This window comes from Geodermatophilus sp. SYSU D01186, from assembly GCF_054050215.1.
Genome location: NZ_JBJGYW010000006.1, coordinates 56403 through 112466 on the forward strand (window position 1 = coordinate 56403; position 56064 = coordinate 112466).

Sequence of the window (56064 nt, forward strand, 5' to 3'; positions counted from 1 at the left end):
GCGGCGGCGCCGTAGATGAAGAAGTCGTAGTACTCGAGCATGCTGCCGACGAAGCTCGCGATGGCGGCCTTGCGCGGCGTGTGCGCGTGGGTGGTCCCACCGGTGGCGGGGGTCGTGCTCATGTCGGTCTCCTGAGGAGGCGCGGCGGCAGCGATCTCGTCGTGCCGGTCGGGGCGTCCGGGGCGTGCCCGGGATGGTCGGCGGTGCGGTGCAGCGGGCGGCGGCCGGGATCCCCGGCCCCCCGTGCCGCCCTGGCCCCGGGTTCGGGGCCGGCGCGGTGTCCCCAGCGGCTTATGTACCAACTGGTTACGTACCAGATGGTGAGGTGATCGCCGTCACCGTGTCAAGTCCCGGTCCCGACGGGATGTCGGGAGGGCTCAGTGGGCGGTGAGGTAGGCGACGACGAGGTCGCCGAGCATCCGGCGCTGGTGCTCGCGCCGGGCGGGGTCGAGCATGTCGCGGCCGAAGATGGCGCCGAAGGTGTGCCGGTTGGCGGTCCGGAAGACGCAGTAGGCGCTGATCACCTGGTGGACGTCGAGCGCGTCCACGTCGTCCCGGAACAGCCCCGCCCCCCATCCGCGCTCGAGGATGGTGCCGAGGACGTCCAGCGCCGGGTTGGCCAGCCCCGACAGCGCCTCGGAGCGGGTGATGTGCTCGGCGCGGTGGATGTTCTCGATGCTGACCAGGCGGATGAAGTCCGGATGGGCCTCGTGGTGGTCGAAGGTCAGGCCGGCCAGCTCGCGGATGGCCTCGACCGGGTCGAGGTGCTCGACGTCCAGCTGCTGCTCGAGGCTGCGGATGCGGCTGTAGGCCTGCTCCAGGACGGCGACGTAGAGCTGCTCCTTGCCGCCGAAGTAGTAGTAGATCATCCGCTTGGTGGTGCTCAGCTTGTCGGCGATCTCGTTGATGCGGGCCCCGGCGTAGCCGCGGTCGGCGAACTCGGCGGTGGCCACGGCGAGGATCTCGGCCCGGGTGCGGTCGGCGTCGCGCGTCCGCTCGGGGGTTCCGGCCGGCGCCGCCGCGGGGGTGTCCGGGGAGGTCTCGCCCTGCGTGTGCTGCGCGGTCACTGGTGCTGCCCTCCTCGACGGCCGTCCTCCAGAGCCTAGAAGGACCCCCGTCCCCCTCCCCGCTCGCGGGCTCGCGGGCACGCGGGCACGCGGGCACGCGGCGAGCCTCGGGACGAGGCCGCCGCCCGCCGGCGCCGTGGCCCGGATCACCCCGAGGGCTGGCGTCGCGGCCTCCGGTGTGGTCCCCTGGGAACAACTCACCAGTTGGTACATAGCTAGGGAGACGACCATGACGTCCGCCTCGCAGAGCTTCCTCGTCGGTCTGGTCGGCACGGGCATCGGCCCGTCCCTGACCCCGCCGATGCACGAGCGGGAGGCCGACGAACTCGGTCTCCGGTACCTGTACCGGCGCCTGGACCTCGATGTCCTCGCCCGGCCGGCCACCGCGATCGGCGAGGTCCTGGCCGCGGCCCGGCTGGTGGGCTACGACGGCCTCAACGTCACCCACCCGTGCAAGCAGCTGGTCCTGCCGCACCTCGACGAACTGTCGCCCGATGCCGAGGCGCTGGGCGCGGTCAACACCGTCGTCCTGCGCGACGGCCGGGCGGTCGGGCACAACACCGACTGGTCCGGCTTCGCCCGCGCCTTCGACCGCGGCCTGCCCGACGCCGCACTGGACCGGGTCGTGCTGCTCGGGGCCGGCGGCGCCGGGGCCGCGGTGGCGCACGCACTGCTCACCCTGGGCACCCGCCGGCTGACCGTCGTCGACGTCGACGTCCAGCGGGCCGCGCAGCTCGCCGCCGCGCTGGGCGACCGCTTCGGCGCCACCCGCGCGACCGGGGGCGACCTGGCCGGCCTCCCCGCGGCGCTGGCCGATGCCGACGGGCTCGCCCACGCCACCCCCACGGGCATGGCCGCCCACCCCGGCCTGCCGGTGGACGCCGCCCTGCTCCGCCCCGACCTGTGGGTCGCCGACATCGTCTACCGCCCGCTGGAGACCGAGCTGGTGCGCACCGCCCGGCGTCTGGGCGCCCGGGTGCTCGACGGCGGCGGGATGGCGGTCTTCCAGGCGGTGGACGCCTTCCGGCTGTTCACCGGCGTGGAGCCCGACGCCGAGCGGATGCTGGCGCACTTCACCGAGCTGGTCTCCGGGCCGGGCCCCGATGTCCGCATCGCCTGAGCGGCCCCGGCGCGCGATCGCCACGGTCTGCCTGTCCGGCACGCTCGAGGACAAGCTGGCCGCGGCCGCGACCGCCGGTTTCGACGGCATCGAGGTCTTCGAGCCCGACCTGGTCGCCTCCCCCTGGTCACCGGCCGAGCTCGCCGCCCGCTGCGCCGACCTCGGCCTGTCGATCGACCTCTACCAGCCGTTCCGCGACCTGGACTCCACCGACCCGGCGCGCTTCACCCGCAACCTGCGCCGCGCCGAGTGCAAGTTCGACGTGATGGCCGCCCTCGGCGTCGGCACCGTGCTGGTCTGCTCGTCGGTGGCCCCCGACGCGGTCGACGACGCCGACCTGCTGGCCGAGCAGCTGGCCACCGCGGCCGCCCGCGCGGGCGAGCGTGGCCTGCGGATCGCCTACGAGGCGCTGGCCTGGGGCACGCACGTCTCGACGTGGGAGCGCTCGTGGGACGCCGTCCGCCGCGCGGACTCGCCCGCCCTCGGGCTCTGCCTGGACAGCTTCCACGTGCTCTCCCGCGGCGGGGACCCGGCCGGGTTCGCGCAGGTGCCCGGCGAGAAGCTGTTCTTCCTCCAGTTGGCCGACGCGCCGGCGCTGCGCATGGACGTGCTCCAGTGGAGCCGCCACCACCGGCTCTTCCCCGGCCAGGGCGCGTTCGACCTGCCCGGTTTCCTCGGCGCGGTGCTCGCCGCCGGCTACACCGGCCCGCTCTCCCTCGAGGTCTTCAACGACGTCTACCGGCAGTCGGACCCCGCCCGGACGGCGGTGGACGCCATGCGCTCGCTGCAGTGGCTGGAGGAGTCGCTCGCACTGCGCCGTCCGGACGCCGGCCTGGCCACTCCCCCGCCAGCTCCCGCGCTGTCGGGCTGGTCGTTCACCGAGCTGGAGGTGGACGGCGTCTCCGGACCGCGGGTGGCCGAGGTGCTGGGCACGCTCGGGTTCACCCACACCGGGCAGCACCGCTCCAAGCCCGTGCAGCTGTGGGAGCAGGGCGACGCGCGCGTGCTGCTCAACGCCTCCGTCGTGCGCCCCGCCGCCACCGGCGTGGCCGCCGTCGCGGCGCTGGGCCTGGAGAGCGCCGACCCAGGTCGCTCGGCGGCGCGGGCCGAGGCCATGAGCGCCCCGGTGCTCCCCCGCACCCGGGGGTCGGCGGAGGCGGAACTGTCGGCGGTGGCCGCCCCCGACGGCACCCAGGTCTTCTTCACCCGGACCGTGCCCGACGGCTGGCCGGCCGACTTCCTGCCGACCGGCTCGGCGGCCGGTGCGGGCACCGGGATCACCCGCGTCGACCACGTCGGCCTGGCCCAGCCCTTCGACGCCTTCGACGAGGCCGGGCTGTTCTACCGGGCGGTGCTCGGCCTGGAGCCGCAGGAGGTCACCGAGCTGGCCGCGCCGTTCGGGCTCGTACGCACCCGGGCGGTGACCGGGCCGGACCGCGCCGTGCGGCTGGCGCTGAGCGCCTCCACCCTGCGCCGCGGGGGCTGGGCGCCCGGCGTGCCCGAGCCGCAGTACGTCGCCCTCGCCACCGACGACATCGTCGCCACGGCTCGGGCGCTGCGCGCGGCCGGCGCCCCCCTGCTGCCCGTGCCGGCGAACTACGCCGACGACCTCGACGCCCGCCTCGACCTGGCCCCGGAGCTGCTGGCGGCGGTCCGCGAGCACGGCCTGCTCTACGAGGAGGACGCAGCCGGGGGCTACCTGCACCTGGTCACCGAGGTGCTTGGCGACCGGGTGTTCTTCGAGGTCGTGCAGCGGCTGGGCGGCTACGACGGCTACGGCACCACCGACGCACCCGTCCGGATGGCCGCCCACCGCCGCCTCCGGCAGGCCGCGCCGGCGCCGGCGGCCGGGGTGAGGGCGGTGACCGCGTAGCGCCCGGCACCGCCGTCGCGACGAAGCGCGGTTCCGGGTGTCGGGCGGCGCGCCGACGGGCCATGATGAGGGTGACTCGGATCACTCGAGCCTCCCTCGCCGCACCGGCGGCTCGACCCAGGGGCGCGTCCATGAGCCACTTCCCCCGTCTGACCAGCCCGGGATGCGCCGGGCCGGGACCCTCCCGGCGTCCGGGACCGACGTCGTGACGGCCATCGCGCCGCGGCCCATCGTCAGCCGGCCGAACGAGATGCCGCCGCCCGCCAAGGGCTCGCGGCTGGACAGCCTGCTGCGGACGACCGACCACAAGGCCATCGGCCTGATGTACCTGGTGACGTCGTTCGTGTGGTTTGTCATCGGCGGCCTCATGGCCATGCTGATGCGCGGGGAACTGGCCCGCCCGGGGCTGCAGTTCCTCTCGCCGGAGCAGTACAACCAGCTGTTCACCATGCACGGCACGGTGATGCTGTTGTTCTTCGCGACGCCGCTGTTCTTCGCGTTCGGCAACCTGATCATGCCGCTGCAGATCGGGTCCCCCGACGTCGCGTTCCCGCGGCTGAACGCCTTCTCCTACTGGCTGTTCCTCTTCGGCAGCACCCTCGCCGTCGCGGGCTTCGCCACCCCCGGCGGTGCGGCGGACTTCGGCTGGTACGCCTACACCCCGCTGTCCGACGTCGTCCACAGCCCGGGTGCCGGCGCGAACCTGTGGATCGCGGGGCTGGCGGTCAGCGGCCTGGGCACCATCCTCGGCGCGGTCAACTTCATGACGACGATCGTCTGCCTGCGGGCGCCCGGGATGACGATGTTCCGGATGCCGATCTTCGTCTGGAACACGCTGGTCACGAGCATCCTGGTGATCTTCGCGTTCCCGATCCTGACCGCGGCGCTGTTCGGGCTGCTGGCCGACCGGCAACTCGGGGCGCTGGTCTACTCCGAGGAGAACGGGGGGCCGATGCTGTGGCAGCACCTGTTCTGGTTCTTCGGCCACCCCGAGGTCTACATCATCGCGCTGCCGTTCTTCGGCATCATCACCGAGATCATCCCGGTGTTCAGCCGCAAACCGCTGTTCGGCTACAAGGGCATGGTCTTCGCCACCATCGCCATCGGCGCGCTGTCGGTGGCGGTGTGGGCGCACCACATGTTCGCGACCGGCGCGGTGCTGCTGCCGTTCTTCTCGTTCCTGACCTACCTGATCGCCGTGCCGACCGGCATCAAGTTCTTCAACTGGATCGGCACCATGTGGCGCGGCCAGCTCACCTTCGAGACGCCGATGCTGTGGTCGGTCGGGTTCCTGGTCACCTTCCTGCTCGGCGGGCTGACCGGCGTCCTGCTGGCCTCCCCGCCGCTGGACTTCCACCTCAACGACAGCTACTTCGTCGTCGCCCACTTCCACTACGTGGTCTTCGGCACCGTCGTGTTCGCCGCCAACGCCGGCATCGCCTTCTGGTTCCCCAAGATGTGCGGCCGGATGCTCGACGAGCGGCTCGGCAAGCTGCAGTTCTGGATGACCTTCATCGGCTTCCACGGCACGTTCCTCATCCAGCACTGGCTGGGCAACGAGGGCATGCCGCGCCGGTACGTCAACTACCTGCCCACCGACGAGTTCACCACGCTGAACACGATCTCCACGATCTTCTCGTTCGTGCTCGGCGCCTCGATCATCCCGTTCCTGTTCAACGTGATCCGTTCCTGGCGGCACGGCGCGCTGGCCGTCCGCGACGACCCCTGGGGTCACGGCAACTCACTGGAGTGGGCGACGTCCTCGCCGCCGCCGCGGCACAACTTCGTGGAGATCCCGAAGATCCGCTCGGAGCGGCCGGCGTTCGAGGCGCACTACCCGCACCTGCTCGACCGTCTGGAGGCCGAGAAGCACGTCGGTGGCCGGCACGAGCCCTACGGCGGCGTCAGCGAGGTCGGGCTCACCGGCGGCGGGCGCCAGGGCTCGCGGGACCCCGACCCGACCTGAGCCGCGGGACCGCTGGCGCGGTCAGCCGCGCAGGTGGGTGTCGAGGAAGCGCAGGATGCGCGCCCATGCGTCCTCGGCCGACGGGTGGTGGTAGCCGAGCCCGACGACCCGCTCGAGGACGGCGAACGGGCCGGCGTTGTGCCGGTTCATGAACGAGTGGCCTGCGTCGGGGTACTCGTGGACGTCGTGTGGCACCTCGTGCCGGGTGAGGATGCCCTCCAGCCGCCCGGCCGCCCTGCGCAGCCCCCGGTCGCGTCGCCCGAAGCTGGCCACGACCGGGCAGGCACCGGCGAGCACCTCCTCGGCGTTCTTCGGCACCATCCCGTAGTTCGGCGCCGCCACGTCGAAGCCGCGGGTGGCCGCGAGCAGGGCGAAACCGCCGCCCATGCAGAACCCGACCACGCCGACCCGGCCGGTGCAGTCGGGGCGGTCGGCCAGCCACCGCCGGGCGGCCTCCAGGTCGCCGAAGGCGGCTCCCTCCTGCCGGAACAGGTCGCCGAAGGTGCGCTTGAGGCAGCGCAGCCCGCCCGCGGTGAACAGGTCCGGGGCGAGCGCCAGGTACCCGGCAGCGGCGAGGCGATCGGCGTGCTGACGGACGTCGTCGGTGAGGCCGAACGCCTCGTGGACGACCACCACCCCGGGCCACGGGCCCTCCCCCACCGGCGGGACCGCGAGGTGGGCGCGCAGCTCCGGAGCGCTCTGCCCACCGGGGATCGTCGTCTCGGGCACGTGCCTCTCCCTGCGCCGTCCGGACCGGAGGACGCACGCTACCGACGCAGGCCGCTCCCCGGCAGCTCGTGCGGGCGGCCGTCCTCCCTGCGCCGCCCGCCGATGTGGAGGTGAGCGCCGGCTGGCTGCGTGGGGCGAGCATCCCGAGCCGCACCACGATTCAGTAGGGCGGTGGGGTGGTGACGGCGGTCAGGCCGCTGGGGGTGGTGACGGTGAGGGTGCCGTCCGGGTCGAGTCGGTGCCGCCAGCCGGTCGCCTGGTGCTTGCCGCGGTGGTCGGTGGTGCAGTAGCCGACGAGGTTGTCCGCGCTGGTGGGGCCTTCGGGCCAGGGACGGTGGTGGTCGAGCTCGCCGCTGTTGGGTACGCGGCGGCGACAGCCGGGGAAGCGGCAGCGCCGGTCGCGGGTCCGGACGAACCGGTCGAGGCCGGCGCCGGGCCGGTAGCCGTCGGTCGGGCCCGGGGCGCCGAGCGCGGGGCGGCCGGTGAGGTCGTGGGTGCAGGTCTCGGATCGGCGTCGGCAGGCGGGCGCGCCGCAGTGCGCGGCGCGGCGCAGCCCGGGCAGATCGGTGAGCGCGATGAGGGCGCCGCTGAGGGCGTCGGTCACCGCGATGCGGGGCCGGTCGGCCAGCCCGCCGCCGGCGGTGGCGGTCAGCAGCCCGGCCAGCTGGTCGCGCTGCACGTCGGCTGCGGCGGCGAGGGCGGCGATCGCATCGGGCGCGGCGGTGATCCGTCCGGCGGGACCGGCGCTCCACGCGGCCTCGTCTGCGGCGTCGGCGGACTCGGCGGTGCGCACCATCCGCCGGGCATGACCGAGTGCCCGCGCGGCGGCGTGCACGGCGGCGCCGGCGTCGTCGACGGCGCGGTCGGCGGCCGCCCACCACCCGACGCCACGCTGGTGTTGCCCGGTGGCCGGTGGTGCTGTCTCGGGCGTCTGCGGTTCGGCCGGGTCGTCGGGGAGGTCGCCGAACTCCTCCCAGGCGTCGAAGACCTCGAGGTCGTCCGGCTCGAGGGGATCGTCGAGATCCGGCCAGGCGTCCTCCACGAGCGGGGCGTCGTACGGCATCGGGTCGCCGGGCTCGGGCTCGGGCTCGGGAAGATCGGCCAGTTCCTCGGCGAGCACGCGGCGTTCCATCTCGGCCCACCAGCGCTCCAGTTCGTCCTGGTCGACGGCCTGCCACGGCCGCAGGTCCGGCTCGGCGACGGCGTCAGCTGCCGGCGCGGCCGGCTCCGCCGTCGTGGCCGGCTCCGCCGTGTGCGCGCCGGTGCCGGTGTCCTGGCCGGTGAGGCCGCGGAGCAGAGCGCGCACCACCTCCGCCGGTACGACCTGGCCGTCGACCTCACCGGGGGCGTCCCCGCCGAGCACCGTGCCGAGCGAGGCGACGACCGTCAGCAGCACCTGCACCGGCGGCAGATCGCACTCGCCGGGGCGCAGCACCAGGTCGAGCAGGCAGTCGACCATCCTCTGCCCGTGGCTGCGCCGGTCGCCGGGGGCGGTGAGGGCGTCGGCGCACGCACCCAGGGCCCGGTGCAGCGCCTGCGCCTCGGGCATGGTGCACACCACGGTGAGCGCGGCCATCCCCTCGGCCCGCTCCGGGCGCAGCGAGATGCCCCGGTCGCGCAGCGCCGCGGCCAGCCGCCGGGCGGCCGCGCGGGCATCGCGGGCCAGCACCACCCGGCGGGCCTTGTCGCCCAGCTGCGCCGGGGTGGTCACCGACCGGCCGCCCACCCAGGTCAGCAGTTCGGCCTCCACCTCCGCCCGTACGGCGTCGTCCTCGATCGGGGCGACCTTGTCGAGCAGGTGCCACAGGTGCCCGGCGTGCAGCACCCCCGTCTCCAGGGCAGCCAGCGTGCCCGGCAGCCGGTGCACCAGGGTCAGCGACCGCTCCAGCAGCGCCTCCGCGGCCGGCGCGGTGATGCACAGCGCGATGGACAGCTCCGGCGCCGCCCACTCACTCACCGCCCGCAGCACCTCCGGCCGCGCCGCCCACCGCTCGGCCGCCATCGCACCCGGCTCACCCTGCGCCCGGTCAGCCGAGGGCGGCCGGCTCGCGGCGAACTCCGCCACCGCCCGCGCCCGCACCGCCGTCTGCCGCGCGATCGCCCGGTCCGCGGCCTGCACCGCACGCAGCGGACCGGACGCCCAGCCCACCGCCGGAACAGGGCCCTCGGCCGGCGAGGGGCGCACGACACCACCGCGGGTGCCGGAGAGCGCCACGTCCTCCATGCGTTCGATCATACGTTCGAACGAAGACGCTCTGCAACCGCTGTGGACGGAGGATGCGCAGCTCACCAGGCGCACCGGGAGCCATCGAGGGCCCGGTACAGCGGCTGTAACCGACGGCGAGCCGGCACCCCGCCGCACCGGGCGACGGCAGCGACAGCCGCCGCGTCAGCCGGTGAAGGCGCCGATCTCGGCCAGCCGGGACGGTGTGACCGTCTTGAGCCGCGCCACGGCGTCAGCCAGCGGCACCAGGTCGATCTCGGTGCCCCGCAGCGCGACCATCTGCCCGTGCCGGCCCTCGTGCGCGGCGATCGTCGCGTGCAGGCCGAAGCGGGTGGCCAGCACCCGGTCGAACGACGTCGGGGTGCCCCCGCGCTGCACGTGGCCGAGCACGGTGGTGCGCACCTCCTTGCCGGTGCGCCGCTCGAGCTCGTCGCCCAGCTGCTGCGCCACGCCGGTGAACCGCTTGTGCCCGTACTCGTCGACGCCGCCGTCACGCACCAGCATCGTGCCGGGGATCGGCGAGGCGCCCTCCGCGACGACGCCGATGACGTGGGTGTCCCCGCGCGCGAAGCGGTCCTCGACGATCTTCGCGACCTCGGCGACGTCGAAGGGCTCCTCGGGCACGAGCGTGACGTGCGCCCCCGACGCCAGGCCCGCGTGCAGCGCGATCCAGCCGGCGTGCCGGCCCATCACCTCGACCAGCAGCACCCGCTGGTGGGACTCGGCAGTGGTGTGCAGCCGGTCGATGAGGTCGGTGGCGATGCTGACCGCGGTGTCGAACCCGAAGGTCAGGTCGGTGCCGTCGATGTCGTTGTCGATCGTCTTGGGGATGCCGACCACCAGGACGCCGGCCTGCGACAGCAGGTGCGCCGCGGTGAGGGTGCCCTCCCCGCCGATCGGGATGAGCACGTCGACGCCGTGCTCGGCCAGCACGCCCTTCATCTGCGCCAGTCCGGCGTGCAGCTTCTCCGGCGCGACGCGGGCCGATCCGAGCGTCGTCCCCCCGCGGGTCAGCAGGCCGTCGACGGCGGCGACGTCCAGCGGCGTCGTCCGGTCCTCGAGGAGGCCGCGCCAGCCGTCGCGGAAGCCGATCACCTCGCTGGAGTAGTGGGTCGTCGCCGTGCGGACGACGGAGCGGATGACGGCGTTGAGGCCGGGGCAGTCGCCCCCGCCGGTCAGGATCCCGATGCGCACCGGCGAACTCCTCGTGGTCGTGGGCCGGGTCGCGGTCGACGATACGTCATGACGACATGATGACCCCGACCCCGACCCACACCGCGTGTCGGCTCAGCCGACGGTGCTCGCCGTCCGCCGACCCACACCACCAGCCCCGTCCGGCCGGCCGCAGCCCCTGAGGGTGACCGGTGCGGCGACCACGGTGGCGGGAGCCGCTGTCACGGAACCGTGCGGGTTCCTCTGCGTCCGCTGGACGCCGTCGCGCGGTCAGCCCACCTCGGCGACGCCGGCGGCGTGCCGGCGCGCCAGCTCCCGGTAGATGCCGGGGTTGCCCGACACCCAGCCACGGGCGCCGTCGGAGAGCGGGCCGCGCACCCGGGCGGGGACGCCGAGCGCCATCACGCCGTCCGGCACCCGCATGCGCGGAGGCACCAGGCTCTGCGCGCCGACCAGGGCGCGGGCGCCGATGCGGGCGCCGTCCTGCACCGTGGCGCCGTTGCCGACCAGGGCCTCCGCGCCGATGACCGCGCCGTGCACCACGCACATGTGCCCGACGGTGGCGCCGGGGCCCACCTCGGTCTCCGGGTCGGCGCCGCCGTGCAGCACCGAGTTGTCCTGCACGTTGGCGCCCTCGCGGACCACGATGCGGCCGAAGTCCGCGCGCAGCACGACGCCGTACCAGATCGACGCGCCGGCCTCGACGACGACGTCCCCGACCAGGGTCGCCGTCGGCGCCACCCACGCCTCGGGGTGCACCTGGGGGGACCGGCCTTCGAAGGAGAACAGCGGCACGGACGCCGAGGGTAGGGGCGGCTCCCCACGCCGGCGATCGGAGCGCGGTCAGGCGCCCGCGGTCCCCTCGAGGACGAACAGCGGCGCGAGCCCGGTCAGGTCGAGGACCTGCCGGAAGCGGGGGCCGGCGTGCCGGACGACGGCCGGCCGCCCCTGCCCCGCGGCCTGCTGGGCCCACCCGGCCAGCAGCGCCAGGCCGCTGGAGTCGATGTAGGCCATCCCGGCCACGTGCACCGCGACGATGGTCCCCTCGTCCAGCCCGGCGTCGCGCATGTGGTGCACGAGCGGCGCGTCGACGTCCCCGCGCAGGTGCAGGACCGGGCCGCCCACCTCGTGTACCACCTCGAACGAGCCGGACGGCGGCTCGTCCCCACCCCCGCGGAGGTACCCCACGCACACACTGTGACGGAGCTCGCACCCGCGGACAACCTCCCCGCCCGCCGGTTCCTCCCGACGGGTGGCGCCGGGCGGCGTGCGAGCATCGCTCCCCGTGCGGATGCGGGGGGACGGGGACCTGCCCCGCGAGGTCGGTGTGCTGTCGGTCGTGGCCTTCGTGGTCGCGCTGGGCTTCGGGATCGTGGCCCCGGCCATCCCGCTGTTCGCCCGGTCCTTCGGCGTCGGCACGACCGCCGTCGGCCTGGCGGTCAGCGCCTTCGCGTTCTTCCGGTTCGTCTCCGCCTTCGGCGGCGGCTCGCTGGTCGAGCGGCTCGGCGAGCGCGTCGTCCTCACCCTCGGACTGGTCACCGTCGCGGTCACGACGGGCGCGGCCGGCCTGGCCGGCTCCTTCCCGCTCTTCCTGGGGCTGCGCGCAGCCGGCGGGGTCGGCAGCGCGATGTTCACCGTGGCCGCCCTCTCGCTGCTGCTGCGGGTGGCCCCGGCCGCGCACCGCGGCCGGGCGGCGGCGACCTACCAGGGCGGCTTCATCCTGGGCGGCATCGCCGGGCCGGCGGCCGGGGGCCTGCTCGCCGAGCTCTCCCCCAGCCTGCCGTTCGTCCTGTACGCCGGGTTCCTGCTCGTCGCCGGCGGGGTGAGCCTGCTGTTCCTCCGGTCCCCGGCGCCGGCCGGGGAGGAGGCAGAACCGGCCGCGGAGGAGGCGGCGCCGGCCGGGGAGGAGGCAGCGCCGGCCGCCGTCGCCGACGCCGGCGGCGACCCCGACCCCGGCCCCCTGCCGCTGCGCGCGGCGTTCCGGTCGCGGGCCTACCTCGCGGCGCTGGTGGTCAACCTCGGCGTCGGCTGGATGCTGTTCGGCGTCCGCAACTCGCTGGTCCCCCTCTACGTCACCGAGGAGCTCGGGCGAACGGTCACCTGGGCCGGGTTCGGCCTGCTGGCCGGCTCCCTCGCCCAGGCCGTCGGCCTGCTGCGCTCGGGCCGGCTCGCCGACGCGTGGGGACGACGCCCCGCGCTCGTCCTCGGGACGGCGCTCGCCACCGCCGCCACCGCCGTGCTCGCGCTGCCGCCGGCGACCGGGGCGTTCCTGCTCTCGATGGCGGTGTTCGGGCTGGCCGCCTCGCTGCTGTCCAGCGTCCCGGCCGCCCTGGTCGGGGACGTCAGCCCGGCCCGCGGCGGCCGGGTGGTGGCTGTGTTCCAGATGTCGGCCGACCTCGGCGGGATCGTCGGGCCGCTGGCCGCGGGCTGGCTCACCGACGTCGCCGGCTTCCAGGCCGCGTTCGGCGTCACGACGGCGGTGCTGGGCCTCGGCCTGGTCGCCGCCCTCGCGCTGCCGCGGTCTCCCGGCGTCCCGGCCGCTCAGTCGCCCGTCGCGGCCTCCCGGTAGCCCGGCGCCCGCCCGGCCGGACGCGGCGTCCCCGACGCGAGCAGCGGCAGCACCCGCCGGGGCACCAGCTCCGACAGCGCGACGACGCTGGTCGAGCGCACCACCGAGGGCGAGCGGCCCAGCCGCACCAGCGTCTCCTGCAGCGCGGCGTGCGACTCGGCGGCCAGCCGGACCAGCACGTCGCCGGCGCCGGTGGTCACGTGCGCCTCCAGGACGCCGGGGATCGCCCGCAGGTCGGCGGCGACCTCCTCCAGCGCGCCCTGGGCGATCTCCAGGGTCACGAACGCCTGGACGCCGAACCCCGCCGCGGCCGGGTCGACGTCCGGCCCGTACCCCGTGACGACACCGGACTCCTCCAGCCGCCGCAGCCGCGCCTGCACCGTCGCCCTCGCCACCCCGAGCCGGCGGGACAGCTCCAGCACGCCGGCCCGCGGCTGCTCGGTCAGCGCGGTGAGCACCGCCAGGTCGAGCGCGTCCAGCCGGTGGGCCACCGCTCCTCCTCCCCGAGCTGGTCGATCTGACCACCTCGACGCCGTCGACGGCCGCCGTCCTGCCCCGATCGGCCAGCCCGAGACGGTCATCTTGCCCATCCCGGGCGCCCGGAGGTGTGCTGGACGCACGCAGGGAGACGGGATCATCCGGGAGGGCGACATGACCGCCACCGAGCCGCACGGGACCCTCGAGCAGGTCCTCACCGACGACGAGCGCCTGGCCGAGCTCAGCGCCGAGCAGCTGCGGCAGCTGGTCGGGCTGGTCGAGCACGACCCCGCCACCGACCCCTTCCCGGTCAGCGGCTGGGACGCCCTGGTCTGGATCGCGGGCAACGCCACCCAGACCGCCCACTTCTTCCAGTCCGCGTTCGGGATGGAGCTGGTCGCCTACTCGGGGCCGGAGACCGGCAACCGGGACTCCCGGGCCTACGTCCTCCGCTCCGGCGCCGCCCGGTTCGTGGTCACGGGCGCCTACTCCCCGACCAGCCCGCTGGCCGACCACCACCGCCGGCACGGGGACGGCATCGTCGACATCGCCCTGGCCGTGCCCGACGTGGACCGCTGCGTCGCCCACGCCGCGGCCCAGGGGGCGACCGTCCTCGAGCCGCCGCACGACGTCACCGACGAGCACGGCACCGTCCGGCTGGCCGCGATCGCGACCTACGGCGACACGCGGCACAGCCTGGTCGACCGCTCGCGCTACACCGGCCCCTACCTGCCCGGGTACGTGGCGCGGACGTCGGCACACCAGCGGCGCCCGGGTGCGCCGCGGCGGCTGTTCCAGGCGATCGACCACGTCGTCGGCAACGTCGAGCTCGGCGCCATGGACCGCTGGGTGGACTTCTACCGGCGGGTCATGGGCTTCACCAACATGGCGGAGTTCGTCGGCGCCGACATCGCCACCGACTACTCCGCACTGATGAGCAAGGTCGTCGCCAACGGCAACCACCGCGTGAAGTTCCCGCTCAACGAGCCGGCCGCGGGCAGGAAGCGCTCGCAGATCGACGAGTACCTGGAGTTCTACGGCGGCCCTGGCGCCCAGCACGTCGCGCTGGCCACCGGCGACATCCTCGCCACCGTCGACGCGATGACCGCCGAGGGCGTGGAGTTCCTCCCGACACCGGACTCCTACTACGAGGACCCGGAGCTGCGGGCCCGCATCGGCACCGTCCGCGTGCCGGTGGAGGAGCTGCAGCGCCGCGGCATCCTGGTCGACCGCGACGAGGACGGGTACCTGCTGCAGATCTTCACCCGGCCGACCGGCGACCGGCCGACGGTGTTCTTCGAGCTGATCGAGCGACACGGTTCGCTCGGCTTCGGCAAGGGCAACTTCAAGGCGCTGTTCGAGGCGATCGAGCGGGAGCAGGAACGCCGCGGCAACCTCTGATCCCGGGCGGTGTCGTCACAGCGCGTCAGCACCGGCCGGGGTGTCCGCGCGAGCCGGTCGCCCGGTTTGTCGCCCCCCTGGTGCCGACCTAGCGTGACGGCGTCCGGACGGGTCGTTCCGTCACTCCCCTGTGACACCGGCCGGACGCCGCCGAACCCTGCGCCGGCCCGTTCCGCCGGCACCAGGGACCGGGGACCCACCGCAGTACTGGGGTGAAGCGACCGCGGCCTCGCGAGGGCCGTGGACGCCGGGCGCCTTCCCGCCCGAACCCGTCAGCTAACTCGGTAGGCGGCTGTGGAAGAGAGGACAGACCCGCCCACCATGGCGACGTCGCACGCCCCTGCCCGCGCGCTGCCCCGCCTCCTGGTCGGCCTCGTCGCCGCCGGCGGGCTCACCCTGACCAGCCTCCCCGCGGCGTCGGCCGCCCCCGGCGATCCGGCCACCTCACAGGACGCCGCCGCGCTCGTCGCCGCCAAGGCCCACGACCTCGAGGTCGTCACCGAGCAGTTCAACGAGGCCCGCGAGCGGCTGCGGACCAGCCAGGACGCCGCCACCGCGGCCGGCGCGGAACTGGCCGCCGCCGAGGACGCCCTCGCCACCGCTCGCGAGCAGGTGCGCGCGGTCGCCCGCGGCGCCTTCACCGGCGACCGGCTGAGCACGCTGTCGGCCATGCTCACCAGCGACTCGCCGGAGGAGCTGCTCGACCGCGTCGGCACGCTGCAGACCATCGCCGACCACAACAACGGCGTCCTCGGCGGGGCCCAGCAGGCCGCCGGCGACGCCGACGCCGCCCGCGCCTCCGCCGAGCAGGCGGCCGCCGACGCGCAGGCCCTGGTCGACCAGGTCGCCGCGAAGCAGGCCGACCTCGACCGGCAGGTGGCGCGGTTCCAGGCCGAGTACGACCGGCTGGTCGCCGAGGAGGAGCGGGCGTCGCGGGAGGCCGCCGAGCGCCGGGCCGCCGAGGAGGCCGCACGGGCCGCCGCCGCACAGGCCGCCACGACGCAGGCGGCCCCGGCACCAGCCGCCCCCGCACCCGCCGCCCCGCCGGCCCCGGCCGCCGGCGGCGCCCGGTCGGCCGCCGCACCCGCACCCGCGCCTGCTCCCGCCCCCGCTGCGCCCGTGGCCGGCGGCAGCGCCGCCGCGCAGCGGGCCGTCGAGACCGCGCTCGCCCAGCAGGGCGACCCGTACGTGTGGGCCGCGGCCGGGCCCAACTCCTTCGACTGCTCCGGGCTGGTGCAGTACGCCTACGCCGCGGCGGGCATCAGCCTCCCGCACTCCAGCCGGATCCAGTCGACGATGGGGGCCCCCGTCTCGCGGTCGGCACTGCAGCCCGGTGACCTGGTGTTCTTCTACAGCCCGGTCAGCCACGTCGGCATCTACGTCGGCAACGGGCAGATGGTGCACGCCTCCACCTACGGCCAGCCGGTGAAGGTCGCGTCGATCGACTCGATGGGCGGCTACAACAGCGCCCGCCGCATCGCCGGCTGACCGCCCCGCCTGCGGCGATCATGGCGTCGTGACCACGCCGGAGCGGCCTCCGGCGGTTCCGGCGCCATGATCACGGGGAGAGGCGGCACCGTCAGTGGCCGCGCCCCCTGGGCCCCTTCCGGCGCCGCTCCGCTCCTCGGTCGCTGGCGCTCCCTGCGATGCTCACGGCACCGTCAGTGGCCGCGGAACGCCTCCTCCAGCCACCACGACGGCTCGTCGGCGGCCACCTTGGCGTCGATGAGCAGCGGCGCCGTACGCGGGCCGGCCACCCAGTCGGCCACCGCGGCGAGGTCCTCGACGCCGCGCACGGTCACCCCGACGAAGCCGTACCCGCGGGCGATCGCCGCCAGGTCGGCGTCGGGGAAGCGGACGGTGTCCAGGGGGTGGCCCTCCGGCCCGAAGTGGTGCACCTCGGCGCCGTAGGCCGCGTCGTCGTAGACGACGACCACCATCGGCAGCCCCAGCCGGACCACCGTCTCCAGCTCCGAGGCGCTCATGAGCGCGCCGCCGTCGCCGAGGGCGGCCACCGGCAGCCGGTCCGGCCGGGCCAGCGCCGCGCCGATCGCCGAGGCCAGCCCCAGACCGACGGACTGGAAGGCCTGGGTGAAGCAGAAGCCCTGCTCGTCGGGGACGTCGAGGAACATGCTCGGGTAGCCCATGAAGTTGCCCGAGTCGACGGCGACCACGCGCTCGGCCGGCAGCAGGTCGTCCAGCGCGATGGTCAGCGTGCGCGGGTCGATCCGTCCGGCGCCCCCGACCGGCGCGAAGGGCACGTCCCGCCAGCGCACCCGGTCGGCGATCGCGGCGCGCACGTCCGGCGTCCGGTAGCCCTCGACGGCCCGCTCCCCGAGGACGGCGGCCGCGGCCTCCGCCGTCCTCCCGACGTCGCCGACCACCCCGAAGGTCAGGTCGCGGTGGACGCCGAGGGCCGCGGGGTCGTCGTCGACCTGGACGACGACGGCGGAGCGGCCGATGAGCCGGCCGTGCCGCATCGTCCACATGTTGAGCGCGCACCCCCAGCCGACGACGAGGTCGGCGCCGCTGATCAGCTCTGCGGCGAGCGGCGAGGCGAACCCGCCCGAGACGTCGAGCGACCACGGGTCGCCGCGGAAGAGGCCGCGCGCCACCGCCGAGGTCGCCAGCAGGGCGCCGCAGCGCGCGGCGAGGTCCTCGAGCGCCGCGCGGGAGCCCCGGGCACCGCGGCCGGCGACGAACACCGGCCGCCGGGCGTGCCGCAGCGCGTGCACGAGCCGCTCCACGTGCTCCGGGGTCACCACCGGCTCGGCGGGAGCGGGCACCGGCGGGGGCCCGGACGGCACCGGGAGCTGCGCCACCTGCACGTCCAGCGGCAGGTTGAGCAGCACCGTCCGCCGGCCGTGGACGGCGGCCCGGACCGCGGCGGCCACCTGGTCCAGCGCGTCACCGGCCGAGGTGACCCGCATCGGCACCGCGCCGACCGCGGCCGCCAGCCCCGACTGGTCGACGGCGAAGTTCGACGTCGGCGCGGACGCCTCCGCAGCGACCACCAGCAACGGGGTGCGGCTCTTGGCCGCCTCCGTGATGCCGGTCATCGCGTTGGTCAGCCCGCAGCCCTGGTGCACGCTCAGCACCACCGGCCGGCCGGTCATCCGGGCGTGGGCGTCGGCCATGGTCGCCGCGCCGCCCTCGTGGCGGGCGGCCACGAACCGGGCCCCGGCGGCCACCATGGCGTTGGTGACGGCGAAGTTGCCGGAGCCGACGACGCCGAACACGGCGCCGACCCCGCAGCCGACCAGGGCGGCGCCGACGGCCTCGGCGACGGTGGTGCGCGACGTCATCCGCGGTCGACGAGGGCCAGGACCCGCGCCGGCGAGCCGGAACCCGAGACGATCGGCAGCGGCGCCGGCACCAGCACCGCCCCGGTGGGCGGCAGCTGCGCCAGGTTCTGCAGCTGGGTCAGCCCGTACTTGCCGTTGCCCATGAGCGCCGCGTGGCACGGGAACGGCGGGTCGAAGGAGTGCGCCGCCCCCGCGTCGGTGCCCACGGTCTCCACGCCCACGCCGACCACCGGCGCCTCCTCGGCCAGCCAGCGCGCGCAGTCCGGCGAGATGCCCGGGGTGTGCGCGCCGGCGTCGTCGGCGTTGAGGAACTCCTCCTGCGAGGCGCTGCGGGCGTCCCAGCCGGTGCGGTAGAGCAGCCACCCGCCCTCGGGCAGCGGCCCGTGCTCGGCCTCCCACGCCCGCACGTGCTCGACCTCGAGCAGGAAGTCGGGGTCGGCGGCGGCCTGCGCGGAGAAGTCGAGGACCGCCGCCGGGGCGATCAGCCGCTGCAGCGGCACGGAGGCGACGTCCTCGCCGTCCTTGCCGGTCACCCAGTGGTTGGGCGCGTCGAAGTGCGTGCCGGTGTGCTCGCCGGACCGGAAGTTGTTCCAGTACCAGGCCGGACCGCGGTCGTCGTACCGGCTGAGCTCCTCGAGCTCGAAGCGCGCGGTCTGGGCGAACTGCTCGGGCAGCTGGATGACCGGGGTCTCGGCCGACAGCGGGGCGGTGAGGTCCACGACCTCGATGCGGCCGCCGACCAGGGCGGCGGCGAACCCGGACAGGGCTGACATGGGCGTCCCTTCGACGGGGGAACTCGGGGTGCTGCGAGCATGCCGCACCCGGGAGCCGGACGGCCGGCGCGCGGACGCGGTGCCGGTCAGCCGGCCGGGCGCCCCTCCTGCTCGTGGCAGCGGACGGCGACGATCGCGACGTCGTCGTCCGGACGGCCCCCGACGATCCGGCCCAGCAGCTCGTCGCACAGCTCGTCGACCGGCTGCGGGCCGACCGCCGCGACGGCGGCGAGCAGCCGGTCGGTGCCCTCGTCTATGCCGGTGCGGCCCTGCTCGACCAGCCCGTCGGTGTAGAAGACCAGCGTGTCCCCGGGGCCGACGTCGGCGACGGAGTCCGACCGCGGGTGGGGGGAGTCCGCGCCCAGCAGCGTCTCCGGCGGGGAGGCCAGCAGCTCGACCCGCCCGTCGGCCCGCAGCAGCAGCGGGGGCAGGTGTCCCGCCGAGGACCACCGCACCGTGCGCCGGCCGGTCCCGGCCAGTTCCCGGGCCTGCTCGATGCGCGCGATGAGGACGGTCGCCAGGGTGCCGACCTGCAGCCCGGACATGACCGCGTCGACCCGGGTGAGGATCCGCGCCGGCTCCTCCTGCCGGTCGAAGGCGATCCCTCGGACGATGCTGCGCAGCTGGCCCATCGCCGCGGCCGCGTCGACGTTGTGGCCGACGACGTCCCCGATGACCAGCAACGTCGCGCCGTCGGGCTGCTGGAAGGCGTCGTACCAGTCCCCGCCCACGTGCAGCGTGCTCGACGCCGGCTGGTACCGGACGGCGATCTCCAGTTCGTCGGGCTGGGGCGGCGGGGTCAGCAGGCTGCGCTGCAGCGTCTCGGCGACCTTGAGCTGCCGCCCGTAGAGCCGGGCGTTGTCGATGGCCAGCGAGGCGCGCCGGGCGACCTCGACCGCCGTCGCGATCTCCATCTCCCCGTGGGCCGCCCGCCCCGAGGAGTTCACCAGGCCGAGGGCGCCGAAGGTCTCCGAGCGGGCCCGCAGCGGCACGATCGTGATCGAGCCGGCGTCCAGCCGCTCCCACGCCTCCCGCACCTCGTCGCTGCCCAGCGCCGGCTCCACGAGGGCCGGGTCGATCCAGGGCAGGTGGACCGGCTCGCCGGTGAGCAGCGCGGCGGCCATCGGGTTGCTGTCGTCGCCGGGGGTCTGGAGGCGCCCGAGCATGTAGGTCTCGAGGTCGGCCAGCCGGGCGGGGTCGCGGTGTGCCCAGCGCTCCTCCGGGGACTGCCCGTCGTCCCCGACGACCGTGACCACGGCCCAGTCGGCCAGCCGGGGGACGACGAGGTCGACCAGCTTGCCCACCGACTCCCCGGCGTCGAGCGTGCTGATCATCGCCTCGCTCACCTCGGCGAGGAAGCGCAGGCGGTCGTCCTCGGCCGCGGCGTCGGAGCGGGCATCGGCGTCCTCGGCCCGCAGCCCCTCGGGCAGCGGCCCGGCGCTCTCCCGCAGGTGCACGTGCAGCTGGTCGCCGGCCCGGTGCGCCGTGGCGTCGAGCCAGCGCTCCGCGGGGGCGTAGAAGCCGCGCCAGGTCACCCGCTCACCGACGCTGCGGGCGTGCAGCAGGAAGCTGTGGAAGATCGTGCCGGCCAGCTCGGGCAGCGCGATCCAGATGTTCCGGTCGACCAGCTCCTCGCGCCGGCGTCCCAGCAGGTCGGCGGTGGCCTGGTCGACCGCCACGAGGGTCCAGTCGGCGTCGAAGACGGCGACCGCCCCGTGACCGACCCGGGCGCCCGCGCGGCCACCGGCGCGGGCGGAGGGCACGACCGCTTCGTTCACGACGTCCCCATCACCTCGGCCGGGCGGCGCACCCGCTGCATGATCCCGGCACAGTACGCCAGGGACGGCGACCGGCCGGGGACGCCGTGCGCGCGCTCAGCCGAGCCGTTCCTCCAGGTGGACGGTGACCGTGTCGCCGGCCTGCTTGCCGATCGCGTCGCGCACGTCGGCCCGCACCGGGAGCTTGTGCGTGCCGTCGCCCAGGGCCATGAACGAGCTGCGGAACGGCCGCCCGTCGATGGTGCCGCGCACCTTGACCAGGCCGCGGGTGCCGAAGAACTCGGCCGACCGCGGCATCTGCACGTAGGTCCACCCGCCGTCCGCGGGGCTGCGGAGCAGCTGGGCGGTGAACTCGGTGTCCAGCGGTCCCGGCCCCGTCGATCGCGCAGCGGTCATGGTGGCGCTCCTCTCCTCGTCCTCACCGCTCCGACCGCGGGACGGGCCGGAAGTCATCGGCGGGCCGCACTGCCCGCTCCCGGCCGGTCGGGAAGGATGCGGAGGTGCACGTGGATCCCCTGTTGCTGCTGGTCCTCGGCGCGGTCGCGGTGATCGTGGCGGTGCGCTGGCTGGCCGACCGCAGCGGGCTGCCGGCCGCGGCGCTGCTGACCCTGATCGGCATCGCCTACGCCTACCTGCCCGGCCCGAACATCGCGCTCGACCCCCACCTCGTGCTCACCCTGGTGCTGCCACCCCTCCTCTACAGCGCCGCTCTCGACAGCTCCCTGACCGCGATCCGCCGCAACCTGCGCACGGTGGTCAGCCTCTCGGTGCTGCTCGTGACCGCCACCGCGCTGGTGATCGGCATCGGCTTCGAACTGTTCGTCGCCGGCGCCACCCTCGCGGCGGGGATCGCGCTGGGCGCCGCCGTGGCCCCGCCCGACCCGGTCGCCGCGCTCGCCGTCGGCCGCAAGGTGGGCCTGCCGCCGCGGCTGATCACCCTGATCCAGGGCGAGGGGCTGCTCAACGACGCCACGGCCCTGACCATCCTGTCGGTCGCGGTCGCCGCCGCGCAGGGGGACGGGTTCTCCACCCCGGCCGCGGTCGGGCAGTTCGTCGTCGTCGCCGCCGGCGGCGTGGCGGTCGGGGTGTTCATCGCCCATGCGGTCCGGCCGCTGCGCAAGCTGCGCCGGGACCCGCTGTCGTCGAACGCGATCTCCCTGGCCACCCCGTTCGTGGCCTACCTGCTGGCCGAGAGCCTGCACGTGTCGGGGGTGCTGGCCGTCGTCGTCGCGGGGCTGATCATCGGGCACAACTTCCCGGTCTGGGCGACCGGCGCGACCCGGCTGCAGACCGACGCGGTCTGGCGGCTGGTCGACTTCCTGCTCGAGGGCGTCGTCTTCCTGCTCATCGGCCAGCAGCTGCCCGCGGTCATCCGCGGCCTGGGCCAGTACACGACCGGCACGATCGTGACCGCGTCGCTGATCACCGTCGGGGTGGTGCTGCTGCTGCGGCCGCTGTGGCTGTGGCTCACCGAGCACCTGCCGCAGTCGCTGCACACCCGGCTGGGCGGCGAGGACCTGGCCGGGGAGGACGGCGACCCGCGGACCGCACTGACGCGGCTGTCGGGCCGGGAGATCGTCGTCCTCAGCTGGGCCGGCACCCGCGGGGTGATCAGCCTCGCGGCGATCTTCACCCTGCCCCTGACCACGGACACCGGGGAGCCGTTCCCCGACCGCAACCTGCTGCTGTTCTGCGCCTTCCTCGCCGTGCTGGTCACGCTGGTCGGCCAGGGGCTGACCTTCGCCCCGCTGGCGCGCGCCCTGGACCTGCGGGCCGACGAGGCCGACCAGGCCCGGCTGCGCAACGAGGCGCGGGCGGCCTCGGTGGAGGCCGGCCTGCGGCGGCTCGACGAGCTGGCCGCCGAGCAGCACGACCACGTCGACGACGAGGCGATCGAGACCATCCGCGCGCAGCTGCAGGCCCGCCTCGACCGCTACCGGCGCCGGCTGGACGTGCTGCAGTCCGCGGGAGGCGGCGAGGTGCCGATGTCGCCGGAGTACGAGGCGGCGCTGCGGGTGCGCAAGGCCGTGCTCGGCGCCCAGCGCGCGGAGCTGCTGCACTGGCGGGACGTCGGCCGGCTGCCCGACGAGGGCCTGCGCCGGCTCGAGCGCGAGCTCGACCACGAGGAGGGCCGGCTGCCGGCCCGCCGGTGACAGCGGGCCGGGTGGTACCCCGTTCGTGATCGCGCCTCCGGCCCCCTCCAGGGCGTTCCCGAGCGTGCGAGGAGACCCGGGAGGGGGTCCTTCCTCTCAGGCGAACGGGCGCAGACCCTCGACCAGCGGCGTGCTGGGGCGGCCGGCCAGCTTGGCGAGGTCGCCGGAGGTGGCGCTCAGCGCGCCGGCGCGGATGCCGCCCTCCAGCCCGACCACGAACCCGGCGGTGCCCTCGTCGAGCCCGGCGGCCAGCAGGGCCGCGCGCTGCTCCTCCGGCGAGCGCCGCTCGTAGGCGACCTCGCGGCCCAGCAGCTCGCCGATCGCGGCGGCGAGCTCGTCGAAGCTCCAGGCCGTGTCGCCGGAGAGCTCGTAGACCCCGCCCTCGTGGCCGTCGGTGACCAGCGCGCCGGCGATGGCCGCGGCGTAGTCCGCGCGCGTGGCGCTGGCGACCCGGCCGTCGCCGACGCTGGCCGCCACGACGCCGGTCTCCCGCGCCTGCTGCAGCTGGGGCACGTAGTTCTCGGTGTACCAGCCGTTGCGCAGCAGGGTCGCCGGCAGGCCGCTCTCGCGGATCATCTGCTCGGTCGCCCGGTGGTCGGGCGCGAGCAGCAGCGGCGTGTCGTCGGCGCCCAGGATACTGGTGTAGGCGATCCGGGCCACCCCGGCCCGCACCGCGGCGTCCACCACGGCCCGGTGCTGGGCGACCCGCGCCCCTGGCTGGCTGCCCGAGATCAGCAGGACGGTGTCGCCCGCGGAGAACGCGGCGTCCAGGGTGGCCGGGTCGTCGTAGTCCAGGCGCACGGTGCGCACGCCGCGCTCGGCGAGGTCGGCGATCCGCTCCAGCGCCCGCCCACCGGCGACGACGTCCCCGGGGGCGACGCCCCGGGCGAGCAGCTCCTCCACGACGAGCCGGCCGAGCTGGCCGGTGGCTCCGGTGACGACGATCGACATGCGGGGTCCTCCGATACGGGCGGGATGGCGAGGGAACGCCATTGCACGTCGGCGAACCCGGCGGGCGGCAGCCCTGTTCCCGCCGGGCGGGAGATCACCCGACCGGCAGGCCCGCGAGGCCCGCGGCCAGGCCCAGGACGGCGCAGACGCCGAGCGTGCGCAGCACCGACCACTTGACGCGGAACAGCAGCACCGCGGCCACCAGGGCGATGGCCAGGGGCACCGGCCGCAGCGTGCTCGGCTCGGGCAGCTCCAGGTGCAGCGGCCCGCGGTCGACCCCCACGGTCTCCGAGAACAGCGTGTGGACGGCGAAGTAGACGCCGAGGTTGGCGATCACGCCGACGACCGCGGCGGTGATGCCGGCCAGCGCGGCCGACAGCGACCGGTTGCCGCGCAGCCGCTCCATGTACGGGGCGCCCAGGAGCACGAACAGGAAGCTGGGCACGAACGTCACCCAGGTGACCAGCAGCGAGGCCAGCACGGCGGCCACCCAGGGGTCCAGGTCGCCGGGTGCGCGGTAGGCGCCGAGGAACGCCACGAACTGCACGACCATGATCAGCGGACCCGGCGTCGTCTCGGCCAGCGCCAGCCCGCGCACCATCTCCCGCGGCCCGAGCCAGCCGTAGACGGCCACGGCCTGCTGGGCGACGTAGGCGAGCACGGCGTAGGCGCCGCCGAAGGTGACCACCGCGGCGCCGGAGAAGAACAGCCCCTGCTGGGTGAAGACGCTGTGCGTCCCGGTGAGCACCGCGGCCGCCGCGACCGGGACACCCCACACGAGCAGCCCGACGAGCAGCACCGTGAGGGTGCGCCGGGTGGTGGGGGTCTCGTGGTGCAGCACGTCGTCGGAGATCACCGGCGTCGGGCCGGCGTCCGGGCCCTCGGCCGGTTTCTTCTGCGGCAGCGCGGACGGCCGCCAGCGGCCCAGCCCCCAGCCGGCGAGCCCGGCGGCCGCGACCACGACCGGGAACGGCACGCCGAACAGGGAGAGGGCCAGGAACGCCGCCACGGCGATGACCACCAGGGCACGGCTGTCCAGGGCCCGCTTCGCCACCCGCACCACTGCCTGCGCCACGATCGCCAGCACCGCGGCCGCGAGCCCGACGAAGACGGCGGTGACCGCGGTGGCGGTGCCGAAGGCGACGTAGACGGCCGAGAGCGCCAGGAGCGCGACGACGCCCGGCAGGACGAACAGCCCGCCGGCGACCAGGCCGCCGCGGGTGCCGTGCAGCAGCCACCCGACGTAGGTGGCCAGCTGCTGCGCCTCCGGGCCGGGCAGCAGCGTGCAGTAGTTCAGCGCGTGCAGGAACCGCTTCTGGCCGATCCAGCGCTTCTCGTCGACCAGGGTGCGCTGCATGACCGCGATCTGGCCGGCCGGGCCGCCGAAGGTCTGGAGGGAGATCAGGAACCAGGCACGCACGGCGGTCCGGAACGGCACCACGCTCTGCGCGTGCGGCCGCGTCGGCGCCGGGGTCACGGGCGCCGACGTGGCCACGTCGGCGGGCTCCGGGACGGTGGGCGGTTCGGTGCGCGGCCGGGGCCGTGCCTCGCGGGTCATGGACGTCCTCGTCTCGTGTGCGGGCGGGGGCGGCTCAGCGCGGAGGAGGACCGCATCGGCCGGGCTGGTCGGGGGCGGCGTCGGGGTCCTCGGGCAGCAGCAGCCCCAGACACAGCAGGAGCAGACCCGTGCCGGCGGTGTAGGCGGCGAAGACCAGGCCGGGGTCGAGCCCGACGGCCGCGGCCAGGCCGAGGCCGAGCAGGACACCGCCGACGACCTGGACGTACGCGCGCGCCCGGCTGCGGTGGACGTACACGGTGACCGAGAAGCCGTGGTCGGCGGTGCTGCGCATCAGGTCCTCCGACGGAAGGTCAGGCCGGCTCGCGGCCGAGCAGCAGGCGGCGGCGGTGGTACTCGTACAGCCCGTCGAACAGCGGACCGGCGACGGCGAGGGTCTGCTCGTCGGTGCCGGTCATCGACAGGCCGCGCAGGAGGACGTCGAGACCCGGCGCCTCGGGCGCGTCGAACCGCCCGTCGTCGAGGTCGGCCTCGTGCACCGCCTCGGCGACCCGCCACAGCACCGGGTCGGTGAGCTCGTGGCGGCGCAGGATGGTCTCGAACGAGCAGTCGCCGCCGTGGTGGCCGAGCTCGACCCCGCGCATGTCGAACGGGGTGGCGTCGGCGGGCACCTCGGCCGGGTCGGAGACGAAGACGAACACCGCCTCCGGGTCCAGGAAGCGGCGGATCAGCCAGGCACAGGCGGCGCGGTCGATGTGCACCCCGGCCCGGGTCGCCCACCTCACGGCGCCACCGCCACGTCGCCGGCCGCGGTGAGGGTCTGCAACGCGGCGGTCGCCTCGTCGCGCTCGGGCGGCGGGAAGAAGTCGCGCCGCCCGATCGCGCGGAACTCGGTGCGCAGCCGGCGCAGGGCCCGGGCGCGCTCTGCGGGATCGGCGTCGGCGGCCGCCCGGCACTCCGCCGCCAGCGCCCGGTACTCCTCCGCCCGTGCCGCGGCCATCCGCGCGGCGAGGGCCCGCTCCTGGGCGGCACTGCCCGGCCGCGCCACCCACAGCCCCGCCGTCCCGCCGGCCTCGAGGACGTCGTCGGCGAGCCACTCCAGCTGCTCACGGGTGCGGGCGTCGGCGGGCAGGGCGACCAGGCCGTCGGACAGCTGGGCCACGCCGAGCCGCCGCAGCCGGCGCCACAGCGTCGTCCGGGGACCGGAGGGCTCCCGCGGCAGCCGGTAGGACAGCAGCACCCACTCACCGGCCGGCGACGTCGGACGCTGCACACGGCGATGCAACCACGGTTGCAACGCCGTGTCGAGGGGGAGCGTCAGGCGGCCCCGGCGGCGAGGACGGGGACGACGGGCTCCTGCCCCGCGCCGGTGAGCGTGTGCCAGAGGTCGCGGGCGAGGGCGTCGTTCTGCCGGAAGAACGGCGCGTTGGTGCGCGGGCGGGCGAAGGCCGCGACCTGGGCGCCGGCGGTCCAGAAGCCGGCCGCCCGGATCGTCGGGTGCGGCTCCCCGGATGCCGTGACCACCCGCAGGTCGGCGTCGACGTCCAGCCGCCCGGTGCCGCGGACGCCGGCCGCGGCACCGGGGTCGGCGAGCACCCGCTCGCGGGCCTCACCGCGGCCCAGCAGGCCGGTGACGACGGGGTCCGGCGTGGCGGTGACGTCCGGCGACGGCACCCGCGCCTCGACCAGGGCGCGGGCCTCGACCACCCCGGGGCAGCTGGTGGAGTGCGCGCGGAAGACCCCGGCGTCCTCGTCCAGCACCACCTCGACGCCGGCGCCGAGGAAGTGCAGCACGCCGGCCTCCGACAGGGCGAGCAGCTCCTCCAGCCGCGGGCCGGGAGGCCCGCTGGCGAGGTAGCTGAACAGGTTCATCCACCAGCCGGCGAGGTCCTCGGACTCCGCCCGCGGCGTCAGCCGCCGCGCCGCCGCCAGCGCGGCGATGGTGCCGTGGCACTGCAGCAGGGCGGTGAAGACGGCGGCGTCGGTGCTGAACCGCGGGTCGGCGGCACGGTCGAGATCGGCGCGCACGTGCCGGCGCACCGCGTCCTGCAGCGCCTCCGGCTCGGCGAACCACCGGCCGGCGAGCGGGCGGTCCAGCGCGGCCAGGTCGAACCGGTCGACCAGGTCGGGCACGGCGCGGGCCACCAGCGTCCGCTCGGCGCGCGGGGTGGCCGCCGCGACGTACGCCTCGGCGAACTCCTCCCACGGCATGGCGGTGCGCTCGGGGAAGGCCCGGAACAGCTCGGTGTAGTGCGCCCAGGCGAGGTCCCGCTCGATCAGCGGCGCGAGGTCGGCCCGCAGGTCCAGCCGCCGGGACGGGCCGAACGCCTCGTCGACGGCGGCGAGGGTGAAGAACCGCAGCGGCACCGGCGGGCCGGCCCACGTGTACCCGAGCTTGGACCGGTAGGGGACGCCGCGCCGCGAGCCCACGTGCAGCACCGGCTCCCGCCCGGAGGGGTGGTAGCGCAGCCGGCCGTCGTCGTCCCGGGTGAACCGTCCCCCGCGGCCGCTGGTGAGCAGCACCGCGAGGTCGACGAAGGCCAGGCCCGCCCCGCGGACCAGGACGTCCTCCCCGGGCGCCAGCGCGGACAGGTCCAGGTCGGCGGTGTAGCCCGTGGGCACGTAGGTGAGGCCGTGCCGCTCGGCGCGCTCCGTCGTCGACCGCTCCGCCGCCGTGGGCCGCGCGTCGAGGTGCCCCTGGGCCAGCACGACGGCGTCGGCGGCCAGCTCGGCGCCGTCGGCCAGCCGCACCCGGGTGCCCGCGGGGGTGTCAGCCACGTCGAGCACACGGGTGGCGTGCAGGTGGACGTCGACCCAGGGCGCGGCAGCGGCGACCACCGTGTCGAGCACCCAGCCGAGGTAGGCGTTGACCAGCGGCCGGGAGGGGAAGGACGACGGGGTGAGCCCGCGGGCCTCGCGGCCGACCGGGTCGTCGGCCGGGCGGTGCCGGGCGACGTCGCACACCCACTGCCACAGCGTGGCGCCCTCCCCCACCGGGCCGTCGACCACGACCGAGGGGTCGGGGAGGACGGTGACGTCGCCGACGAGCGAGTTCGCCCACAGCAGGGCGGGCTGCGCGGCGCGCCAGACGCGACCCCCGCCGGGCGGGAACGGGTCGACGAGGTGGACGTGCAGGCGCCGGCCGGCGGAGAGCTCGGGGGCGGAGGCGACGAGGCGTTCGAGGACGCCGATCGCGGTGGGGCCGGCGCCGACGACGACCAGGGTCGGGGCGCGGAGGGGGTCGGGGCGGGACATGCGGGGGCGCTCCAGTGCCGGGAGGACGAGGGACGGGCGGGTCAGTCCTCCGGACACAGGGCGCTGCTGGTGCGGAGCAGGTCGACGTGCCGACGCTGTGCGAGCTCCGATCGGGTCACGCCCCCTCCTCCTCCTGGCCGGTGCGGTGTCTCACCAATGTCTACCAAACCGATCGGGATTGACGGATATGACATCCGGTGCCTATCGTCCCGGCCAGGTCCTGAGTGCCAGCACACAAGCCCCGGCTCGCTGGCCGGCAACCCTCCGCTGCGACGGGGTGCCCCGGGTGACGACCTGGCCGACGCATCCCGCGTCGGCAAGTCCGCAGCCCTCCCGGGCTCTGAACGAGGAGCACGCCCCCGTGAGCACCGCCGGCACGCCGAGCGTGCGCGACCTCTCGACCGACCTCGTCGGCCGACCGACGGTCGACCTCCTGCGTACCGACAGCGCGCTCTGTCGCTGACGCATTCCCCCTCCTGACCGGTTCCCCGGTCCCGCGGCCCCGCCCGCTCCTGCCCACCGCCTTCCCGCGGTGCCGGCGGCGTGCCCGCGCACCCCCACCCGCTCGTCCCCTGGGAGCACCCCGCATGTCCCGCACCCCCCTGCCCAGGCGCCTCCGGCCGGACACGGAGGTGACCGCGTGACCACCTCCACCGGCCTGCACGTGGTCCGCGTCCACCCGCACGACCCGCTCGCCGCGCCGCTGTTCGCCGAGCTCACCGTCGAGTACGACACCCGCTACGGCGACCTCTTCGGCGGCGCGGCCGCGGAGATGGCCCGCTTCCCCGCCGAGCAGTTCCTCCCCCCGGACGGCGAGCTCATCCTGGTGCTCGAGGACGGCGTCGCGGTCGCAGGCGGCGCCTACCGCCGGCACGCCGACCCCGGCACCGCCGAGGTCAAGCGGATGTGGACCGCCGCGGCCCACCGGCGCCGCGGCCTGGCCCGGCGGGTGCTCGCCGAGCTCGAGGCGCGCGCCGCCGCCCGCGGCTACACCCGCATGTACCTGACGACCGGCCCGCGCCAGCCCGAGGCCAAGGCCCTCTACCTGGCCGCCGGCTGGACCCCGCTGTTCGACCCGGCCGTCCCGCGCCCCACCGACCTGGCCACCCTCCGCACCCTGCCGCCCGGCGAGCTCGGCTACGCCTTCGACAAGCCCCTGGGAGACCCCGAATGACCGCCGTCGTCCCCCGCCCTGCCGCGGACACCGCCGCACCACCGCCGACCGGCACGCCCTACGACCAGCTCAGGGTGGTGCCCGCCCGGCACCCCGGCCGCTGGGTGGCCACCGCCGTCGTCGCCGTCCTGCTGGCGATGGTGGTCAACTCGCTGGTCACCAACCCGCGGTGGGAGTGGGACGTCGTCGCCGCGTACGTCACCGAGGAGTCGATCGTCCGCGGCGTCTGGACAACGATCCAGCTGACGCTGATCACCGCGGTCCTGGGCTTCGCGCTCGGCACGGTGCTGGCGCTCATGCGGCTGTCCCGCTCGCCGCTGCTGCAGGCGGTCAGCTGGGGCTACACCTGGGTGTTCCGCTCGGTGCCGCTGATCCTGCAACTGCTGCTCTGGTACAACCTCGCCTACCTGTACCAGACACTGGACCTCGGCATCCCGTTCGGCCCGTCCTTCGCCAGCGTCGAGACCCTCTCGCTGATCGACAAGTTCGGCGCCGCCGTCCTCGGCCTGGGCCTGCACCAGGCCGCCTACTCCGCCGAGATCGTCCGCGCCGGCATCCTGTCGGTCGACCAGGGCCAGCTGGAGGCGGCCGCCTCCCTCGGCATCCCGCGCCGCCGGCAGACCACCCGCATCGTGCTGCCGCAGGCCATGCGCTCGATCGTGCCGACGGCGGTCAACGAGGTCATCGGCCTGTTCAAGGGCACCTCGATCGTCTACGTGCTGGCGCTCGGCGAGCTCTTCTACACCGTCAGCGTGATCTACGGCCGCACCCAGCGGGTGCTCCCGATGCTCATCGTGGCCGCCGTCTGGTACGTCGTCCTGACCACGGTGGTCACCGTCGTCCAGTACCACGTCGAGCGGTACTACGCCCGGGGCGCGGTCCGCACGCTGCCGCCGACACCGCTGCAGCGGCTGCGCGCCAACCTCACCGCCGGTCTCGCCTGCGTCTCCTCCACCCGCGAGGTGTCCCGGTGACCGCCGCGGCCGTCCGGCCCGGCCGGGTCGAGGTGCACGGGGTGCACAAGTCCTTCGGCACGCTGGAGGTCCTGCACGGCGTGGACCTGGTCGTCGAGCCCGGCAGCGTCACCGTGGTGCTGGGCCCGTCGGGCTCCGGCAAGTCGACGCTGCTGCGCAGCATCAACCACCTGGAGAAGGTCGACCGCGGCTTCGTCGCCCTCGACGGCGAGCTCGTCGGCTACCGACGGCGGGCCCACCGGGACGGCGAGCGGCTGCACGAGCTCCAGGAGAAGGACCTGCTGCGCCAGCGCACGCGGTTCGGCTTCGTCTTCCAGGGCTTCAACCTCTTCCCGCACCTCACCGCGCTGGACAACGTGGTCGAGGCGCCGGTGTCCGCGCAGGGCCGCCGCCGGAGTGAGGTGGAGGCCGAGGCCCGCGAGCTGCTGGCGCGGGTGGGCCTGGCCGACAAGGCCGACGTCTACCCCCGGCAGCTGTCCGGCGGCCAGCAGCAGCGCGTGGCGATCGCCCGCGCGCTGGCGATGCGGCCGGCCGTCCTGCTGTTCGACGAGCCCACGTCGGCGCTGGACCCGGAGCTGGTCGGCGAGGTGCTCGGCGTCATCGAGGACCTCGCCCGCACCGGGACGACGATGATCGTGGTCACCCACGAGATCGGCTTCGCCCGCGAGGCCGCCGACCAGGTGGTCTTCATGGACGCCGGCCGCATCGTCGAGACCGGCCCGCCCGAGCGGGTCCTCGACGACCCGCAGCACGAACGGACCCGCGCCTTCCTCGCCAAGGTCCTCTGACCCCACCCGAACCGCAATCCAATCCAAGCCCCACGCCTCCACGGCCCCCTGTAGGGGCCCGCCGCGAGCCCGCGAGCGGTGGGGGGCAGGGGGTCCTTCGAGCCTGCCCGAGGAGAACCATCGTGACCCCCCGTACCCGACGAGCCCGCCTCGTCCGCGTCCTGGCCGCCGTGTCCCTGCTGGCGCTGGGGGCGTGCAGCAGCTCTGCGGAGATCGAGGAGCAGGCCCGCGCCGACGAGGGTGGCGAGCGCACCTCCCTCACCGTCGACACCAGCCCGGAGCAGGACCGCATCCACACCGCCCCCGACGAGGAGGCCATCGCGCTGCTGCCCGAGGGGGCCTTCCCGGACGACGTGCTCCGGGTCTCGGTGACCCAGGGCGCGGTGCCGCTGGCCTTCTTCGCCGACGACAACCAGACCGTGATCGGCAGCGAGACCGACATCGCCACCCTGGTCGCCGACGCGCTCGACCTGGAGCTGGAGCTGGTCGTCAACGACTGGTCCAACTGGCCGCTGGCCACCCGGTCCGGCGAGGTCGACGCCACCATCTCCAACGTCACCGTGACCGAGGAGCGCAAGCAGCTGTTCGACTTCTCCTCCTACCGCGTCGACCAGCTCGGCTGGCTGGTGGAGGCCGACAGCGACCTGCAGATCGACGAGGCCGCCGACATCGCCGGGCTCACCGTCGGCGTGGGCTCCGGCACCAACCAGGAGCAGATCCTGCTCGCCTGGGACCAGCAGAACACCGACGCCGGCCTGGAGCCGGTCACCATCGACTACTACGAGTCCTACAACGACGCCGTGCTGGCCCTGCAGTCCGGCCGGCTGGACTCCTACGTCGGCCCCAACGCCATCGCCGCCTACAGCGCCGCGGTCTCCCCGGACGACGTCGCGGTCGCCGGCACCGTGAACGGCGGCTGGCCCGACACCGCGAACATCGCCGTCGCCACCGCCAAGGGCAACGGCCTGGCCGAGGCGTTCACCGCCGCGCTGAACTCCGCCATCGAGGACGGCAGCTACCAGGAGGTCCTGGACCGCTGGGGCCTGGGCGCCGAGGCGGTCGACCGCGCCGAGACCAACCCGCCCGGCCTGGGCGCCTGAACCCCGCGAGGAGATCCCCGATGACCCGTACCCGCACCCGTCGCAGCCGTCCCGCCGCGCTGCCCGTGGCCACCGCCCTGACCCTGTCCACCGTCGTGTTCCTGTCGGCCTGCACCAGCTCCGCGGAGATCGAGGCCGACCAGCGCGCCGACACCGCCGCGGCCGCCGCCGAGGCCGGCGAGACCACCTCGGTCCTCTAGGTGGACACCAGCGCCGCGCAGGCCGGCCGGGTCCACACCGACGAGGACCCCGACACCGCCGCGCTCGTGCCCGCCGACATCGCCGAGGACGGGAAGCTGACCGTCGGCGTCGTCGGCACCGGCGAGCCGCCGCTGGGCTTCCTCGCCGACGACAACAGCACCGTCGTCGGCAGCGAGGTCGACATCGCCTCGCTGGTCGCCGAGTCCCTCGGCCTGGAGCTCGAGGTGGTGAACGTGGCCTGGGAGCAGTGGCCGCTCGGCGTGCAGAGCGGTGACCTCGAGGCGGTGTTCAGCAACGTCGGCGTCAACAACGAGCGGCTGCAGCTGTTCGACTTCGCCACGTACCGCCAGGGCGTCATGGCGTTCACCGCGAAGCCCGGCAGCGGGCTGTCGATCGCCGGCGCCGAGGACATCGCCGGCCTCACGATCGCGGTGGGCTCCGGCACCAACCAGGAGCGGATCCTGCTGGACTGGAACGCGCAGAACGAGGCCGCCGGGCTCGAGCCCGCGCAGCTGGAGTACCACGCCAACGCCGCCGACGCCCTGCTGGCGCTGCAGTCGGGCCGGATCGACACCTACCTCGGTCCGAACCCCAACGCCGTCTACCAGCAGTCGGCCGGGGACGTCGAGATCGTCGGCACGGTCAACGCCGGGTGGCCCGACACCACCTACGTCGCGGCCACCACGCTCAAGGACAACGGCCTGGTGGACGCCGTCGAGGCGGCGCTGCAGCACGTGTTCGAGGACGGCACCTACGCCCGGACCCTGCAGCGCTGGGGCCTGTCCGACGAGGCCGTCGACGAGCCGGTGGTCAACCCCGCCGTCGGCTCCTGAGCCACCCGGTGCCGGCCGGGCGGCGTCAGTCGCCCGGCCGGCACCGGTCCAGGAACCGCAGGATCGCGTCGTTGACCGCTTCCGGCCGGTCCTCGTGCACCAGGTGCGACGCGCCCGGCACCGTCAGCTGCTCCGCGCGGGGCAGCAGCGTCGCCAGCCACCGGCTGAGCCCCCGCACGACGGCCGGGCTCCGGGCACCGGTGAGCAGCAGCGTGGGCACCTCCAGCCTGCGGAGAGCCGGCTCGGGCAGCGGCGGGAAGCCCGCCCGCAGGTTCCCCGCCAGGGTCGTCGCGTTCTCCCGCATCTGCTGCCGGCGGTCCGCCGTCAGGCTCCGGAACGCCTCCCGGCCCAGGACGCCGCGGGCGAAGGTCTGCCACGCCCGTTCGTCGTCCCCCCGCCGCTGGGCCAACGCCATCGGGGCGAAGGTGCGCAGGCCGAACCCCAGGACGCCCAGCGTGGTGCCCGGGTGCCGGACCACGTTGCGAGCGAGCACCCCCGGGTGCGGGCGCCGGCCCGGGCCCAGCACCAGTGACAGCAGCGGCGGCTCCTCGAGGACGAGGCTGCGGACGGCGTCCGGGTGCGCGATCGCGGTGAGCAGGCAGATGAACGCGCCCCACGAGTTCCCGACCAGGTGCGCCGGCGCCGCGTCCAGCTCCCGGAGGACGGCGACCAGGTCGTCGACGTGGACGGCCATCGGGTCGGCCACGCCCGGCGGGACGTCGGCGTTGGGGCGGGCGAACCGGCGGCTGTAGGCGATCACCCGGTACCGGGCGGCGACCGGTTGCAGCTGCGGGGTCCAGGTCCGCAGGTCGCTGATGCCGCCGTGCACGAGGACGACCGGCTCACCCGATCCGAGCTCCCGGTAGGCCAGCGGCACGCCGCCGACCAGGAGGCGGGCGACCCCCGCGAAGCCCGAGCCGTCGCCCGCCATCCCGCGCTCCCTCGTCCCGGCCGCGCGCGACACCCTCCTCCCCGGCGGTGGGGAGGCGCAACGGCCGTGGTGTCGCGGTGCGCTCAGCGCACCGCGGGCAGCCCGAGGTGGTCGCGGAGCGTCGTCCCCTCGTAGTCGGTGCGGAAGACGCCGCGCTCCTGCAGCAGCGGGACGACGCGGTCGACGAACGGGTCCAGCCCGCCCGGGGTGATGTGCGGGACGAGGATGTAGCCGTCGGCGGCGTCGGACTGCACGAGGTCGTCGATGGTGGCCGCGACCGTGGCCGGGCTGCCGACGAAGGTCTGCCGGCTCTGCACCTCGATCATCAGCTCGCGGATCGAGTAGCCCTTCTCCGCGGCGAGCTGCCGCCACTGCCGGGCGGTGGCCAGCGGGTCGCGGTACATGCGCACCTGCGCCCGGCCCTTCGCCACGTGCTCCTCCCCCACCACCGGGTCGACGTCGGGCAGCGGGCCGTCCGGGTCGAGGTCGGACAGGTCCCGGTTCCACACCTGCTCGAGGAACCGCAGCGCCGTCTGGCCGGACACCTGCTGGCGCCGCACCTCGTGCGCCAGCTCCGCGGCCTCGGCGTCGGTGTCGCCGATGACGAAGGTGGCCGCCGGGAGGATCAGCAACGAGTCCCGCGACCGGCCGTGGCGCTCCAGGCGGCCCTTGACGTCGGAGTAGAACGCCTGCGCGGCCTCCTTGGTGCTGTGCCGGCTGAAGATCGCGTCCGCGCTGGCCGCGGCGAACTCCCGGCCCTCCTCGGAGTCCCCGGCCTGGAAGACCACCGGGTGCCCCTGCGGGCTGCGGGGCACGTCGAACCGGCCGGAGATGTCGAAGTGCGCGTCGCGGTGCGCGAACCGGCCGGCCTGCGGGTCGCGGAGGAAGACCCCGCTCTCCTTGTCCGCGGCGATCTCGTCCCCGCGCCACGAGCCGGTCAGCTCCAGCACGGTCTCCAGGAACGTGCGGGCCCGCTCGTAGCGCTGGTCCTGCGGGAGGAAGCCGCCGCGCCGGAAGTTCTCGCCGGTGAAGGCGTCCCACGACGTGACCACGTTCCACGCCGCCCGCCCGCCGGAGAGGTGGTCGAGCGTGGCGAATTGGCGGGCCACCTCGTAGGGCTCGTTGAACGTCGAGTTGATCGTGCCGGTCAGGCCGAGGCGGTCGGTGACGGCGGCCAGCGCGGCCAGCACGGTGAAGGTGTCGGGCCGGCCGACGACGTCGAGGTCGTAGATCTGGCCGTTCTGCTCGCGCAGCCGCAGCCCCTCGGCGAGGAACAGGAAGTCGAACTTCCCCCGCTCGGCGGCCTGGGCGAACCGGGCGAAGGACGAGAACTCGATGTGGCTGCCGGCGGCCGGGTCGCTCCAGACGGTGGTGTTGTTGACCCCGGGGAAGTGCGCCGCCAGGTGGATCTGCTTGGTCACGGTGCTCCTTCAGACGGCGGCGTAGCGGTTGGCGGGGCGGGGCAGGCCGAGGTGCCCGCGCAGCGTCGTCGCCGCGTAGGCGGTGCGGAACCGGCCCCGGCGCTGCAGCTCGGGCACCAGCCCGCGGGTCACCTGCACGAGGTCGTGCGGCAGCGTCGCCGGGCGCAGCCGGAAGCCGGTGAGCCCGGCGGCGTGCCACTCCTCCAGCAGGTCGGCGAGCTGGGCGGGCGACCCGGCGAAGACCCTCGCGTCGCTGACGTACTCGCTGCCCGCGGTCGCGTCCAGCCGCCGGCGCCGGGCGGCGGCCGCGGCCGGGCCGTCGTCGAGGAACACCACGAGGTCGCCGAAGACGTGCACCGTCTCCTCCGACCGCCCCGCCGCGTCCTGGGCGCGCCGGATCTCCGCCACGATCGCGGTGGCGTCGGCCGCGTCCCGCGGCGTCACGAACCCGACGTCGGCGCTGCGCCCGACCAGCTCGAACGGGATCGCCTGGTGGGCCAGCGCGGTCACGACGGGCTGCCCCTGCGGAGGCCGGGGCGTGATCGACGGGCCGCGCACGGCGAACCAGCGGCCGGCGAAGTCGACGGGGTGCAGCTTGGCGCGGTCGACGAAGCGGCCGGTCGCGGCGTCGCGGATCTCGGCGTCGTCCTCCCAGCTGTCCCAGAGCCGGCGGACGACCTCCACCCAGTCCGCGGCCTCGTCGAACAGCTCCCGCAGGGCGGCCTGCACCGCCGGGTCGGCGGGGTCGACGCTGCCCAGCGCGGGGAGGGTGCGCCGGCCGAAGTGCGCCGCCTCGGCGGGGTTGCTGCTCACCTTGACCCGGACGCCGGCGCGGCCGGTGCTCACGTAGTCCAGGGTGGCGATCGCCTTCGACAGGTGGAAGGGCTCGGTGTGCGTGACCACCGCGGTCGGGACCAGCCCGATGCCCTCGGTCACCGGCGCGACGCGGGCGGCCACCTGCACGGCGTCCAGCCGGCCGCGGACCTGGTCGGTCCGGTCGTCGGGGCCGTACCGGTCGGTCGACTGCAGCGACAGGCCGTCCTCGAGGGTGACGAGGTCCAGCAGGCCCTGCTGGGCCTCCTGCACCAGGTCGACCCAGTAGCCGGGGGTGAGCAGCTCGGCCGGCCGGGCGTCCGGCTCGCGCCAGGCGGCGGGGTGCCAGCCGGCGCCGTCCAGGGCGACGGCCAGGTGCATGGCGCTCATGCCCGGCGCTCGAGCGGGATCTGCTCGCCGGCCTCGACCGCGATCGGCAGCCGGTTCTCCGCCGGGGGCAGCGGGCAGGTCGCGAAGTCGGTGTAGGCGCACGGCAGGTTCACCGCCCGGTTGAAGTCGAGCACCACCCGCCCGTCGGCGTCGGGCGCCGGCAGCGCCAGCGACCGGTTGGCGGCGTACGTGGTGACGCCGGAGGTCTCGTCGGTGAAGAGCACGAACAGGCTGCCGGGCGCGGCGCCGTTGAACGCGGTCAGGCGCAGGGGGCGGCCGGCGAGCTCGAACTCGACCGCGCCGGGGGCGTCGTAGACGTGCTCGAGGCCCGCGACGGCCGCACCGACGGTCGTCGGCCGGGGCTCGTCGAACGGCACGTAGCGGCCCTCGGCGACCCACCGCGGGTCCGGCTCGAACGTGGGCGTGCCGGTGTACCGGACCCGCAGCGGGTGGTCGGGGTGCCGGGGCCGGACGACGTCGTGCCCGCCCCGCCGGGCCACCTCGACCACCGCGTCGCCGGCGGTCGCGGTGACCCCGCCGCGCTCCGGGAGGACGCCGAACCCGTGCTCGCCGTGCAGCGGCACGCCGTCCACGGCCAGCTCCTCCCCCTCGTCCAGGGTCACCACGACCCCGCGGGGGCCGGTCGACCACGCGCCCGGGGCGCCCGGGACCCGCTGCGGCTCGGCGGTCAGCCAGTGCAGGCCGGTGACGGCGAGGAATCCGTGCGGGTCGGCGCGGAGGGTCTCGTGCCGGCGGTGCCAGTCGGCCCAGTCGCGGGCGAACGTGTCGGAGGGGGGAGCGACGGTGGTCATGGTTCTCCTGGTCGGGCGGGGTCGGACGGGGCGGGACCGGGGCGGCCGCCGGCGAGCGGCGCCGCCCCGGGGGTACCCGCCTCAGAGCACTTCGCTGAGCCTCCCGGTGGCGACGTCGAACACGAAGCCGCGGACGCTGTCCTTCACCGGGACGAACGGGCTGTCGAGGATCCGCTGCCGCTGCGCGCGGACGTCGTCCTCCAGCTCGGGAAAGGCCTCGGAGTGCCAGTGCGGGCGAATGCCGCAGTCCTGCTCGACCGAGGTGCGGAAGTCCTCGTCGGTGAAGGTCAGCATCCCGCAGTCGGTGTGGTGGACCAGCACGATCTCCCGCGTGCCGAGCAGCCGCTGGCTGATCGCCAGCGAGCGGATCTCGTCGTCGGTGACGACGCCGCCGGCGTTGCGGATGACGTGCGCCTCGCCCTCGGCCAGCCCGAGCGCGCGGTACACGTCGAGGCGGGCGTCCATGCAGGCCACCACGGCGACCGACCGCGACGGCGGCAGCGGGAGCGGGCCGGAGAAGCCCTCGGCGTAGCGGGCGTTGGCGGCGAGCAACTCGTCGGTGACGGACATCGGTCTCTCCTCTACCGGGGGATGGGTGCGGTTCCGGACGACCGGGAGCGGAAGTCCCCCCGGCCGGTGTCGCCCTTCCAGTCGGCGAAGGACTCGCCGGTCAGCTCCTCGAGCAGCGCGATGTCCTCCAGCAGCGGCCCGAGCACCTCGCGCCGGACCTCGACCGGCATCTCCGGGCGCGGCGCCCTCCCGGCGTGCAGCGCGGCGACCAGCGGCCGGCTCGCCTGCCGCCAGACCTGCGGCGGCGCGTAGGCGCCCAGTGCCGCCCCGGCGCGGACGGCGCGGGCGAGCGCCCGGTACCGCGGGGTGTCGGCGACGTACGGCTTGACGTTCTCGGGGGCCACCGTGTGGGCGACCCCCGGCTCGACGCCGAGGAACGTGCTGACCCGGTCCAGCGTCTCGCGCGGGGTGTCGACCAGCTGCCGGTACCGCAGCAGGAACACCTGCTCGCGCGGCAGGAGCCGGTACAGGTCGCGCACCTGCTCGCCGTACCGGCCCAGGCCCCGGTAGTGCCAGAACGGGGCGTAGCCCTCGGCGATGCGCTGCTGCTCCAGCCGGACGGCGGTGAGGAAGTCGGCGACCGGCTCCAGCCCGTCGGCCCGCAGGTGCACCCAGTTCGACCACGCCCGGTCCACCGGGTCGCGCACGACCACGACCACCTTGACGGCGGGGACGTCGGCGACGAGCCGTTCCTGGGCCTGGTGGTCGTACAGGTAGAACGGCGTGCTCTCGCCGCGGACGGCGTCGTCGGGAGCGGCGTCGAACAGCGCGAGGTACTCCTCCCGACGCCAGATCCACTCCCGGGCGCTGTGCGCGTCGCCGGGGCCGCGCTGCCCGCTGCGCGGCGGCGGCCGGCCGTCAGTCAGGTAGTACTTCGGCTCCTTGACCGGCGCCAGGTACAGCCCCGGGTGCGTGGCCAGGGCGGCGTGCAGCGCCGTCGTCCCGGCCTTGGGTGCCCCGGCGATGACGAACTGCGGCAGTCGGCCGCTCATGCGGACTCCTTCCTCGAGCGGTGTGCACACTGAGCGGCGTCCCCCTCGCCCGAGACCGGAGCCGCCGCGTGCCCGACAACGCCGTCCCCCTCCCTGACCCGCACCGGTTCTGGGCCGACGCCGAGGTGGTGCTGGCCCCGGAGGACCCCCGCCCCGGCTCGTGGGCCGGCGGTCCGTCGGCCCAGCTGGTCGACGGGACGTGGTGGCTGGCCTACCGGCTGCGGCGGCCGGTGGGCGAGGGCCGTGGTTTCGCCAACGTCGTCGCCCGCTCGGACGACGGGGTGCGGTTCACCCCGGTCGTGGGCGTGGGCAAGGACGCGTTCGGGGCCGAGTCGCTGGAGCGTCCGGCGCTGGTGCACACGCCCGAGGGCCGCTGGCGGCTCTACGTCAGCTGCGCGACGCCGGGGACCAAGCACTGGCGGGTCGACCTGCTGGAGGCCGGCACCGTCGAGGAGCTGGCGACGGCGACCCCGCGCACCGTGCTGCCGGGCAGCGACGCCGAGGCCGTGAAGGACCCGGTCCTGCGGCACGACGGACGCCGGTGGCACCTGTGGGCCAGCGTCCACCCGCTCGACGATCCGGACGCCACCGACCGCATGACCACCGAGCACGCCACCAGCGACGACGGCGTCGACTGGAGCTGGCAGGGCACCGCCCTGGCCGGCACGCCGGGCAGCTGGGACGCCCGCGGGGTGCGGTTCGCCGCCGTCGTGCTGGACGGCGACCGCAGCTGGGCGCTGTACGACGGCCGCGCCACCGCGGCGGAGAACTGGGAGGAGCGCACCGGCCTCGCGCACGCCGACGGCGACGGGCGGTTCCGCGCCGCCCCCGGCGGGCCGCTGCTGCAGAGCCCGCACGCCCCGGGCGGCCTGCGCTACGCCGACGCGGTGGCCCTGCCCGGCGGCGGCGCCCGCTGGTTCTACGAGGCCACCCGCGCCGACGGCGCCCACGAGCTGCGCACCGTCGTCCTGCCCGGCTGAGCCGGTCACCGCGCCGCCCCGCCGCAGCCTGCGCCCCGGGCGACGGCGCGCAGGTCGGCGCCGGCCAGCCCGGCCAGGGGCCGCGGGTCCTCGGCCGGCTGCCACCGGCCCTCGCGTACCGCGTAGCGCACCGCCGGCCCGCGGCCCAGGAAGGCGGCGAGGCCGGCGAGCAGCCGGTCGACGTCGGCCGCCGTGGTGGCGACGCCGACGCTGGCGCGCAGGGCACCCTCGGGCACGCCGAGCCGCTGGAGCAGCGGGTGGGCGCAGAACCGGCCGTCCCGGACGCCGACGCCGTGCTCGGCCGAGAGGACGGCGGCGACCAGGCCCGGGTCGGCGCCCTCGACGGTGAACGACACGACCCCGGTGGGCGTCGCCGAGTCCGGCCAGATGCGCAGCCGCCGCACGCCGGGGAGCGCGTCGAGGCCGGCCTCCAGCCGGGCCCGCAGCGCCAGCTCGTGCTCCTCCACGGCACCCTCGGGCAGCTCCGTCAGCGCGTCGCAGGCCGCGGCCAGCGCGACCGCGCCGAGCACGTTGGGCGACCCGCCCTCGTGCCGGTGCGGCGCCGCGGCCCACCGCGTCTCCTCGACGGTGACCTCGTGCACCGCACCGCCACCGGCCAGGTGGGCGGGGGCGGTGTCCAGCCAGTCGCGCCGGCCGACCAGCGCCCCGGTGCCGTAGGGCGCGTAGAGCTTGTGCCCCGACAGGGCGACGTAGTCCGCGCCGGACGCAGCCAGGGAGAACCGGCGGTGCGGCACGAGCTGGGCGCCGTCCACGACCACGCGCGCACCGGCGGCGTGCGCCAGCTCGACGACGTCGGCCAGCGGCAGCGCCTCGCCGGTGACGTTGGACGCCCCGGTGACCGCCACGAGGGCGTGGCGCTGCGCGGCGAGCTCGGCGGCCAGCTCCCGCAGCGTCGCGGTGACCGTGGACCGGGTGGGGAGCACGGTGGTGTTCCCCCGGCGCTGCCAGGGCAGGAGGTCGGCGTGGTGCTCGCAGTCGAGCACCAGCACCCGCTCCCCCGCCGGGACCGAGGCGGCCAGCAGGTTGAGCGCGTCGGTGGTGTTGCGGGTGAGCACGCAGACGTCGTCCGGCCGCGCGCCGACGAAGCGGGCGACGGTGTCACGCGCGGACTCGTACAGGGCCGTCGAGACCTGCGAGAGGTAGCCCGCGCCGCGGTGCACGCTGGCGTACAGCGGCAACGCCTCCGCCACCCGGTCGGCGACCGCGACCAGCGCGGGGGTGCTCGCCGCGGTGTCCAGATCGGCGTACGGGGCCCGCCCGGTGGGCACCAGCGGCACCTCGGTGCCGGCGCCGACGACCGGCAGCAGCGGCCGCTCCGGGGCGGCGGGGAGGACGGGACGGGACAGGACGGCGCCGGTCACGCAGGGCTCCTCGGTTCGGGGACCCGGGTACGGGGTCCGCGCTTGCGGGCGCCGGTCGGCACACCCGCCAGGTCGTCACCCGGGGCACCCCATCGCGGAGGAAGGGTTGCCGGCCAGCGAGCCGGGGCTTGTCGCTGGCACTCTTGACCTGCCGGGAGCGTGACACGGCACCCGCTTTCCCGTCAAACCCGATCGAGATGGTAGAGATATCCCCGTGCCCAGCCTGTCGACCGCCCCCGCAGCCGCCCCGCGGCTGGTCCGGCGGGTCCACGTCGACCTCGGGCGGGTCTGGTCGGCCACCTGTCCCTGACGGCACCCTCCCGATCTCTCCCCCGGCCGCGTCCAGCGCGCGGCCGCCCCGCCACGTGAGGACCACCATGCCGATCGAGTTCCTGGGCATCGCCGCCACCAACGACGGTTCCGAGACCACCCCCCGCTCCGGCGCGAGCTTCGACAAGGAGTTCACGCTGCGCCTGGGCCGCGCCCACGAGGACTGGGGGTGGGACCGCGTGCTGTTCGCCTACGGCTCCGGCGCCCCCGAGCCCTCGGCCGCCGCCGCGTACCTGCTCTCGCACACCGAGCGCCTGCAGGTGCTGCTCGCCCACCGGCCCAACGTCAGCTACCCGACCTTCGCCGCCAAGACCTTCGCCACGCTCGACCAGATCGGCGACGGCCGGCTGACCGTGCACTTCATCACCGGCGGCACCGACGCCGAGCAGCAGCGCGAGGGCGACTACCTGACCAAGGACCAGCGCTACGGCCGCACCCGCGAGTACATCCAGATCGTCAAGAAGGCCTGGACCTCCCGCGAGCCGTTCGACTGGGACGGCGAGCACTACCGGTTCGCCGACTTCGTGAGCGACACCTTCCCCGTGCAGCAGCCGCGCCCCGACGTCTCCTTCGGTGGCTCGTCGGAGGCCGCCTACGCCGCCGGCGGCGCCGAGGCCGACGTCTTCGCGCTGTGGGGCGAGCCCCTGGCCGAGACCGCGGCGCAGATCGAGCGCGTGCACGCGGCGGCCCGTGCGGCGGGGCGGACGACGATGCCGCGGATCCAGGTGGCCTTCCGGCCGATCATCGCCCCCACCGAGGAGCTGGCCTGGGAGAAGGCGTACCGCACCGTCGACCGGATCACCGCCCGCACCGCCGGTGGGCGGCAGCCGATCTCGCGCCGGCACCCGCTGACCGGCCCCGAGAACACCGGCTCGCAGCGGCTGCTGGAGATCGCCGCCCGCGGTGAGCGGTTCGACCGCGCACTGTGGACGCCGACCGCGCGGGCAACCGGCGGTGCGGGCAACTCCAACGCGCTGGTCGGCACCCCCGAGACGGTGGCCCAGGCGCTGCTGGACTACGTCGACCTCGGCGTCGACATCATCTCGATGCGCGGCTACGACCTGCTCGGCGACGCCATCGACGTCGGCCGGTACGTGCTCCCGCTGGTCCGCGAGGAGGTCGCGAAGCGCGACGCGGCCGCGGCATGACCACCGTCGCCGTCGTCGGCAACCCCAAGCCCCGCTCCCGCACCCGCTCCGCCGCCGAGCTGGTCGTCGAGCGGCTGACCGACGCCCCGCCGGACCTCGTCGTCGACGTCGTCGACCTGGGTGCCGGGCTGCTCGCCTGGGGCGACCCGGCCGTGGCCCAGGCGGTCGCCGCGGTGCGCGAGGCCGAGGTCGCCGTCGTCGCCAGCCCCACCTACAAGGCCACCTACACCGGCCTGCTCAAGCTGTTCCTCGACCAGATCGGCACCGGCGACCTCGCGGGCGTCGTCGCCGTCCCGCTGATGCTGGGCGGCGGGCCCACCCACGCGCTGGCACCCGAGCTGCTGCTCAAGCCGGTCCTCGTCGAGCTCGGCGCCACCACGCCGACCCGCGGGCTGTACCTGCTGGAGAAGACCTGGGACGACCCCGCACCGCTGGACGCCTGGCTGGCCGCGGCGCGCCCGCAGGTCGACGCCGCCCGGACCGCGCGGCGCGGCTGACGTGGACCTGTCGCGGGGCGCGCGGTGAGGCTCATCCGCCGCGTCGCCGTGGACCTGCTGCGCGTGTCCAGCGCGCGATGTCGCCGCCGCTGATCCCCGCGCCCACCCCCAGCACTCCCCGAAGGACCCTCGTGACCCGATCCCTGCTGTCCCCTGCCCGCCGTCCGGACGCCGACCCCACCCGCCGCCGCACCGGGGCCGCCGCGCTGGCCGCGGCCCTCGCCGCCGCCGAGCACCGCTGGTCGGCGCTGGTGGAGTACCGCGCCGAGAGCCGGTGGACCCACCTGCTCGACCCGGCGCTGGCCGCCGACGCCCTCGACCCCTCGCTGCACCCCGAACTGGCCGCCGCGCAGGTCTGGCTGCTCTCCTGGCTGCCCGGCCAGGGCACCGGCCTGCACGACCACGGCGGCTCGGCCGGCGCGTTCGCCGTCGTCCGCGGCGCGCTGGACGAGGAGGTGGGCGCGCTCCCGGACGCCACCCGGCTCTCGGCCGGCCGGGTGCGCCCGTTCGGCGCCCACCACGTGCACCGGGTGACCAACACCGGTGCCGAGCCCGCGCTGAGCGTGCACGTCTACAGCCCACGGCTGACCGTCATGAACACCTACCGGGTGGACCGGGGCGGCCTGCTCCGCACCGGCACCGAACGGACCGGCGTCGACTGGTGACCGGCCCCTGGGACGCCGACGGGCCGTACCGCTCGACGGAGGAGCGGTACGGCCCGTCGGTCCACGGGTGCCGGTTCAGGCCGGCTTGCCGGTTCAGGCCGGCTGGGGCACCCGGTTGTCGAACAGCGCGATTGCCGCGGCGGTGTTGGACGCAGGCACGAAGTAGTGCGAGTGCACCTTCGTCACCTGCTCGTTCATCGCCCCGCGCATGATCAGCCACATGATCATCTCGATGCCCTCGGAGCCGGCCTCGCGGATGTAGTCCTGGCGGGACAGCGTCGTCAGCTTGGCCGGGTCCTTCTCGATGGCCTCGAGGAACATGTGGTCGAAGTCGGGGTTGATGAAGCCCGCCCGCGACCCGGCCAGCTGGTGGGACATCCCGCCGGTGCCCAGCACGGCGACCTTGACGTCCTTCGGGTAGCGGCGGATCGCCCGGCCCAGGGCCTGCCCGAGGGCGTAGCAGCGGGCCGCGGTCGGCTGCGGGTACTGGATGACGTTGACCAGCAGCGGGATCACCGGGCACGGCCAGGCCTCGCCCGGGTCCGGCGTCCAGACCGACAGCGGCACGGTGAACCCGTGGTCGACGTCGAGCTCCTGGAACACGGTGAGGTCGAAGCCGTCGTCCACCAGGCTCTCGAGCAGGTGCAGCGACAGCTCGGGGTCACCGACGACGTCGGGCACCGGGCGCTTGCCGAAGCCCTCGTCGGCCACCTCGTAGCGCTCGGCGGTGCCGATGCCGAACGTGGGGACGATGTCGAGGTCGATGCCGTTGGCGTGGTCGTTGTAGATCACGATCGCGACATCGGGCTGGTGCTCGGCCAGCCACTCCCGCGCCGGGGCGTAGCCGTCGAACAGGCCCTTCCAGTTCGGGTCCTCGGTCTTGCCGCGGTCCATCGCCGCCCCGATCGACGGGACGTGCGACGTCGCCAGGCCCCAGATCACCTCAGCCATCCCGCCGTCCTCCCGCACGCATCGCCGCCACGAACTCCTCCTCGGTCATGCCGCTGAAGACACCACCCAGGTACTGCATCGACCGGCCGTCCATCATGGCCAGCTTGTACACGTAGAAGATGCTGCCGCCCAGGTCGATCATCGCCTGCCAGTCGCGGGCGAGCACGGCCTGCTTCTGCTCCGGGCTCAGCCGGAACTCGTCGCAGTAGGCGGCCTCGTCGGCGAGGAACCGCTCCCGGGCCTCCGCCGAGCGCAGGCTCATGAACAGCTTGTTCATGCGGAAGCCGCGCCGGCTGGTCTGGCCGTCGAAGACCGGGGTCCCCGGCAGGTCGAACCTGCCGACGGGGGTGTCAGTGCTCATCGGTCACCTCCTGTTCGTCGCCGCCGAGGTGCTCGTGGTCGTCCAGCCACTCCCACAGCGGCCGCGGGTGGGCGCTGGTCTTGGTGCGACCGCACCAGCACGTCCCGAGCATCTCACCGTCGTACTGGCGGAAGGTGATGCGCAGCTGCCGCGAGGTGGAGGCGGTCATCAGCGCTCCTGGGGGTGCTGGGCCAGCGCCTCGACGTGCACGTCCAGCCACGGGGACATCGGCAGCGACACCAGCGCGTCGTGCAGGGCGGCCGGGTCGGGGGCCTCGAAGAGCCCGATCCACCCGGTGCGGCCCGGGACCCGCCACAGCCGCTTGAGGACGCCGGCCTCCCGCAGCTCCATGGCGCGGGCCCGCTCTCCGGAGCGCAGCTCCGCCCGCCGCTCCGCCGGGGTGTCCGGGGGCAGCAGGTTCTCGGCGCGGACGAGGAACTCCACGGTGGTCTCCTGTCGTGTGGTGGTCAGCGGGCGAGCTCGAGCAGGACGTCGGCCAGCGCCTTGGGGGCGGTGACCATCGCCTCGTGACCGGTGTCGAGCTCGTGCACCGGCCAGCCGCGCTCGCGGGCACGCTCGGCCTGGGCCTGGAAGACCCGCATCCAGGTCACGCACTCGACGAACGCGGCCGGGACGGTGTCCACGGCGCCGGTGAGGTCGAGCCGGTCGAGGTAGGTCTTCCACGGGTGCGGCGTGAGCTTGGGCGTCAGCCAGTCGACGTCGGCCTGTTCGGTCACGCCGAGGACGGACAGCTTGCGGACCGGCACCAGCCAGCCGAAGCCCTGCTCCGCGGCCGACTCCGCCCAGTGGTGCTCCACCTGCTCGGGCAGCAGGTCGCGGGCGGCCTCGCCGTCGGAGCCGACGAAGGCGTCGAGGTAGACCCGCTTGGCGATCGCGTCGGGCCGCCGGTCGGCGACCGCGGTGACGATCTGGCCGGCGTAGCTGTGCCCGACCAGGACGACGTCGCGCAGGCCGAAGGTGTCGATCAGCCGGACGACGTCCTCGACGTGGGTGTCCAGCCCGACCAGCGGGGAGAGCAGGTGGGAGCGCTCGGACAGGCCGGTCAGCGTGGGGGCGTGCACCTCGTGGCCGGCCGCACGCAGCAGCGGCGCGACGCGGTCCCAGCACCAGCCCCCGTGCCAGGCACCGTGGACGAGGACGAACGTGCTCATGCCTGACCCGCCGGCTCCGGCTGGGCCGCGGCGGCCGGACGGGCGGGGCGCGCCGGGCGGGCCGGGACCTCGCCGCGCGCGGCGGCCTCGGCCTTGGCCATCTTCTCCAGCAGGCGGCGGCCGCGGATGCCGGCGACGTCGGAGCGGATCGAGGACTCGATCATGCCCGGGTCGGTGGCGACCATCTTCTCCTGGATCTCGAGGGCGTCGACGTCCTCCTTCATGACCGCCAGCTGCTGCTTGAGCTGGAAGTCCGAGAGCTCCTGGTCGTCGATCTTGTAGTCGCGGCCCAGGGCGAAGAAGTCGTGCGTGGTGGTCTCGGTCTCCGGGGTCATGCCGTAGATGACCTTCATGTGGAAGCCCTCGGGCTCCTCGGTGCCGGTCGGGGCGATCCGAATGTTGAGGATGAAGATGCCCGGCGCGTAGAAGTCGCCGTCCTGCCAGCGGTCGATGTTCGTGGTCACGCCCATCGACGACTGGTAGAAGGGCGGGGCCTCGATGTCGATCATGTGCCGGACGAAGGAGACCTTGTTGCCCTCGCCGATCACGTCGATCGGGGTGGCGGCGACCGCGGCGTTGCCGATGGAGGTCGGGTGCAGGAACGTCTCGTGGGTCAGGTCGAGCAGGTTCTCCACCAGCAGCACCTGGCGGCCCTTGAGGCCGACCGAGCCCTGCACGTGGGTCCAGTTCGGGTCCTCGAGCCAGGAGACGTCCGGGATGTCGTCCGGGTCGGCCTTGTCGGGGTCACCCGGCCAGATCCACACGATGCCGTAGCGCTCGACGACCGGGAAGCGGTGCACCGTGGCGCCCTTGGGCATGTCGGGCTGCTCCGCGACGCCCACGCACTGGCCGGAGCCGTCGATCTTGTAGCCGTGGTAGTTGCAGGTGATGACGTCGTCGTCCAGCCCACCCAGCGACAGCGGGTAGCGGCGGTGCGGGCAGCGGTCCTCGATGGCGTTCGCGCTGCCGTCGGACAGCCGGTAGAAGCACACCGGGCGGCCACAGATCCAGCGCTGCATCAGCGTGCGGCTGACCTCGTCGGACCAGGCGCCGATGTACCAGCCGTTCATGACGATGGGGTTGGCTGCCATCGCGGACTCCTTGACTCGAGAGGGTGGATCGGGGGTGCGGCGCCGGGCCGCCCGGCCGGGGGCCGGGCACCGGGACGCGCACCCCGGCGGCGGGCCCCCAGGGGTGACCGCACACACACTGACGCTAAGGATCGCCGGTGTCCGGCGGATCGGCTCGATGACAGCTTCGGGGCGACCGACTCGGCAGGTCCCGGCTACGTCATGTGTCCTACGCCTCGTCCCGCCTCCGGACGCCGGCGTCCGCGCAGGTCAGGCGGGCGGGGGGATGAGCCCCTCGCGGATCGCCAGCAGCGCGGCCTGGGTGCGGCTGGACAGCTGCAGCTTGCTCAGCACGTTGCTCACGTGGGTGCGCGCGGTGCGCTCGCTGATCACCAGCTCGTCGGCGATGTCGCGGTTGGAGTGGCCCTGCGCGACCAGCGCCAGGATCTCCCGCTCCCGGGCGGTGAGGGAGGTGAGCCCGGCCTGGGGGGCGGCCATCCGGCGGGCCAGCTGCCGGGCCACCGCGGAGTCCAGGTGCACCTCGCCGGCGGCCGCCGCGGTGATCGCCGTCGCCACCTCGGCGGGGTCGGCGTCCTTGAGCACGTAGCCGGCCGCCCCGGCGGCCAGGGCGGCGTGCACGCGCTCGACCTCGCCGAAGCTCGTGAGGATGACCACCCGGATGCCCGGGTGGGCGCGGGCGATCGCGGCGGTGGCGGCCACGCCGTCCATGCGCGGCATCTGCAGGTCCATGAGGACGACGTCGGGCATCGGCTCGCCGGTGGTCTGCCACTGGTGCAGCAGCTCGACGGCCTGCTGGCCGTCGGACGCCTCCCCGAGGACCGTGAGCGTGGGCACGCTGGCCACGTAGGCCTGCACCCCGCGGCGCACGATCGCGTGGTCGTCGACGAGCAGGACGCCGATCGCCTCCCCGCTCACCGGCCCGCCCTCCCCCGGGCGCCCGGCGCGGGCAGCGTCACCTGCACCCGCCAGCCGCCGAACGGCCGGGGCCCGGCCGCCAGCTGCCCGCCCCACCGCTCGGCGCGCTCGCGCATCGACACCAGGCCCAGGCGGCCGCGGGGCCGGTCACCGGCGTCGGGCGCCGGCGCGGGGTCGGGCGTGCCGCCGCAGCCGTCGTCGGTGACCTCGACCCGCACCCCGCCGCCGGGCCGGTCCACGCGGATGTCGGCCTCGGTGGCCCGGGCGTGCTTCACCACGTTGTGCAGCGCCTCCTGGACGATCCGGTAGAGGTCCTCCTGCACGTCGACGTCGACGTCGAGCTCCAGGTCGTCGTCGGCGTGCACCTCGACCGCCAGCCCGGTGCGCGCCTCCACGCCGGCGGCGTGCGCGCGGATGGCCTCGACCAGGCCGTTCTCGGCGAGGTCCAGCGGCCGCAGCTCGAACACCAGCCCGCGCAGGGGGGGGGGGGGGGGGGGGGGGGGGGGGGGGGGGGGGGGGCGGGGGGGGGGGGGGGGGGGGCGGGGGGGGGGGGCGGCCGGGGGCGGGGCGGGTTCCGCCCGCGGGGGGGCCGGCCGGCGCGCCCGCCCCCCCCCCCCCCCCCCCCCCCCCCCCCCCCCGCCCCCCCCCCCCCCCCCCCCACAGCTCGGCGAGCTCCTCCGCGCCGCTGCGCACGGTCGCCGGGTCGGCGTCGGCGGTGGCGAGGTGGGCGCGCAGCGCCTCGGCCTGCATGCGCATGGAGAACACCTGCTGGACCACCGAGTCGTGCAGGTCCCGGGCCAGCCGGCGGCGCTCGTCGCTCTGCGCGCGGGAGCGGGTCTGGGTCAGCAGCGCCGCGGTCTCGATGGCCACGGCGGCGGAGTCGGCCATGGCCTCGAGGAACGCCAGCGAGCTGGGGCCGGGGTCCTCCCCCGGCGAATAGTAGGCGTTGATGATCCCCAGCGTCCGGCCGCGCACCACCAGGGGCATCGAGACGAAGCTGTCCCAGTCGGGGACGTCCATGATCTCGTGCAGCGGCGCCCACAGCGGGTCGGCCATGATCACCGGCTTGCGGTGCAGGCTGACGACCGGCTGGCGGCCCTCCAGCGCCTCCATGAACAGCACCCGGGCGCCCAGCCGGCGGCAGGCGGCGAGCTTCTCCGCGAAGTCGACGACGTCGCCGAACCCGGCCATGCCCAGCAGCCGGAGGTCCTCGCGGGGGTCGTCGAGCGCGAGGATCTGGACGGCGGCGATCGACGCGGTCATGGCGATCTCGCGGGCGACCGCGTCGAGGGTGGCCGGCAGGGAGTAGGCGTCGGCCACGCTGGCCGCCGCCCGGGTGATCGCGGTCAGCCGCTCCTGCTGGCGGACGGTGTCGGTGACGTCGCCGAACCACACGGCCCAGCGGGAGGAGTCCACCGGGAGCACGCGGTACTCCAGCTCGCGGCGGCTGTGCCCGGGCACCGGCCAGCTCGCCGTCCGCCGGTCCGGGGCGTCCGGGTCGCCGGTGGTGGGGTCGAACGGGGTGGCCGTGCCGACCAGGTCGGCCGCGGGGCGGCCGAGGATCTGCGCGGCGGCGGCGTTGAGGCCCAGCAGGCGGCCGGCGCCGTCGACCAGCACCAGCCCGTCCGCAGAGACCTCGACGAGCGCGCGGAGCACCGGGTCGTCCCCGGCGTCCGCCGGCCACACCGCGCCGGCCGGCGCCACCTCGCTGCGCACCACTGCCTCGTCCCGCCCGTCGACACCGGCCCACTGCCGGGCGATCACGCTACCCCCCGGCCGGGAGCCCGGCCCCGGCCCGCCCGGGGGGAGCTCCCCCCGCAGGAGGGCCCGGCGACGACGACGGCGCGCCGGCCGGGACGAGGAGTCCCGGCCGGCGCGCCTTGGTGGGTCGCGCCGCGGCTCAGCCGGCGGTCGCGGCCGCCGTCCCGAGCCGGTCGGCGTCGGCCTGCTGCGCGTTGGGCACCGGCCGGATGCCGAGCACGGCCACGAGGCTGACCAGCGACAGCGCCGCCACGTAGATGGCGATGGGGGTCGAGGACTCGTAGGAGCCGTACAGGGCGGTGGCCACGATCGGGGTGACCGCGCCGCCGATCATGCCGCCGAGCTGGTAGGCGATCGAGATGCCGCTGTAGCGGGTCTTCACCTCGAAGATCTCGGTGAACAGGCCGCCCTGGGCGCCGGCCATGATGCCCTGCACGATCGCCGCGACGACGAACGCGAACAGGGCCGCGGCGGAGCTGCCGGTGTTGACGAGGGCGAACATCGGCAGCGGCCAGAGGACGGCGGTCAGCGCGCCGACCGCGAAGACCTTCTTGGAGCCGAAGCGGTCCGACAGCAGCGCGGACACCACGATCGTGGCGATCCACACCGCGGTCGAGGCGAGGATCAGCCACAGCAGGGTGGTCCGGTCGAAGCCGACGACGGTGGTGCCGTAGGTCAGCATGTAGACGATCACCGTGTAGCCCACCGCCGGCGGGGCGATGGAGGCCAGGCTGCCCAGCACCAGCGTGCGCGGCTGGCGCTTGACCAGCTCGGCGACCGGGATCTTGCTGACCTGCTTCTTCTCCTTGACCTGCTGGAACTCCGGGGCGTCCTCCAGCTTGCTGCGGACGACGAAGCCGACGACCACCAGCGCGATGCTGATGAGGAACGGGATCCGCCAGCCCCAGGCGAGGAAGTCCTCGTTGTCCATGCCGGAGACGGCGAGGAACGCGAGGTTGGAGGTCAGCACGCCGACCGGGACGCCGAACTGGGCGAAGCTGCCGTAGACGGCGCGGCGACGGGGGCTGGCGTGCTCGGTCGCGATGAGCACCGCACCGCCCCACTCACCGCCCACGCCGAAGCCCTGGATCAGCCGCAGCGCGACCAGCAGCAGCGGCGCGCCGACGCCGATCGCCGCGTAGGTCGGCAGCACACCGATGAGGAAGGTCGCCCCACCGGTGAGCAGCAGGGTGAGCACCAGCATCGACTTGCGGCCGATCCGGTCGCCGAAGTGGCCGATGACCGCGGCGCCGAGCGGGCGGGCGATGAAGCCCACGGCGAAGGTGGCGAACGCGGCGATGGTGCCGGCCGTCGGGTCGAACTCCGGGTAGAAGACGCTCCCGAACACCAGCGCGGCGGCGGTGCCGAAGATGTAGTAGTCGTACCACTCGATCGACGTGCCGATGAAGCTCGCCGCGAAGATGCCCTTCTTGGAGGGGCCGGCCTTCGCGGGCACGGTGGAGGTGGGTGTTGCCACGGGGGGAGTTCTCCTCTGGACGCCGCTGTGCAAGGTGGTGGGACCGCAGGTGACCGCGGTTACACCGCTCCGAGAATGGAAACCCGTATTGACACCGAAGTCGTGAGCCCCTGGACCCGGCTGCTCCGGGGCGCTCGGGCCATCCCGGCTACGTCATCCGTCGCAGCCCCGCGCACCGCGGCGCGCCGGACGGCGGCAGTGGCCAGGACGGCCTGTGGTCACCCCAGTCTCCGCGTCTCCGCGGTGATCGGCACCTCCACCAGCCGGGGACCCTCGGCCTTGCCGATGGCGGCGAACTCCTCGGCCAGCTCCCCGGCCGAGGCGACCGCGCGGGCGGGCACGCCGTAGCCCTGGGCGATGGTCACCGCGTCCAGGCCGGGCAGCTCCAGCCCCGGGATCTTCGACACGCCCAGCTGCCCCACGAACGAGGCGAGCGCCCCGTAGATGCCGTTGCGCAGGACGACGAAGGTCACCGGCAGCTGGTGCTGCACCGCCGTCCAGACCGCCTGGACGCCGTACTGGAAGGCGCCGTCGCCGAGGACGGCGACCACCGGGCGGGCCGGGTCGGCCAGCGCGGCGCCGACCGCGGCGGGCACGCCGAAGCCCAGGCCGCCGGCGGCCGGGAACAGCAGCCCGCGCGGGCCGGCGAGGTCCAGGTGGGACCAAAACTGCGCGGTGTTGGCGGTCGACTCGTTGACGAACCGGGTGTGCGCGGGCACCGACCGGGCGAGCAGGCCGAGCACGGCGTCCGCGGGGAAGGGGACCTCCCCGGGCTCGGCCGCGACCGCCCGCTCCGGCGCGGGCCGCTCCGGCCGCGCCGGCAGGCCGTCCAGCGCGGTCAGCAGCTGGCCGGTCACGGTGGCGACGTCGGCGACGACCGCGTCGCCGAACGCGGCGCGGGCGGCGGTGCCGGGGTCGCTGCCGACGGCGACCAGCTCGGCGCCCCCGGGCAGCCACGCGCCGGGCACGTAGACGTGGTAGCGGAACACCGGCGCCCCGAGCACGAGGACCAGGTCGGCGCCCTCGAGGTGTGCGGCCACGCCGGCGATGCTCGGCGGCAGCAGCCCCTGCCAGAGCGGGTGCCGGGTCGGGAAGGGCGCGCGCGGCGCCGAGGGGGCGGTCCACACCGGCGCCTGGAGCCGCTCGGCCAGTTCCACCACGCGGGGGTACGCGCGCTCGTCGTCGACCTCGGGGCCCACGACCAGCACCGGGTTGCGCGCGGCGGAGAGCCGGCCGGCCAGCTCCGCGAGCAGCTCGTCGTCCAGGCCGCCGGCCCGGCGCACCCGGCGGCCGGCCAGGTGGGCCACCTCGTCGGCGTCCACCGGCTGCGCCCAGTCGTCGAGCGGGAGGGAGACGAAGACCGGACCGGCCGGGGCCAGCGTGGCCAGGTGGAACGCCTCGGACAGGGCCCGGGGCACGTCCTGGGCACGGGCCGGCTCGAACGACCACTTGACCTGCGGCTCGGGGACCCGGGTCATCCCCGGCTCGCCGAGCATCGACCCGAGGCCGACCATCGGGCGGGCCTGCTGGCCGGCGGTCACCACCAGCGGCGTCCCGCAGGCCTTGGCGTTGGCCAGGTTGCCCATGGCGTTGCCCAGGCCGGCGGCCGAGTGCAGGTTGACCAGCGCCGGGCGGCCGGTGACCTGGGCGTACCCGTCGGCCATGGCCAGCACCGCGCCCTCGTGCAGGCCCAGCACGTAGCGGAAGTCGTCGGGGAACCCGTCGAGGAAGGGCAGCTCGTTGGACCCCGGGTTGCCGAACACGGTGGTCAGGCCCCAGGTGCGGAGCAGGTCGAAGGTGGTCTCGCGCACGGTGGGCACGGCGTCGTCCTCCAGGGGGTGTGCGGCCGGTGCCGCCGACGCTAGCCCCCTCGTCCGGGCGTCGTCGGCCTACGTCGGATGTCGCGGGGACCCCCTCCGGATCCGCCGCACCCGGTCCGGTCGGATGGCCGGGGTGACCCGGGACCTCCGGGCCTACCGTGACCCCGGGCACACGCCCGCGGGCCGCCCCGGGGCGGCCCCACGCACCGACCCTGAGGAAGCAGGCCACATGGTGTCCCTGGACCAGCTGCCGGAGATCCGGACCGAGCTGTTCATCGCCGGCGAGGTGCGCAGCACCGACGACCACCTGCAGGTGGTCGACCCCGCTGACGGCCGGTCGGTCGTCGGCTACGCGGCCGCCGCCAGCGCCAAGCAGGCGGAGGAGGCCGTGGCCGCCGCGGACCGCGCGTTCCCCGCGTGGGCCGCCCGCAGCCCGCAGGAGCGCGCCGAGCTGATCACCGCGGCGCTGGCGCCGCTGGAGGCCGACCGGCACGCGACCGCCGAGATCCTCACCCGCGAGAACGGCAAGATCCGCATGGAGTCGTTCATCGACTCCATCGTGTTCGCCCACCGGTTCGGCCTGGCCGCGCAGCTCGCCGACCAGGTCGAGCACACGGTCACCCTGCCCGCGCCGCCCTACCGGACGACGATCGGCCACCTGCCGCTGGGCGTGGTCACGATCATCGTGCCGTTCAACTGGCCGCTGGCGATCCTCGCCGCCTCGCTCCCCTACGCCCTGCTGGCCGGCAACACCGTCGTGGTGAAGCCGCCGCCCTCCACGCCGCTGGCCACCACCCGCACCGTGCAGAAGGTGGCCGAGCTGCTGCCGTCCGGCGTGCTCAACGTGGTCACCGGCGCCGACGCCGAGATCGGCTCGGCGCTGATCTCCGACGACCGGGTCAAGCACGTCTGCTTCACCGGCAGCCCCGGCGGCGGCCGGCGGATCATGTCGATGGCCGCGCAGTCGCTGACCCGCGTGGCGCTCGAGCTCGGCGGCAACGACCCCGCGCTGGTCCTCGCCGACGCCGACCTCTCCGGCGACGCGATGAACCGGCTGTTCACCGGCACGTTCGACTCCACCGGCCAGATCTGCATGGCCACCAAGCGGCTCTACGTGCACCGCTCCCGGTACGACGAGGTGGTCGAGGGGCTCTCCGGCCTGCTCGCCGCCCAGCGGCTCGGCCACGGTCTCGACGAGAACGTGACCATGGGCCCGCTGCACCAGGCGCGCCAGAAGGAGTACGTGCAGGAGCTGCTCGCGCAGGCCCGCGAGTCCGGCGCCGAGGTGCGGGAGTTCGGCGAGGCCGCCGAGGGCGCCGACATCTCCGTCGGCAACTTCCTGCGGCCCTCGCTGGTGCTCGACCCGGCCGACGACGCCCGCGTCGTCGTCGAGGAGCAGTTCGGCCCGACCCTGCCGATCCTGCCCTTCGACGACGAGGACGACGCCGTGGCCCGGGCCAACGACACCTGGTCGGGGCTGTGCTCGTCGGTGTGGACCGCCGACCTCGACCGTGCCGCCGCGGTCGCGGCCCGGCTGCGCACCGGGTACACCTTCGTCAACGCCCACGGTGCCGCCCACCTCGACGAGCGCGCCCCGTTCGGCGGCTTCAACCACAGCGGCATGGGCCGGGAGATGGGCATCGAGGGTCTCCGCGAGTTCATGGACACCCACGCGGTGGGTTTCCCGGCGTGAGTTCGGCCCGGGAGGCGGGGGGACGGCGTCCTCCCGCCTCCCGGGAGAGCAGTTGACCGACCCAGCCGGCAGCTTGCGAGGGTGCTGGCGTCCACTCGACGACGAGGAGAAGGACCCACATGGCGAACAACCGCGGCGTGACCTACCAGGGCCCGGGCAAGGTCGAGATCACCGACCTGGACTACCCGGAGCTCGTGCTCAAGGACGGCCCGGGCGTGCACCCGGACAACGTGGGCCGCCAGGTGCCCCACGGCGCCATCCTGAAGGTGCTCACCACCAACATCTGCGGCAGCGACCAGCACATGGTCCGCGGCCGCACCACCGCGCCCCACGGGCTGGTCCTGGGCCACGAGATCCTCGGCGAGGTCGTCGAGACCGGCCCGGGCGTGGAGTTCATCAAGACCGGCGACGTCTGCTCGGTGCCGTTCAACATCTCCTGCGGCCGCTGCCGCAACTGCAAGGAGGGCAAGACCGGCATCTGCCTGAACGTCA

The 56064-nt window shown here is 75.1% G+C and carries 54 protein-coding genes, 1 pseudogene and 3 riboswitches (2 of these 58 running past the window's edge); of the genes and pseudogenes, 19 read left to right on the forward strand and 36 right to left on the reverse strand.

What is annotated here, in order from left to right; genetic code table 11:
* Window positions 1-122, reverse strand: the 5' end (the start) of a protein-coding gene (locus ACI784_RS06470; RefSeq protein ID WP_456923431.1) for an MFS transporter. 1231 nt of this gene lie to the left of the window's left edge; the window shows 122 of its 1353 coding nt (coding positions 1-122); its start codon is at window positions 120-122; its stop codon lies off the left edge, out of view.
* 255 nt (window positions 123-377) lie between these two features.
* Window positions 378-1067, reverse strand: a complete 690-nt coding sequence (locus ACI784_RS06475) for a TetR family transcriptional regulator (protein WP_457012867.1) — start codon at window positions 1065-1067, stop codon at window positions 378-380.
* A 229-nt stretch (window positions 1068-1296) separates the two neighbouring features.
* On the opposite strand from ACI784_RS06475, the gene ACI784_RS06480 reads away from it, so the two are divergent.
* The 3 genes from ACI784_RS06480 (at window position 1297) to ctaD (ending at window position 6026) form a co-directional block, all read left to right on the forward strand.
* Window positions 1297-2187, forward strand: a complete 891-nt coding sequence (locus ACI784_RS06480) for a shikimate dehydrogenase (protein ID WP_457012868.1) — start codon at window positions 1297-1299, stop codon at window positions 2185-2187.
* Entirely contained in the window at window positions 2171-4060 is a 1890-nt protein-coding gene (locus tag ACI784_RS06485; protein ID WP_457012869.1) for a bifunctional sugar phosphate isomerase/epimerase/4-hydroxyphenylpyruvate dioxygenase family protein, read from the forward strand. Before ACI784_RS06480 ends, ACI784_RS06485 begins: the two co-directional genes overlap by 17 nt.
* 205 nt (window positions 4061-4265) lie before the next feature.
* Window positions 4266-6026 (forward strand): aa3-type cytochrome oxidase subunit I, encoded by a 1761-nt coding sequence (gene ctaD / locus ACI784_RS06490; RefSeq protein ID WP_456923435.1) that lies wholly within the window; start codon window positions 4266-4268, stop codon window positions 6024-6026.
* 21 nt (window positions 6027-6047) lie between these two features.
* Here the strand turns inward: ctaD and ACI784_RS06495 are convergent, their stop codons facing one another.
* The 5 genes from ACI784_RS06495 to ACI784_RS06515 form a co-directional block, all read right to left on the reverse strand.
* Window positions 6048-6755, reverse strand: a complete 708-nt coding sequence (locus tag ACI784_RS06495) for a dienelactone hydrolase family protein (protein ID WP_457012870.1) — start codon at window positions 6753-6755, stop codon at window positions 6048-6050.
* A 160-nt stretch (window positions 6756-6915) separates the two neighbouring features.
* On the reverse strand, window positions 6916-8979 hold the full coding sequence (locus ACI784_RS06500) for a DUF222 domain-containing protein (protein ID WP_457012871.1): 2064 nt from the start codon (window positions 8977-8979) through the stop codon (window positions 6916-6918).
* 165 nt (window positions 8980-9144) lie between these two features.
* Complete coding sequence (locus ACI784_RS06505; protein ID WP_457012872.1) at window positions 9145-10173, reverse strand: ATP-dependent 6-phosphofructokinase; 1029 nt, start codon at window positions 10171-10173, stop codon at window positions 9145-9147.
* Window positions 10174-10422: 249 nt separating this feature from the next.
* Window positions 10423-10947 (reverse strand): gamma carbonic anhydrase family protein, encoded by a 525-nt coding sequence (locus ACI784_RS06510; RefSeq protein ID WP_456923439.1) that lies wholly within the window; start codon window positions 10945-10947, stop codon window positions 10423-10425.
* A gap of 48 nt (window positions 10948-10995) precedes the next feature.
* Window positions 10996-11340: an STAS domain-containing protein gene (locus ACI784_RS06515; RefSeq protein WP_456923440.1), complete on the reverse strand. Its 345-nt coding sequence runs from the start codon at window positions 11338-11340 to the stop codon at window positions 10996-10998.
* A gap of 103 nt (window positions 11341-11443) precedes the next feature.
* Between ACI784_RS06515 and ACI784_RS06520 the strand changes: the two genes are divergently transcribed.
* On the forward strand, window positions 11444-12721 hold the full coding sequence (locus ACI784_RS06520; RefSeq protein WP_457012942.1) for an MFS transporter: 1278 nt from the start codon (window positions 11444-11446) through the stop codon (window positions 12719-12721).
* Here ACI784_RS06520 and ACI784_RS06525 read toward each other — a convergent pair.
* The gene (locus ACI784_RS06525; RefSeq protein WP_456923441.1) at window positions 12694-13212 is read right to left on the reverse strand and encodes an Lrp/AsnC family transcriptional regulator; all 519 of its coding nucleotides are present in this window, start codon (window positions 13210-13212) and stop codon (window positions 12694-12696) included. The genes ACI784_RS06520 and ACI784_RS06525 overlap by 28 nt on opposite strands.
* Before the next feature lie 160 nt (window positions 13213-13372).
* Here ACI784_RS06525 and hppD point away from each other — a divergent pair, with 160 nt between their 5' ends.
* Together hppD and ACI784_RS06535 are read left to right on the forward strand one after the other, a co-directional pair.
* Window positions 13373-14599 carry a 4-hydroxyphenylpyruvate dioxygenase gene (gene hppD / locus ACI784_RS06530; RefSeq protein ID WP_457012873.1) on the forward strand — a complete coding sequence of 409 codons (1227 nt, stop codon included), beginning with the start codon at window positions 13373-13375 and terminating at the stop codon, window positions 14597-14599.
* Between the two features lie 163 nt (window positions 14600-14762).
* A riboswitch (cyclic di-AMP (ydaO/yuaA leader) is annotated at window positions 14763-14905 on the forward strand.
* A gap of 15 nt (window positions 14906-14920) precedes the next feature.
* A complete protein-coding gene (locus ACI784_RS06535) occupies window positions 14921-16087 on the forward strand; it encodes a C40 family peptidase (RefSeq protein WP_456923443.1) in 1167 nt (388 codons plus the stop codon).
* A 173-nt stretch (window positions 16088-16260) separates the two neighbouring features.
* On the opposite strand, the gene ACI784_RS06540 is transcribed toward ACI784_RS06535, so the two are convergent.
* The 4 genes from ACI784_RS06540 to ACI784_RS06555 form a co-directional block, all read right to left on the reverse strand.
* The gene (locus tag ACI784_RS06540; RefSeq protein ID WP_457012874.1) at window positions 16261-17904 is read right to left on the reverse strand and encodes a thiamine pyrophosphate-binding protein; all 1644 of its coding nucleotides are present in this window, start codon (window positions 17902-17904) and stop codon (window positions 16261-16263) included.
* Complete coding sequence (locus ACI784_RS06545; RefSeq protein ID WP_457012875.1) at window positions 17901-18677, reverse strand: cyclase family protein; 777 nt, start codon at window positions 18675-18677, stop codon at window positions 17901-17903. The genes ACI784_RS06540 and ACI784_RS06545 overlap by 4 nt, the downstream gene beginning before the upstream one ends.
* An 86-nt stretch (window positions 18678-18763) precedes the next feature.
* Window positions 18764-20455 carry a SpoIIE family protein phosphatase gene (locus ACI784_RS06550; RefSeq protein WP_457012876.1) on the reverse strand — a complete coding sequence of 564 codons (1692 nt, stop codon included), beginning with the start codon at window positions 20453-20455 and terminating at the stop codon, window positions 18764-18766.
* Window positions 20456-20551: 96 nt separating this feature from the next.
* Entirely contained in the window at window positions 20552-20851 is a 300-nt protein-coding gene (locus ACI784_RS06555) for a DUF1905 domain-containing protein (RefSeq protein WP_456923447.1), read from the reverse strand.
* A 110-nt stretch (window positions 20852-20961) separates the two neighbouring features.
* Here ACI784_RS06555 and ACI784_RS06560 point away from each other — a divergent pair, with 110 nt between their 5' ends.
* Window positions 20962-22608 (forward strand): Na+/H+ antiporter, encoded by a 1647-nt coding sequence (locus ACI784_RS06560; RefSeq protein ID WP_457012877.1) that lies wholly within the window; start codon window positions 20962-20964, stop codon window positions 22606-22608.
* A gap of 96 nt (window positions 22609-22704) precedes the next feature.
* Here ACI784_RS06560 and ACI784_RS06565 read toward each other — a convergent pair whose 3' ends face one another.
* From ACI784_RS06565 to ACI784_RS06590, 6 genes are all read right to left on the reverse strand, one after another.
* The gene (locus tag ACI784_RS06565) at window positions 22705-23559 is read right to left on the reverse strand and encodes an SDR family oxidoreductase (RefSeq protein ID WP_457012878.1); all 855 of its coding nucleotides are present in this window, start codon (window positions 23557-23559) and stop codon (window positions 22705-22707) included.
* 94 nt (window positions 23560-23653) lie between these two features.
* Window positions 23654-25117 (reverse strand): chromate efflux transporter, encoded by a 1464-nt coding sequence (gene chrA / locus ACI784_RS06570; protein ID WP_457012879.1) that lies wholly within the window; start codon window positions 25115-25117, stop codon window positions 23654-23656.
* Window positions 25118-25151: 34 nt separating this feature from the next.
* Window positions 25152-25409, reverse strand: coding sequence for a hypothetical protein (locus tag ACI784_RS06575; protein WP_457012880.1), 258 nt, complete (start codon window positions 25407-25409; stop codon window positions 25152-25154).
* Between the two features lie 19 nt (window positions 25410-25428).
* The gene (locus ACI784_RS06580; protein WP_456923452.1) at window positions 25429-25860 is read right to left on the reverse strand and encodes a chromate resistance protein ChrB domain-containing protein; all 432 of its coding nucleotides are present in this window, start codon (window positions 25858-25860) and stop codon (window positions 25429-25431) included.
* Window positions 25857-26348, reverse strand: a complete 492-nt coding sequence (locus ACI784_RS06585) for a Chromate resistance protein ChrB (RefSeq protein ID WP_456923453.1) — start codon at window positions 26346-26348, stop codon at window positions 25857-25859. Before ACI784_RS06585 ends, ACI784_RS06580 begins: the two co-directional genes overlap by 4 nt.
* A 44-nt stretch (window positions 26349-26392) precedes the next feature.
* Entirely contained in the window at window positions 26393-28330 is a 1938-nt protein-coding gene (locus tag ACI784_RS06590; protein ID WP_457012881.1) for an FAD/NAD(P)-binding protein, read from the reverse strand.
* Between the two features lie 216 nt (window positions 28331-28546).
* Window positions 28547-28659: riboswitch (SAM riboswitch) on the forward strand.
* A gap of 311 nt (window positions 28660-28970) precedes the next feature.
* Here ACI784_RS06590 and ACI784_RS06595 point away from each other — a divergent pair.
* From ACI784_RS06595 to ACI784_RS06620, 6 genes are all read left to right on the forward strand, one after another.
* Window positions 28971-29504, forward strand: coding sequence for a GNAT family N-acetyltransferase (locus ACI784_RS06595; protein WP_456923455.1), 534 nt, complete (start codon window positions 28971-28973; stop codon window positions 29502-29504).
* Window positions 29501-30478 (forward strand): amino acid ABC transporter permease, encoded by a 978-nt coding sequence (locus ACI784_RS06600; protein ID WP_457012882.1) that lies wholly within the window; start codon window positions 29501-29503, stop codon window positions 30476-30478. The genes ACI784_RS06595 and ACI784_RS06600 overlap by 4 nt, the downstream gene beginning before the upstream one ends.
* Complete coding sequence (locus ACI784_RS06605) at window positions 30475-31266, forward strand: amino acid ABC transporter ATP-binding protein (protein ID WP_456923457.1); 792 nt, start codon at window positions 30475-30477, stop codon at window positions 31264-31266. Before ACI784_RS06600 ends, ACI784_RS06605 begins: the two co-directional genes overlap by 4 nt.
* Window positions 31267-31388: 122 nt before the next feature.
* Window positions 31389-32366 carry an ABC transporter substrate-binding protein gene (locus tag ACI784_RS06610; protein ID WP_457012883.1) on the forward strand — a complete coding sequence of 326 codons (978 nt, stop codon included), beginning with the start codon at window positions 31389-31391 and terminating at the stop codon, window positions 32364-32366.
* Between the two features lie 20 nt (window positions 32367-32386).
* Window positions 32387-32566, forward strand: a complete 180-nt coding sequence (locus tag ACI784_RS06615; RefSeq protein WP_457012884.1) for a hypothetical protein — start codon at window positions 32387-32389, stop codon at window positions 32564-32566.
* Window positions 32567-33400 carry an ABC transporter substrate-binding protein gene (locus ACI784_RS06620; RefSeq protein ID WP_457012885.1) on the forward strand — a complete coding sequence of 278 codons (834 nt, stop codon included), beginning with the start codon at window positions 32567-32569 and terminating at the stop codon, window positions 33398-33400.
* Window positions 33401-33425: 25 nt separating this feature from the next.
* On the opposite strand, the gene ACI784_RS06625 is transcribed toward ACI784_RS06620, so the two are convergent.
* The 6 genes from ACI784_RS06625 to ACI784_RS06650 form a co-directional block, all read right to left on the reverse strand.
* The gene (locus tag ACI784_RS06625) at window positions 33426-34331 is read right to left on the reverse strand and encodes an alpha/beta fold hydrolase (protein WP_457012886.1); all 906 of its coding nucleotides are present in this window, start codon (window positions 34329-34331) and stop codon (window positions 33426-33428) included.
* Between the two features lie 83 nt (window positions 34332-34414).
* On the reverse strand, window positions 34415-35752 hold the full coding sequence (locus ACI784_RS06630; protein WP_457012887.1) for an NtaA/DmoA family FMN-dependent monooxygenase: 1338 nt from the start codon (window positions 35750-35752) through the stop codon (window positions 34415-34417).
* Window positions 35753-35761: 9 nt separating this feature from the next.
* Window positions 35762-36955: an LLM class flavin-dependent oxidoreductase gene (locus ACI784_RS06635; protein WP_457012888.1), complete on the reverse strand. Its 1194-nt coding sequence runs from the start codon at window positions 36953-36955 to the stop codon at window positions 35762-35764.
* Entirely contained in the window at window positions 36952-37767 is an 816-nt protein-coding gene (locus ACI784_RS06640; protein WP_456923464.1) for a DUF1684 domain-containing protein, read from the reverse strand. The genes ACI784_RS06635 and ACI784_RS06640 overlap by 4 nt, the downstream gene beginning before the upstream one ends.
* Before the next feature lie 81 nt (window positions 37768-37848).
* Window positions 37849-38337 carry a beta-class carbonic anhydrase gene (locus ACI784_RS06645; RefSeq protein WP_456923465.1) on the reverse strand — a complete coding sequence of 163 codons (489 nt, stop codon included), beginning with the start codon at window positions 38335-38337 and terminating at the stop codon, window positions 37849-37851.
* Between the two features lie 11 nt (window positions 38338-38348).
* A complete protein-coding gene (locus ACI784_RS06650) occupies window positions 38349-39329 on the reverse strand; it encodes a sulfotransferase (RefSeq protein WP_457012889.1) in 981 nt (326 codons plus the stop codon).
* Between the two features lie 68 nt (window positions 39330-39397).
* Here ACI784_RS06650 and ACI784_RS06655 point away from each other — a divergent pair, with 68 nt between their 5' ends.
* Complete coding sequence (locus tag ACI784_RS06655; RefSeq protein WP_457012890.1) at window positions 39398-40309, forward strand: hypothetical protein; 912 nt, start codon at window positions 39398-39400, stop codon at window positions 40307-40309.
* Between the two features lie 5 nt (window positions 40310-40314).
* Here the strand turns inward: ACI784_RS06655 and ACI784_RS06660 are convergent, their stop codons facing one another.
* The gene (locus ACI784_RS06660; RefSeq protein WP_457012891.1) at window positions 40315-41691 is read right to left on the reverse strand and encodes an aminotransferase class V-fold PLP-dependent enzyme; all 1377 of its coding nucleotides are present in this window, start codon (window positions 41689-41691) and stop codon (window positions 40315-40317) included.
* A gap of 33 nt (window positions 41692-41724) precedes the next feature.
* Window positions 41725-41840: riboswitch (SAM riboswitch) on the reverse strand.
* A 228-nt stretch (window positions 41841-42068) separates the two neighbouring features.
* Between ACI784_RS06660 and ACI784_RS06665 the strand changes: the two genes are divergently transcribed.
* From ACI784_RS06665 to ACI784_RS06675, 3 genes are all read left to right on the forward strand, one after another.
* The gene (locus ACI784_RS06665; protein ID WP_457012892.1) at window positions 42069-43169 is read left to right on the forward strand and encodes an LLM class flavin-dependent oxidoreductase; all 1101 of its coding nucleotides are present in this window, start codon (window positions 42069-42071) and stop codon (window positions 43167-43169) included.
* Window positions 43166-43666: an NADPH-dependent FMN reductase gene (locus ACI784_RS06670; RefSeq protein WP_457012893.1), complete on the forward strand. Its 501-nt coding sequence runs from the start codon at window positions 43166-43168 to the stop codon at window positions 43664-43666. The genes ACI784_RS06665 and ACI784_RS06670 overlap by 4 nt, the downstream gene beginning before the upstream one ends.
* A gap of 131 nt (window positions 43667-43797) precedes the next feature.
* On the forward strand, window positions 43798-44331 hold the full coding sequence (locus ACI784_RS06675) for a cysteine dioxygenase (RefSeq protein ID WP_457012894.1): 534 nt from the start codon (window positions 43798-43800) through the stop codon (window positions 44329-44331).
* A gap of 93 nt (window positions 44332-44424) precedes the next feature.
* Here the strand turns inward: ACI784_RS06675 and ACI784_RS06680 are convergent, their stop codons facing one another.
* The 11 genes and pseudogenes from ACI784_RS06680 to mdlC form a co-directional block, all read right to left on the reverse strand.
* Entirely contained in the window at window positions 44425-45282 is an 858-nt protein-coding gene (locus tag ACI784_RS06680; protein WP_457012895.1) for a class III extradiol dioxygenase subunit beta, read from the reverse strand.
* Window positions 45275-45643, reverse strand: coding sequence for a protocatechuate 4,5-dioxygenase subunit alpha (ligA, locus tag ACI784_RS06685; protein WP_456923473.1), 369 nt, complete (start codon window positions 45641-45643; stop codon window positions 45275-45277). Before ligA ends, ACI784_RS06680 begins: the two co-directional genes overlap by 8 nt.
* Window positions 45633-45812 (reverse strand): hypothetical protein, encoded by a 180-nt coding sequence (locus ACI784_RS06690; protein ID WP_456923474.1) that lies wholly within the window; start codon window positions 45810-45812, stop codon window positions 45633-45635. The genes ligA and ACI784_RS06690 overlap by 11 nt, the downstream gene beginning before the upstream one ends.
* The gene (locus ACI784_RS06695; protein ID WP_456923475.1) at window positions 45812-46087 is read right to left on the reverse strand and encodes a muconolactone Delta-isomerase family protein; all 276 of its coding nucleotides are present in this window, start codon (window positions 46085-46087) and stop codon (window positions 45812-45814) included. The genes ACI784_RS06690 and ACI784_RS06695 overlap by 1 nt, the downstream gene beginning before the upstream one ends.
* 23 nt (window positions 46088-46110) lie before the next feature.
* Window positions 46111-46815, reverse strand: coding sequence for an alpha/beta hydrolase (locus tag ACI784_RS06700; RefSeq protein WP_456923476.1), 705 nt, complete (start codon window positions 46813-46815; stop codon window positions 46111-46113).
* Window positions 46812-47906, reverse strand: coding sequence for a Rieske 2Fe-2S domain-containing protein (locus tag ACI784_RS06705; protein WP_457012896.1), 1095 nt, complete (start codon window positions 47904-47906; stop codon window positions 46812-46814). Before ACI784_RS06705 ends, ACI784_RS06700 begins: the two co-directional genes overlap by 4 nt.
* 249 nt (window positions 47907-48155) lie before the next feature.
* On the reverse strand, window positions 48156-48821 hold the full coding sequence (locus ACI784_RS06710) for a response regulator (RefSeq protein WP_457012897.1): 666 nt from the start codon (window positions 48819-48821) through the stop codon (window positions 48156-48158).
* Entirely contained in the window at window positions 48818-49288 is a 471-nt protein-coding gene (locus ACI784_RS06715) for a sensor histidine kinase (RefSeq protein ID WP_457012898.1), read from the reverse strand. The genes ACI784_RS06710 and ACI784_RS06715 overlap by 4 nt, the downstream gene beginning before the upstream one ends.
* A 211-nt stretch (window positions 49289-49499) precedes the next feature.
* Window positions 49500-50585 (reverse strand): annotated as a pseudogene (locus ACI784_RS06720) (GAF domain-containing protein); the annotation flags it as partial.
* 136 nt (window positions 50586-50721) lie between these two features.
* Window positions 50722-52059, reverse strand: a complete 1338-nt coding sequence (locus ACI784_RS06725) for an MFS transporter (RefSeq protein WP_457012899.1) — start codon at window positions 52057-52059, stop codon at window positions 50722-50724.
* 218 nt (window positions 52060-52277) lie between these two features.
* Entirely contained in the window at window positions 52278-53879 is a 1602-nt protein-coding gene (gene mdlC, locus ACI784_RS06730; protein WP_457012900.1) for a benzoylformate decarboxylase, read from the reverse strand.
* A gap of 229 nt (window positions 53880-54108) precedes the next feature.
* Between mdlC and ACI784_RS06735 the strand changes: the two genes are divergently transcribed.
* Both ACI784_RS06735 and fdhA read left to right on the forward strand, forming a co-directional pair.
* Window positions 54109-55572 carry an aldehyde dehydrogenase family protein gene (locus ACI784_RS06735; RefSeq protein ID WP_457012901.1) on the forward strand — a complete coding sequence of 488 codons (1464 nt, stop codon included), beginning with the start codon at window positions 54109-54111 and terminating at the stop codon, window positions 55570-55572.
* A gap of 119 nt (window positions 55573-55691) precedes the next feature.
* A protein-coding gene (fdhA, locus tag ACI784_RS06740; protein WP_457012902.1) for a formaldehyde dehydrogenase, glutathione-independent crosses the window boundary here: on the forward strand, window positions 55692-56064 show its 5' end (the start). The gene runs 854 nt beyond the window's last position; 373 of the gene's 1227 nt are visible here — the first part of the coding sequence; it begins with the start codon at window positions 55692-55694; the stop codon falls past the right edge of the window.

Bases quoted from the DNA above. Each gene is read 5' to 3' on its own strand.
- ACI784_RS06480 (WP_457012868.1), top strand. From the start codon at position 1,297: ATGACGTCCGCCTCGCAGAGCTTCCTCGTCGGTCTGGTCGGCACGGGC.
- ACI784_RS06485 (WP_457012869.1), top strand. From the start codon at position 2,171: ATGTCCGCATCGCCTGAGCGGCCCCGGCGCGCGATCGCCACGGTCTGC.
- ACI784_RS06500 (WP_457012871.1), bottom strand. From the start codon at position 8,979: ATGGAGGACGTGGCGCTCTCCGGCACCCGCGGTGGTGTCGTGCGCCCC.
- ACI784_RS06520 (WP_457012942.1), top strand. From the start codon at position 11,444: ATGCGGGGGGACGGGGACCTGCCCCGCGAGGTCGGTGTGCTGTCGGTC.
- hppD (WP_457012873.1), top strand. From the start codon at position 13,373: ATGACCGCCACCGAGCCGCACGGGACCCTCGAGCAGGTCCTCACCGAC.
- ACI784_RS06535 (WP_456923443.1), top strand. From the start codon at position 14,921: ATGGCGACGTCGCACGCCCCTGCCCGCGCGCTGCCCCGCCTCCTGGTC.
- ACI784_RS06540 (WP_457012874.1), bottom strand. From the start codon at position 17,904: ATGACGTCGCGCACCACCGTCGCCGAGGCCGTCGGCGCCGCCCTGGTC.
- ACI784_RS06545 (WP_457012875.1), bottom strand. From the start codon at position 18,677: ATGTCAGCCCTGTCCGGGTTCGCCGCCGCCCTGGTCGGCGGCCGCATC.
- ACI784_RS06555 (WP_456923447.1), bottom strand. From the start codon at position 20,851: ATGACCGCTGCGCGATCGACGGGGCCGGGACCGCTGGACACCGAGTTC.
- ACI784_RS06565 (WP_457012878.1), bottom strand. From the start codon at position 23,559: ATGTCGATCGTCGTCACCGGAGCCACCGGCCAGCTCGGCCGGCTCGTC.
- chrA (WP_457012879.1), bottom strand. From the start codon at position 25,117: ATGACCCGCGAGGCACGGCCCCGGCCGCGCACCGAACCGCCCACCGTC.
- ACI784_RS06575 (WP_457012880.1), bottom strand. From the start codon at position 25,409: ATGCGCAGCACCGCCGACCACGGCTTCTCGGTCACCGTGTACGTCCAC.
- ACI784_RS06590 (WP_457012881.1), bottom strand. From the start codon at position 28,330: ATGTCCCGCCCCGACCCCCTCCGCGCCCCGACCCTGGTCGTCGTCGGC.
- ACI784_RS06600 (WP_457012882.1), top strand. From the start codon at position 29,501: ATGACCGCCGTCGTCCCCCGCCCTGCCGCGGACACCGCCGCACCACCG.
- ACI784_RS06615 (WP_457012884.1), top strand. From the start codon at position 32,387: ATGACCCGTACCCGCACCCGTCGCAGCCGTCCCGCCGCGCTGCCCGTG.
- ACI784_RS06625 (WP_457012886.1), bottom strand. From the start codon at position 34,331: ATGGCGGGCGACGGCTCGGGCTTCGCGGGGGTCGCCCGCCTCCTGGTC.
- ACI784_RS06635 (WP_457012888.1), bottom strand. From the start codon at position 36,955: ATGAGCGCCATGCACCTGGCCGTCGCCCTGGACGGCGCCGGCTGGCAC.
- ACI784_RS06640 (WP_456923464.1), bottom strand. From the start codon at position 37,767: ATGACCACCGTCGCTCCCCCCTCCGACACGTTCGCCCGCGACTGGGCC.
- ACI784_RS06645 (WP_456923465.1), bottom strand. From the start codon at position 38,337: ATGTCCGTCACCGACGAGTTGCTCGCCGCCAACGCCCGCTACGCCGAG.
- ACI784_RS06650 (WP_457012889.1), bottom strand. From the start codon at position 39,329: ATGAGCGGCCGACTGCCGCAGTTCGTCATCGCCGGGGCACCCAAGGCC.
- ACI784_RS06665 (WP_457012892.1), top strand. From the start codon at position 42,069: ATGCCGATCGAGTTCCTGGGCATCGCCGCCACCAACGACGGTTCCGAG.
- ACI784_RS06670 (WP_457012893.1), top strand. From the start codon at position 43,166: ATGACCACCGTCGCCGTCGTCGGCAACCCCAAGCCCCGCTCCCGCACC.
- ACI784_RS06680 (WP_457012895.1), bottom strand. From the start codon at position 45,282: ATGGCTGAGGTGATCTGGGGCCTGGCGACGTCGCACGTCCCGTCGATC.
- ligA (WP_456923473.1), bottom strand. From the start codon at position 45,643: ATGAGCACTGACACCCCCGTCGGCAGGTTCGACCTGCCGGGGACCCCG.
- ACI784_RS06690 (WP_456923474.1), bottom strand. From the start codon at position 45,812: ATGACCGCCTCCACCTCGCGGCAGCTGCGCATCACCTTCCGCCAGTAC.
- ACI784_RS06700 (WP_456923476.1), bottom strand. From the start codon at position 46,815: ATGAGCACGTTCGTCCTCGTCCACGGTGCCTGGCACGGGGGCTGGTGC.
- ACI784_RS06705 (WP_457012896.1), bottom strand. From the start codon at position 47,906: ATGGCAGCCAACCCCATCGTCATGAACGGCTGGTACATCGGCGCCTGG.
- ACI784_RS06735 (WP_457012901.1), top strand. From the start codon at position 54,109: ATGGTGTCCCTGGACCAGCTGCCGGAGATCCGGACCGAGCTGTTCATC.